The organism is Roseibium sp. (assembly GCF_051016195.1).
Lineage (GTDB): Bacteria > Pseudomonadota > Alphaproteobacteria > Rhizobiales > Stappiaceae > Roseibium.
Genome location: NZ_CP134616.1, coordinates 3,878,676 through 3,936,346, shown reverse-complemented (window position 1 = coordinate 3,936,346; position 57,671 = coordinate 3,878,676). Strand labels below are relative to the sequence as shown.

General features: G+C 59.9%; 46 protein-coding genes (2 of these 46 cut by a window edge). 21 read left to right on the top strand and 25 right to left on the bottom strand.

Going from position 1 to position 57,671, the window contains the following annotated elements; genetic code table 11:
- The 3 genes from RDA78_RS17925 to RDA78_RS17915 all read right to left on the bottom strand — a co-directional run.
- Window positions 1-1,334 carry the 5' portion of a flagellar protein gene (locus RDA78_RS17925; protein ID WP_434051179.1) on the bottom strand. Its footprint begins 202 nt before the window's first position, so the window shows 1,334 of its 1,536 coding nt (coding positions 1-1,334); it begins with the start codon at window positions 1,332-1,334; the stop codon falls past the left edge of the window.
- An 8-nt stretch (window positions 1,335-1,342) separates the two neighbouring features.
- Window positions 1,343-3,196, bottom strand: coding sequence for a flagellar hook-associated protein FlgK (gene flgK / locus RDA78_RS17920; protein WP_434051178.1), 1,854 nt, complete (start codon window positions 3,194-3,196; stop codon window positions 1,343-1,345).
- Window positions 3,197-3,260: 64 nt separating this feature from the next.
- Window positions 3,261-4,661: a flagellar hook protein FlgE gene (locus RDA78_RS17915; protein ID WP_434051177.1), complete on the bottom strand. Its 1,401-nt coding sequence runs from the start codon at window positions 4,659-4,661 to the stop codon at window positions 3,261-3,263.
- Window positions 4,662-4,971: 310 nt separating this feature from the next.
- Between RDA78_RS17915 and RDA78_RS17910 the strand changes: the two genes are divergently transcribed.
- The 3 genes from RDA78_RS17910 to RDA78_RS17900 all read left to right on the top strand — a co-directional run bounded on the left by RDA78_RS17910 (window position 4,972) and on the right by RDA78_RS17900 (window position 6,957).
- A complete protein-coding gene (locus tag RDA78_RS17910) occupies window positions 4,972-5,817 on the top strand; it encodes an AAA family ATPase (RefSeq protein WP_434051176.1) in 846 nt (281 codons plus the stop codon).
- A 16-nt stretch (window positions 5,818-5,833) separates the two neighbouring features.
- The gene (locus RDA78_RS17905) at window positions 5,834-6,382 is read left to right on the top strand and encodes a hypothetical protein (RefSeq protein WP_434051175.1); all 549 of its coding nucleotides are present in this window, start codon (window positions 5,834-5,836) and stop codon (window positions 6,380-6,382) included.
- A 65-nt stretch (window positions 6,383-6,447) separates the two neighbouring features.
- On the top strand, window positions 6,448-6,957 hold the full coding sequence (locus RDA78_RS17900; protein ID WP_434051174.1) for a SixA phosphatase family protein: 510 nt from the start codon (window positions 6,448-6,450) through the stop codon (window positions 6,955-6,957).
- A gap of 184 nt (window positions 6,958-7,141) precedes the next feature.
- Here the strand turns inward: RDA78_RS17900 and RDA78_RS17895 are convergent, their stop codons facing one another.
- Both RDA78_RS17895 and RDA78_RS17890 read right to left on the bottom strand, forming a co-directional pair.
- The gene (locus RDA78_RS17895; protein ID WP_434051173.1) at window positions 7,142-10,336 is read right to left on the bottom strand and encodes a calcium-binding protein; all 3,195 of its coding nucleotides are present in this window, start codon (window positions 10,334-10,336) and stop codon (window positions 7,142-7,144) included.
- 37 nt (window positions 10,337-10,373) lie between these two features.
- Window positions 10,374-10,844, bottom strand: coding sequence for a toxin-activating lysine-acyltransferase (locus RDA78_RS17890; RefSeq protein ID WP_434051172.1), 471 nt, complete (start codon window positions 10,842-10,844; stop codon window positions 10,374-10,376).
- A gap of 271 nt (window positions 10,845-11,115) precedes the next feature.
- Here RDA78_RS17890 and RDA78_RS17885 point away from each other — a divergent pair, with 271 nt between their 5' ends.
- Window positions 11,116-12,501 (top strand): DUF3179 domain-containing (seleno)protein, encoded by a 1,386-nt coding sequence (locus RDA78_RS17885; RefSeq protein ID WP_434051171.1) that lies wholly within the window; start codon window positions 11,116-11,118, stop codon window positions 12,499-12,501.
- A 33-nt stretch (window positions 12,502-12,534) separates the two neighbouring features.
- On the opposite strand, the gene RDA78_RS17880 is transcribed toward RDA78_RS17885, so the two are convergent.
- A complete protein-coding gene (locus RDA78_RS17880) occupies window positions 12,535-13,479 on the bottom strand; it encodes a helix-turn-helix domain-containing protein (protein WP_434051170.1) in 945 nt (314 codons plus the stop codon).
- 429 nt (window positions 13,480-13,908) lie between these two features.
- On the opposite strand from RDA78_RS17880, the gene RDA78_RS17875 reads away from it, so the two are divergent.
- Window positions 13,909-14,928 carry a carbon-nitrogen hydrolase family protein gene (locus RDA78_RS17875; protein ID WP_434051169.1) on the top strand — a complete coding sequence of 340 codons (1,020 nt, stop codon included), beginning with the start codon at window positions 13,909-13,911 and terminating at the stop codon, window positions 14,926-14,928.
- A 56-nt stretch (window positions 14,929-14,984) separates the two neighbouring features.
- Window positions 14,985-15,650: a pyridoxamine 5'-phosphate oxidase family protein gene (locus tag RDA78_RS17870; protein WP_434051168.1), complete on the top strand. Its 666-nt coding sequence runs from the start codon at window positions 14,985-14,987 to the stop codon at window positions 15,648-15,650.
- Between the two features lie 68 nt (window positions 15,651-15,718).
- On the opposite strand, the gene RDA78_RS17865 is transcribed toward RDA78_RS17870, so the two are convergent.
- The 6 genes from RDA78_RS17865 to RDA78_RS17840 form a co-directional block, all read right to left on the bottom strand.
- On the bottom strand, window positions 15,719-16,249 hold the full coding sequence (locus RDA78_RS17865; protein WP_434051167.1) for a DUF995 domain-containing protein: 531 nt from the start codon (window positions 16,247-16,249) through the stop codon (window positions 15,719-15,721).
- A 40-nt stretch (window positions 16,250-16,289) separates the two neighbouring features.
- On the bottom strand, window positions 16,290-17,243 hold the full coding sequence (locus RDA78_RS17860) for a glycoside hydrolase family 26 protein (RefSeq protein WP_434051166.1): 954 nt from the start codon (window positions 17,241-17,243) through the stop codon (window positions 16,290-16,292).
- A gap of 38 nt (window positions 17,244-17,281) precedes the next feature.
- Window positions 17,282-19,162 (bottom strand): glycosyltransferase family 2 protein, encoded by a 1,881-nt coding sequence (locus tag RDA78_RS17855; protein ID WP_434051165.1) that lies wholly within the window; start codon window positions 19,160-19,162, stop codon window positions 17,282-17,284.
- Between the two features lies 1 nt (window position 19,163).
- Window positions 19,164-20,147 (bottom strand): UDP-glucose 4-epimerase GalE, encoded by a 984-nt coding sequence (galE, locus tag RDA78_RS17850; protein ID WP_434051164.1) that lies wholly within the window; start codon window positions 20,145-20,147, stop codon window positions 19,164-19,166.
- Window positions 20,144-21,193 (bottom strand): UDP-glucuronic acid decarboxylase family protein, encoded by a 1,050-nt coding sequence (locus RDA78_RS17845; protein ID WP_434051163.1) that lies wholly within the window; start codon window positions 21,191-21,193, stop codon window positions 20,144-20,146. Before RDA78_RS17845 ends, galE begins: the two co-directional genes overlap by 4 nt.
- Window positions 21,194-21,587: 394 nt before the next feature.
- Window positions 21,588-21,929 carry a hypothetical protein gene (locus RDA78_RS17840; RefSeq protein ID WP_434051162.1) on the bottom strand — a complete coding sequence of 114 codons (342 nt, stop codon included), beginning with the start codon at window positions 21,927-21,929 and terminating at the stop codon, window positions 21,588-21,590.
- Window positions 21,930-22,223: 294 nt separating this feature from the next.
- On the opposite strand from RDA78_RS17840, the gene RDA78_RS17835 reads away from it, so the two are divergent.
- From RDA78_RS17835 to RDA78_RS17805, 7 genes are all read left to right on the top strand, one after another.
- Complete coding sequence (locus RDA78_RS17835) at window positions 22,224-23,306, top strand: TIGR03032 family protein (RefSeq protein ID WP_434051161.1); 1,083 nt, start codon at window positions 22,224-22,226, stop codon at window positions 23,304-23,306.
- Window positions 23,303-24,523, top strand: a complete 1,221-nt coding sequence (locus RDA78_RS17830; protein WP_434051160.1) for a glycosyltransferase — start codon at window positions 23,303-23,305, stop codon at window positions 24,521-24,523. The genes RDA78_RS17835 and RDA78_RS17830 overlap by 4 nt, the downstream gene beginning before the upstream one ends.
- 117 nt (window positions 24,524-24,640) lie before the next feature.
- Window positions 24,641-26,410 carry a hypothetical protein gene (locus tag RDA78_RS17825; protein WP_434051159.1) on the top strand — a complete coding sequence of 590 codons (1,770 nt, stop codon included), beginning with the start codon at window positions 24,641-24,643 and terminating at the stop codon, window positions 26,408-26,410.
- A 218-nt stretch (window positions 26,411-26,628) separates the two neighbouring features.
- Window positions 26,629-28,122 (top strand): YcjX family protein, encoded by a 1,494-nt coding sequence (locus RDA78_RS17820; protein ID WP_434051158.1) that lies wholly within the window; start codon window positions 26,629-26,631, stop codon window positions 28,120-28,122.
- Window positions 28,119-29,171 carry a YcjF family protein gene (locus RDA78_RS17815; RefSeq protein WP_434051157.1) on the top strand — a complete coding sequence of 351 codons (1,053 nt, stop codon included), beginning with the start codon at window positions 28,119-28,121 and terminating at the stop codon, window positions 29,169-29,171. Before RDA78_RS17820 ends, RDA78_RS17815 begins: the two co-directional genes overlap by 4 nt.
- 331 nt (window positions 29,172-29,502) lie before the next feature.
- On the top strand, window positions 29,503-30,678 hold the full coding sequence (locus tag RDA78_RS17810) for a vWA domain-containing protein (protein ID WP_434051156.1): 1,176 nt from the start codon (window positions 29,503-29,505) through the stop codon (window positions 30,676-30,678).
- A gap of 22 nt (window positions 30,679-30,700) precedes the next feature.
- Entirely contained in the window at window positions 30,701-31,840 is a 1,140-nt protein-coding gene (locus tag RDA78_RS17805) for a hypothetical protein (protein ID WP_434051155.1), read from the top strand.
- 13 nt (window positions 31,841-31,853) lie between these two features.
- On the opposite strand, the gene RDA78_RS17800 is transcribed toward RDA78_RS17805, so the two are convergent.
- Entirely contained in the window at window positions 31,854-32,279 is a 426-nt protein-coding gene (locus RDA78_RS17800) for a universal stress protein (RefSeq protein ID WP_434051154.1), read from the bottom strand.
- Between the two features lie 66 nt (window positions 32,280-32,345).
- Window positions 32,346-33,134: an AraC family transcriptional regulator gene (locus RDA78_RS17795; RefSeq protein WP_434051153.1), complete on the bottom strand. Its 789-nt coding sequence runs from the start codon at window positions 33,132-33,134 to the stop codon at window positions 32,346-32,348.
- A gap of 163 nt (window positions 33,135-33,297) precedes the next feature.
- Here RDA78_RS17795 and RDA78_RS17790 point away from each other — a divergent pair, with 163 nt between their 5' ends.
- Window positions 33,298-34,524: an MFS transporter gene (locus tag RDA78_RS17790; RefSeq protein ID WP_434051152.1), complete on the top strand. Its 1,227-nt coding sequence runs from the start codon at window positions 33,298-33,300 to the stop codon at window positions 34,522-34,524.
- Between the two features lie 66 nt (window positions 34,525-34,590).
- Here the strand turns inward: RDA78_RS17790 and RDA78_RS17785 are convergent, their stop codons facing one another.
- The 3 genes from RDA78_RS17785 to RDA78_RS17775 form a co-directional block, all read right to left on the bottom strand.
- On the bottom strand, window positions 34,591-34,911 hold the full coding sequence (locus RDA78_RS17785; RefSeq protein WP_434051151.1) for a 2Fe-2S iron-sulfur cluster-binding protein: 321 nt from the start codon (window positions 34,909-34,911) through the stop codon (window positions 34,591-34,593).
- Between the two features lie 117 nt (window positions 34,912-35,028).
- Window positions 35,029-35,391 (bottom strand): Hpt domain-containing protein, encoded by a 363-nt coding sequence (locus tag RDA78_RS17780; RefSeq protein WP_434051150.1) that lies wholly within the window; start codon window positions 35,389-35,391, stop codon window positions 35,029-35,031.
- 251 nt (window positions 35,392-35,642) lie between these two features.
- Complete coding sequence (locus RDA78_RS17775) at window positions 35,643-35,957, bottom strand: hypothetical protein (protein WP_434051149.1); 315 nt, start codon at window positions 35,955-35,957, stop codon at window positions 35,643-35,645.
- A 279-nt stretch (window positions 35,958-36,236) separates the two neighbouring features.
- On the opposite strand from RDA78_RS17775, the gene RDA78_RS17770 reads away from it, so the two are divergent.
- Window positions 36,237-42,485 (top strand): antitoxin, encoded by a 6,249-nt coding sequence (locus RDA78_RS17770; protein WP_434051148.1) that lies wholly within the window; start codon window positions 36,237-36,239, stop codon window positions 42,483-42,485.
- A gap of 348 nt (window positions 42,486-42,833) precedes the next feature.
- On the opposite strand, the gene RDA78_RS17765 is transcribed toward RDA78_RS17770, so the two are convergent.
- Entirely contained in the window at window positions 42,834-43,352 is a 519-nt protein-coding gene (locus tag RDA78_RS17765) for a MarR family winged helix-turn-helix transcriptional regulator (protein WP_434051147.1), read from the bottom strand.
- Between the two features lie 139 nt (window positions 43,353-43,491).
- On the opposite strand from RDA78_RS17765, the gene RDA78_RS17760 reads away from it, so the two are divergent.
- Genes RDA78_RS17760 through RDA78_RS17750 form a run of 3 tightly spaced genes read left to right on the top strand, consistent with a single transcriptional unit; the run spans window position 43,492 to window position 46,343 of the window.
- Window positions 43,492-44,520, top strand: a complete 1,029-nt coding sequence (locus tag RDA78_RS17760) for a TRAP transporter substrate-binding protein (protein ID WP_434051146.1) — start codon at window positions 43,492-43,494, stop codon at window positions 44,518-44,520.
- Window positions 44,520-45,032 carry a TRAP transporter small permease gene (locus RDA78_RS17755; protein ID WP_434051145.1) on the top strand — a complete coding sequence of 171 codons (513 nt, stop codon included), beginning with the start codon at window positions 44,520-44,522 and terminating at the stop codon, window positions 45,030-45,032. The genes RDA78_RS17760 and RDA78_RS17755 overlap by 1 nt, the downstream gene beginning before the upstream one ends.
- A 3-nt stretch (window positions 45,033-45,035) precedes the next feature.
- Window positions 45,036-46,343, top strand: a complete 1,308-nt coding sequence (locus RDA78_RS17750) for a TRAP transporter large permease (RefSeq protein WP_434051144.1) — start codon at window positions 45,036-45,038, stop codon at window positions 46,341-46,343.
- Between the two features lie 11 nt (window positions 46,344-46,354).
- Here the strand turns inward: RDA78_RS17750 and RDA78_RS17745 are convergent, their stop codons facing one another.
- The 4 genes from RDA78_RS17745 to RDA78_RS17730 are packed head-to-tail and all read right to left on the bottom strand — an operon-like array spanning window position 46,355 to window position 50,957.
- Complete coding sequence (locus RDA78_RS17745) at window positions 46,355-46,957, bottom strand: ABC-type transport auxiliary lipoprotein family protein (protein WP_434051143.1); 603 nt, start codon at window positions 46,955-46,957, stop codon at window positions 46,355-46,357.
- A 28-nt stretch (window positions 46,958-46,985) separates the two neighbouring features.
- Window positions 46,986-48,980: an MlaD family protein gene (locus RDA78_RS17740; protein ID WP_434051142.1), complete on the bottom strand. Its 1,995-nt coding sequence runs from the start codon at window positions 48,978-48,980 to the stop codon at window positions 46,986-46,988.
- A gap of 10 nt (window positions 48,981-48,990) precedes the next feature.
- Window positions 48,991-49,800, bottom strand: a complete 810-nt coding sequence (locus RDA78_RS17735) for an ABC transporter ATP-binding protein (protein WP_434051141.1) — start codon at window positions 49,798-49,800, stop codon at window positions 48,991-48,993.
- An 8-nt stretch (window positions 49,801-49,808) separates the two neighbouring features.
- On the bottom strand, window positions 49,809-50,957 hold the full coding sequence (locus tag RDA78_RS17730; protein WP_434051140.1) for an ABC transporter permease: 1,149 nt from the start codon (window positions 50,955-50,957) through the stop codon (window positions 49,809-49,811).
- Between the two features lie 92 nt (window positions 50,958-51,049).
- On the opposite strand from RDA78_RS17730, the gene dgcN reads away from it, so the two are divergent.
- Both dgcN and dgcA read left to right on the top strand, forming a co-directional pair.
- Complete coding sequence (gene dgcN / locus RDA78_RS17725; protein ID WP_434051139.1) at window positions 51,050-52,063, top strand: N-acetyltransferase DgcN; 1,014 nt, start codon at window positions 51,050-51,052, stop codon at window positions 52,061-52,063.
- Window positions 52,060-53,043, top strand: coding sequence for an N-acetyl-D-Glu racemase DgcA (gene dgcA, locus RDA78_RS17720; protein ID WP_434051138.1), 984 nt, complete (start codon window positions 52,060-52,062; stop codon window positions 53,041-53,043). Before dgcN ends, dgcA begins: the two co-directional genes overlap by 4 nt.
- Window positions 53,044-53,053: 10 nt before the next feature.
- Here dgcA and RDA78_RS17715 read toward each other — a convergent pair whose 3' ends face one another.
- Window positions 53,054-54,226, bottom strand: coding sequence for an MFS transporter (locus RDA78_RS17715; RefSeq protein WP_434051137.1), 1,173 nt, complete (start codon window positions 54,224-54,226; stop codon window positions 53,054-53,056).
- A gap of 130 nt (window positions 54,227-54,356) precedes the next feature.
- Between RDA78_RS17715 and RDA78_RS17710 the strand changes: the two genes are divergently transcribed.
- Entirely contained in the window at window positions 54,357-55,616 is a 1,260-nt protein-coding gene (locus RDA78_RS17710) for a protein phosphatase CheZ (RefSeq protein ID WP_434051136.1), read from the top strand.
- Window positions 55,617-55,746: 130 nt separating this feature from the next.
- Here the strand turns inward: RDA78_RS17710 and RDA78_RS17705 are convergent, their stop codons facing one another.
- Together RDA78_RS17705 and RDA78_RS17700 are read right to left on the bottom strand one after the other, a co-directional pair.
- A complete protein-coding gene (locus tag RDA78_RS17705; RefSeq protein WP_434051135.1) occupies window positions 55,747-56,772 on the bottom strand; it encodes a threonine ammonia-lyase in 1,026 nt (341 codons plus the stop codon).
- A gap of 129 nt (window positions 56,773-56,901) precedes the next feature.
- Window positions 56,902-57,671: the 3' portion of a glycosyltransferase family 4 protein gene (locus RDA78_RS17700; RefSeq protein WP_434051134.1), read on the bottom strand. It continues 280 nt past the right edge of the window; 770 of the gene's 1,050 nt are visible here — the last part of the coding sequence; the start codon falls outside the window, past its right edge — the gene reads right to left on this strand; its stop codon occupies window positions 56,902-56,904.

The following is a 57,671-nucleotide window of genomic DNA, read 5'->3' as shown; positions in this document are numbered from 1 at the left end:
ATATCAGTGGCTATGTCGACAATGCCCGACTGGTCGACGCCGACCGGCTGCAGGATGCTGCGCAGATTGGCCGACAGTTCGTTGTAGTACTCCTCGTCGGTCTGCGTGCCGCCGGAGAAGTCGGCAGCCACAAAGGTCGCAAGCGATTGCACGAGTTCCTTTAGCGGCGTCTCATTGGCCCTGACGCCGTAGCTCACCGTCAGGTTGGAGTCGATGACGGCATTCTTGTCGGTGCGGGCATCTGTCGTTGCGGTATTGCGCCCGGTGTACCATTCAACGGTTGTCGCCGCGCCTGATATCTGTGCCGTTGCGGTATCGTAAGGTGGGCCATCAACCCTTAGCGGCTCCTCGCCGGAAAAAGTGGCAAAGAACTCGTCCGATGCCCATTCGTCGGAAACCGCGCGCAACGTTGTCTGTGCATGGTTCTCGATTTCGTCCGTCAGCGCACTCAGAAGGTTCTGCGCCGTTTCCTCCAGATCAGCCCCGATCGCGAAGGTTCCCTCGACTTCGCTTGTGGGCGCCGCACTCAACTCGATGGTGACGGTTTCGGTATGCGTGGGCGGAAGACTGAGCTCCACGGTGATACTGTCACCCAGGTTCGGCTGGCCCGTAAACTGGACATCGAAACTGTCCGGGTCCGCGCCAAGCGGTCCCGTGAGGGTGGCATTGGTCAGAGTTGACGTGACGCTTGAAATATCAAATCCGAAATCATGCGCGCCGTCTTCGGCGATCGTGAACGTCGAGTCGGTTGGTACAAGCCCCGCATAGTTTGTGGTCAGGGCCGAAATCGATAACCGGCCATTGTCGGACGCACCGAGATTGGCCTGCTGGTATTCGCTGAGATAGGTCTCAAGCCCGTCGAGCCCTCCCTCCCCTTTCATGATCGCATCCAGGGCGGCTACGGGATCGCTGATCGCATCGGTGCCACCGAAGATGTAATAGCCGGCGATTTCGGTATTCAGGATGTTGAGCGCCTCGGTCAGAAGCAGTTCTGCGCGCGTCTGGGTCTGGGTCTGACCATCGTCCTGCAGGATGAAATCGTTGCTGTCCAGCGCGGATTTGGAATCCTGGCGCAGAGATTCAAGCCGCTCCAGAGACATGGACAAGGTCTCCAGGTGCAGATTGGATATGGTAATCGTCTCCTGGTAACTCTCGATCAGGCTGACCTTTTGCGTCAGCTGAATGTCCAGAAGCCTGCTGTCACCGATCTCGCCGTAGGTGGTCCCGACTTTTCCGGTGGCCAGTTGATTGGTCTTTTCCGACAGCAGGTTGTTCAGGTCACCAAGCTGCTGCGTGATATAGGACCGTGACGTCGTGATTGTCGAGAAAGTCATTTCGCACCTTAAACGATGTTCAGAAGCTCATCGAAGAGATCTTTGATGGTCTGCATGACCCGGGCATTGGCCGCGTAAGCGTTTTCGAGCTGCACCATGAAGGCAAGCTCGGTATCCAGATCAACGGCGTAGCTTTCCTCGTACCTGACCGCGAGGTTGACCGTCAGCGTCTCCTTGGCCGTCGCAAAGGTCTTGGCGTCCTCGGCCTGATTGCCCTGGAATGCGATCGTGTTGTTGACGTAGCTGATCACGGTTCCTTGAAACGGGGAATCCGTGCTGCCAATCCCCGCCTCCGGGTCGAAATATACAACACCTGAGCTCAGTGCATCGAGCAGGAACTCGGGCCGCGCCGGATCATTGGATGTGTTGGCGGCAGGTGTTGTCTGATAGTCGATCAGAAGCGAGCTGTCGGCGATGAGAGCCGGGTTGACGCTGATGCCAGCTGCATATCCGACCCGCTGTCCTCCCGATTCCAGAGCGTCGGTGAACAGTTCGGTGCCCGCACGCTGGTCAACAAAGATCGCCAGTCCAAGACCCTGGTCGCTGTCCGCTGCGACCGTGACACTGGCCTCAAGGCTTTGCACACTGGTTGGCGCCCCAACGTCACCAAGAACGCGAAGGTTGTCTGAACCGTCATTGCTCACCTGGAGGCCTGTGGCTGCGAGCGCCGCCGTGATGTTCGTGATGTAGGTGGCCGGCGTGCCGCTTGAAATGTCGATCCCGAATACGGTGTCGTTCGGGTTCGCCGTCGCCGTGTCGTCAAGCGGCAGCAGGCTGGGATCGGAAACAGCCAGAAGCGTGACCGTCTGTGCAACACCGCCGGTATCGGTGTATTCCAGCGTAATCGTGTTTCCCGGCTGCAATCCCGAAACATCAAGGTCGAACCCGTCGTCGAGCCCGACCGTGACAGCGGTGCTTTCCACCGGCACGTTGGAGAAGGCCAGAGAGATTTCAGCCGCGATCGTGTCGAGTTGCCTCTGGGCTTCGACCAGTATTTCGTCCCGCAGCTCCGCAGTCGCGATCATTGCGCCGGAGTTAGATGCGGCGATCACGTCATAGGTCGACCCGCCCGGCGTGGTTGCCAGCACGGTTTGACCTGCGGCGCCGGGTTGCATTGAGTGTGTCGTGACAAAGCTGAGGGTGGATGCCTGTCCGTCGGAGTAGAGTTGCTGACCGTCCGAAGTCTGAATGAAAAGCGTGTTGTTGGCGCCGTCCGAAACTTCAATGTCAAGATATCCGGACAGCTGCTCGACAAGCCGATCCCGTTCGTCTTCCATATCCGCAGTCGACACATTGGACTGGGTGGCATCCCGAATGGCGGAGTCGATATCTTCAATGCTCGTCAGCAGGTTATTGACGGTTTGAGTCTGGAGCGACAACGAGTCATCGGCTTCCTGGCGCAGATCGCTTATCCGCTCATAGGCGCTGTTCAGTTCGCGCGCAAAGGCCTCCGACGCGGCAATCACTTCCTGCTGCGCGGTGTAGTTGCTCGGGTCGTTCATCAGCGTCGAAAGCGCAGACGATAGATTTCCGACCAGGGTTGAAAGACCGGCATTGTCACCGATCGTTCCGAAAATTTCGTCGAGGCGTCCGGTGAAGCTGGAGATCTGCTTCGCGTAGTTCGTATCGGCCAGCGAACCGAAATAGTCCGCCTGGATCTTTTCATCGATAATTCTGGTGATTTCGGTGGCCGTGAGCCCGGCAACATTGCCCTGCCCGTCAAAATACGCCTTCGCCGAGATCGTCTTCTTCGAATACCCGACCGTGTCCGCATTGGCGATGTTGTTTGCGGTCACATCCAGCTGACGCTGATTGTAGGTGATGCCGAAGACCGCAGTGTTCAGGGCGCTTGAAAGACCCATGGCGGGTTCTCCTTTGACGGACGCGACGACGCCGGCAGGTTATGACCTGCCGGCGGCGAACTCATTACCGGACCATGTTCAGGGCATCGTCCAGCATCTCGTCCGCGGAGGTCACGATCCGCGAATTCGCCGAATAGGCCTGCTGGGTAATGATCAGCTTCGAAAACTCGTCCGCGATATCCGCGTTGGAAAGTTCGAGATTGTTGGCGAGGATCTGCCCTCCGCCCGTCAGATCCGCTTCGCCGGAAGAGGTTGTTGCGGCAAAAGCAGCCCCATCAACGCGCTGCAGGTTCTGCTCGGCCTCGAATGTCGCCAGGGGGATCTCGAAGACAGCGCGCTGCTGGCTGTTCGAGTAACTTGCAATCACCCGGCCCGATTCATCAACGGCGACACCCGTCAGCTCGCCCGCCGGATAGCCGTCCTGATCCAGCGATACCGAGCTCGCGGACCCGTCCGGGTCGGAATACTGCGTCAGCGAGTATTGGGTCAGCCCGGCATTGGCAAAGGATATCCCGACACCCGTTGCGTCCGTCCCGGCAATCGTCAGGGTCGCGATATCGAACCCGTCGCTTGTCCCGTTGACCGTACCGATCGAACCCGCGGTCATGCCGGTGAGCGTACCGGTGCTGTCGAATTCGACGTCGCCGACATCATAGTAGGCGGTGGTCGCGTCTCCGCCGGAGCCGATATACATCGTCCAGGTATCGTTCACCACAGGCGGGCCGACATCGGCATTCGCCGTTTTGGCATACCGGACCTCGACATTCATCGCCGTACCGTTCTGGTTGTAGATCGTGATCGAGCCGCCCGAAATCGAGCTGTTCAGAAAGTCGGTCTCATTGGCCACCGCCACGTCACCGGCACCGACGGACGTAGCCAGCAGCGCCGTCGACGCCGTCGATCCGTCATAGTCATTCGTGTTCGGAATGCGCGGCAGGTTCGCCTGGTAATCGAGCTGGGTCGTTGCGGACGCCGCAAGTGGCTGGTTGTCGATCTGGATCACGGCCGGATCGTCACCCACCGGATTGCCCGTCACGGCGTCAAGGGGGAAACCCTGGAGGTAGTAGCCGGCGCTGTTGACAAGGTAGCCGTCCTGGTCGCGCTCGAAGTCACCGGCACGGGTGTAATATGTCTCGTCGGCGAATGTGGTCGAACCGTCAACGACATCGGCCGCCTGCGTCACGACGAAATAGCCCTCGCCGTTGATCGCCATGTAGGTGTCCACATCCACCTGGGTGATATCACCCTGGATCGTGTTTGTGGCCCGCGATGTTGCGTATGTCGTGCCGGCGACTTGCGACCCCTGTGTTGCCCCACCCCCAGAGACAAGATCGGAAAAAGTTGTATCGAGCCGCTTGTATCCAGTGGTCTGCGAGTTGGCGACGTTACCGGAGATATTCTCCAGCGCGATCGCCTGCGCCGTCAGACCGGAGACAGCCGAGTTGATAGCCCCATAAATACCCATGATGCATCCTCTTTATAGATCGGGCATTGCGCGAATGGGCTCCCGCCCACAGTCACACCATGCCCGCAAAGGGCGTGCCAGTTTGACCAGGCAATCAATTTACGCATTAATTTCAGGTAATTACGATGATTTCCGGAATCAGTTTCTTACAGCCAACGGTCAGTGAACACACTCTTGCCGGGCAAAATCTTCCCTCCAGCCCGGCAAGACTCTCCCGCCCGGCTGTTTTCAGCGGACAACCTTTTGCGGACTTGCTTCCTGCGGCCGGGCCTGCCAGTTTCCGGCCAGGAGATGAACAACGGACGGCACAATGCGCTTTGAAGGAACTGACGATTACATTGCAACGGAGGATCTGCGCGTCGCGGTCAACGCGGCCGTGGCTCTCGAGCGGCCCCTCCTCGTCAAGGGAGAGCCGGGCACGGGCAAGACCGTGCTTGCGGAACAGGTCGCTGCAGCTCTTGGCGCGCGCCTGATCGAATGGCACGTGAAATCGACAACAAAAGCACAGCAGGGGCTATACGAATATGATGCGGTGTCGCGTCTGCGCGATAGCCAGCTAGGCGACGAACGCGTCAAGGACATCAACAACTACATTCGCAAGGGAAAACTGTGGGACGCCTTCGAAGCCACGGAAAGACCTGTTCTGCTCATCGACGAGATCGATAAGGCGGACATCGAGTTTCCGAACGACCTTCTGCTCGAACTCGACCGCATGGAGTTCCATGTTTACGAGACGGGCGAGTCCGTCCAGGCGAGGCAACGCCCGGTCGTGATTATTACGTCGAACAATGAAAAGGATCTGCCGGACGCCTTCCTGAGGCGCTGCTTCTTCCACTTCATCAAGTTCCCGGACGCGGAAACCATGGCAGAGATCGTCGAGGTGCACTTCCCCGGCATCAAGAAGCGTCTCCTATCGGAAGCCCTGAGGCTGTTTTTCGATGTAAGGGACGTTCCGGGGCTCAAGAAAAAGCCGTCGACCTCGGAACTCATCGACTGGATCAAGCTTCTTCTGAACGAAGACATCGATCCGGAAACCCTTCGTCAACAAGATGGCAGCAAACTGATCCCTCCGTTGCACGGTGCCCTTTTGAAGAATGAGCAGGATGTTCATCTTTTTGAGCGTCTTGCCTTCATGTCCCGCCGGGAGCGCACCTGACGGCTTGGAGAGCCATTTGAAACACCGGATTGCCAGACTGTTCTTGCGGACCTGCATCGCATTGCCGGCGGTGGCTATTGCCACGGTCATCCCCGCCAACGCCCAGGTGCCGCCTGAAAAAGAGGCCGGCTGGCAGAGTGATGTCGGCGGTTTGCGCCACTTCATGGGGCTGCGCTGCCCCGACCAGATCGGTCCGTTTTTCCGGATCAAGGTGCTTGAAGGCGGGGCGAACAGTCTTGCCGGCTGCATTTATACCGGCAGAGATGGCATGACCGCGGTTTTGCGCCAGCACGTGCAGGACACGGGGCGCCGGGAAGCGATCAGTTTTTCCAGGAACTACAAGGCGGCCGGTTTTGAGGAAATACAGCTCAGCGGAGCCGCCTCTACCGGAATATCTTTCAGGACGCGGAGCTGGACGCCCACCAGCCTGTGCGAAACCTTGTGGCACTTTGCCGGAAAAGACTCCGATTTCACGCTCTGGCTTTCCTACACACTGCCCACCCAGCAGGATGAGGTCGGACCGGCGGTGACTGCCTTTACGCAGGTGCTTGCACAGCAAAACTGAAGACGGCATTTGCACAAGTGCCCTCCTCTCATTTATTGAGACAGAGGACCAACTGGAACTCCGATATGCGCTTGCTTTTGCTACGACACGCCAAGTCCGACTGGGGAGACGCGGACCTCGAGGATATTGACCGGCCTCTGAACGCCCGGGGCAAGGCGGCGGCCGTTACGATGGCGCGCTATCTGCGCGACCAGAAACTGCAGCCGAGCGTGATCTTGTGTTCCACATCCCAGCGAACACGAGAGACGCTCGCGCGCATTCTGCCCTACCTGCCGCAGGAAGCTCATATCGAGCTCGTCTCGGATCTCTACTGGAAAAGCGAAGACGGATATGGCGCGGTCATTCGCAAGCACGGCCACAGGGCGCAGACGCTGATGGTGATCGGTCACAATCCGGCAACGGAAGACACTGCGCTGGACCTCGTGGGCACGAGCGCATCCGACGCGCTTTCAGATCTCCAGGAAAAATATCCGACCGCCGCTCTCGCCGTTATCGATTTCGATATCACGGACTGGTCCGAGCTGGGATCGGGCACCGGGCACCTGGAACGCTTCGTCAAACCGCGCGATCTTTAGTGCGGTTTACGAATTTGAAGTTCGCATCATTGCTTCTGCAGACTCCGAAGCGAACTTCAGGTTCAGGTGACTAGGTGATGGACTCATAAATGAGGCCGCAATGGTTTGAGGCGGCCAGTCGGCCGCCCCATCAATTGGTAAGTTGCTGTTCACCTGGAGCGGCCTGGTGCCGCAGTCATCCAGCTCAAATGAAATCCGTTTCCGGAATTGCCATGCCGATGGCGCTGGTGCCGTGTCCCTGGGCGGCGGCGAGGTCGGCCGCAGCCGCGTCGCTTTCCGCTGAACCGAAGGCTGACAACGTTTCCGCTGCACCGGCCAGAAGGCCGAGGATATCGCCGGAAGCCAGGGTGTCCGTTCCAACCGACACTTCTTCAACGGCAAAGCTGAAGTCATCCATGGGATCCGTCTCGTTGTAGATCGCTTTCAGATCGAACTGGAAGCTGTCCGCCCCCTGAACAACCTTGAGCCATTCAACCGCGGTCGCTTCTTCATCCATGCCGTGAACCGTCGCCACGGTCTTCTCGTCAAGCTGGATTTCAAGCGCATCATCCGCCTTGACGAAGTTGAAGGCATTTTCGTCCATCGCCTGCAGCGAGAAGCTGCGCAACTCGATGACATCGTTGCCGTCCGGCGTTTGCGAGATGTCGTCCAGAACCGGCAGTTCCACGCCGAAGCTTTCAAGGAACGACTTCACACCGTCAGTCGCGCGTTCGGCAATTGTCGCCTCGCCGTTCGCCCAGATCGTGTACGTGTCGTCACCAGCCTCGCCGGAAAGGAAGCCCTCGCCTGCCAGCACATCGGCACCGACACCGCCCATGACAACGTTCGCCTTGACTTCATAAGCACCCAGACCGGTTGCAAGATCGAAGTCCGGGCTGAAGTCGGTGACCGTATCGATCAGCTTGCCGATTGGTTCGGTGATGCCCTCGATCGCGTTAACAGTCGTTGTCAGCGCAGAGCGGAAGTCCTGGACCCAGGGCACGCCGGTCAGGGCGTCATGAATGACGATCTTGGTGAAATCCATGACATCCATGATGATGTCCGATCCCGAGCCGCCCGCAAAGAAATTTCCGAAGCTGAAGGAGATTTCGGCGAGGTCCTCGATGCCGGCGTCCTCTCTGTCCATGGCGAGAATGTCTGCCATTTCGCCGAGACCGTTTGCCGTCAGCACGAGATCGTCGCCGTCTCCGCCCATGACGAGTGAGTTGGCATCTGCGAGGCTCAGCAGAACATCGTTGTCCGCGCCGCCGTGAGCAATGGCACCGGGTCCTTCGGCGACCATCAGGTCCGCGCCTTCACCTCCGAGTTGCGCCGTCACGACAATCTCTGACGGCAAGGCGCCGGTCACGAGACCGCCCTTGCGGTTGCCGTCGCTGTCCGTGTCGGTGTTGAGCGAAACGGACGCGGCCGCGTCTTCTCCGAGGGAAAGTCCGAGCATCACGTCCGTACCCGCACCGCCATACTGGAACGAGGCTGCGGCCTTGTACTGGGGCGCGACGACCTTTGCCGCGGCGACCATCACGTCGGAACCCTCGCCGCCGAACTGGGCAACGCCCTGGCCACCGCCGATCAGGATGTCATTTCCTGCATCGGCATATTGCGCGACGCCGATACCACCGCCAACCATGACATCGTTGCCCTGGCCCATAACCTGGGTGGTCATGCCACCGGCACCGAAAGCATAGTCCTTTCCGGATCCGCCGAACTGGAGGTTGTTGGTGCCACCGCCGACCATGACGTTGGTGCCGCCGCCCTCGGTTTCGAAGTGTTCATCGAAGTTCTCGATGACCTCGGCGAACTTGCCGTCATCGAAGCCGAGATCCGACGGGATTGCACTCCACAGGTGATCGCCGAACTGGATGTTGTTGGCACCGCCCGCCATCAGGAAGTCATCGTCGGAACCGCCGATCTGGATATTGGCACCGCCGACTGCAAAGAGCTTGTCCTTGCCGCTGCCGCCGTGCTGAAGGTTGATGCCAGCAACACCGACCAGCACATCCTCGCCGTCACCGCCGAACTGGCCGACATTGACACCGAGACCGTAAAGCTGGTCATTGCCGGCGTCACCGAACTGGAGATTGCCGTTGCCGGCAGCCGCAAGCAGGTCTTCACCATCGCCGCCGAACTGAATGTTGGCAACGCCCAGCGCCTTCATCTTGTCGTCGCCAGTACCGCCAAACATGGTGTTGACACCGCCAAGCGCGAGCATTTCGTCATTACCGGCATCGCCGTGCACGACATTGACGCCACCGATCGCTTCGATTGTGTCGTCACCAGCACCGCCGTTCAGGACGTTGACGCCACCGGCGGCCTTGATGGTGTCGTTGCCGTTGCCGCCGAATGCGGTCGTGGCACCGGCCTTCGCCTCGATGAAATCATCGCCGTTGTCGCCGTGAATGACGTTGTTGACGCCATAGCCGAACATCTGATCGTTGCCGTCGCCGCCGCGCATGACGTTGGACGCACCGTGACCTTCCATGCGGTCCGCACCATCGTTGCCATTCATGACATTCGAGGCACCGTAGCCGGTCATGTCATCATTGCCGGTGCCGCCATGCATGACATTGGACGCACCATGGCCCTCCATCGTGTCATCGCCGCTGTCACCGTACATCACGTTGGACAGGCCGCGGCCTTCCATGTGGTCGTTACCGGAGCCGCCGCGCATGACATTGGACGCGCCATAGCCGAACAATTTGTCGTTGCCGCTGTCCCCGTTCATGACGTTCGAGGCACCGTAGCCCTTCAGCGTGTCATGATCGTCGCCGCCATACATGACGTTGGAGGCACCGCGGCCTTCCAGCGTATCGTTGCCATCCTCGCCGCGCATGACGTTCGAGGCGCCGTAACCCTTCAGCGTATCACTGCCGGTGCCGCCATACATGGTGTTGGACGCACCATAGCCATACAGGCTGTCGTTGCCGGAGCCGCCCTTCATCTTGTTGGTGACGCCGTAACCGTAAAGCTTATCGCTGTAGCTGCCGCCGTCCATGTCGTTGTAGGCACCATACCCCTTAAGCGTGTCGTAACCGCTGTCACCACGCATGACATTCTTTGCGCCATAACCGTAGATCGTGTCGTTGCCGGTACCGCCGCGCATCTCGTTGTAAGCGCCATAGCCGTAGAGTTTATCGGAGCCGCTGTCGCCCCATAGGTAGTTCTTGGCACCGTAGGCCTTGACGACATCATTGCCGGAACCACCGCGAAGGTAATTGAGTGGAGCCCAGCCTCCGACGAAATCATTGCCGGATCCGCCGCGCAGATCGTTCTTGATCGCGGAATAGCCATAGAGCTTGTCGTTGCCTGATCCGCCGTCCTTGTTGCCGTAAAGGCCGTAGAGTTTGTAGGTCTGGTGAATGCTTTTGGATGAAGAGCCCATAATGAAAGGTCCTTTGTTAAATCGGGAAAAAGGGGAACTACGCCGCGAAAGCGCGGGCTTTTACGGGACGGCCGTTCTGGTCGCGGCCCGGGTGCTGGACAATGCGCAGGACATGTCCATTTCCATCGCGGCGAACCGACCGCAGGGCGCGGTCCGGGAAGACGGTCCGCTTGAGATCACGTGCGGTCTGAAAACCGTCGCCGAAGGGTGCGATGAAATCGATGACGACCGGATTGGACCCGTTGTTCCACTGGTCCGGATCCGGAAGATGGTCCTGGTGAAGAACGGCCTTTTCCGTCGCCTCGTCGAGCCAGGCCCAGGTCGCGAGAGCAACCGGCAGTCCGCCGCGCCGCCAGATGCGCAGCTGGCCGAGCATCAGGGGCGGCAGGATTAGGGCGCCGACCTCCAAGATGCTCCGGTCCTTGTGCAAAGGGCTTTCGGCCATGAGCACATGCGCCTCGCCGAGCATGGCGAAGGTTGTCTGTTTGTCGATTTCAATGCCGGTCATCTTGCAGCTCCTGACAGCGTTTGTGTTGTCAGAAAGCTAGGTTCGGCCCGGTTTGATCGTTATGGGGTCAATCCCCCAATCGGCATCTGACCGGCATCCCGTGCGCAGCAGCACACGGGTTCTCGCAACGCTTCACCTATTGCTGATGCATCGTGATTGGCCTTCAAACCCGCCGGACGCTCTTTATTGAGTGGCCAGTGTGCCCGCCTGTCCGCCGTGATGAACGCGCCGGGTCGGCGCACCGAATGTTCGTCAGGTGAAAGGTGCTTTCATGGTTCCGGCAATTGCAACTCAAACCCGCGTCGCCCTGGCGGCGTCATTCATGGCTGTGTGCCTGTCATGGTCCGGCGTTTCGCATGCCGAAGAAACGTCGGCTTTGCCCGCCTACGTGATCGACCAATATGGTGAGCCACCCGAAATTCCGGACGGACCATTATCCGACAGTCTGAAAGCTGCGGTCGACGCAGCTTTTGTCGACAGCATCACGCAGTCGGCCTGGGGCAGAGACCAGACACTTGCCCTCACCGAAGTCGCGGACTCCAAGGATCCCCGCCTCGTCTGGATCATCAGCGACCTGATGCGCTTCACCGCAGGCTCCCAACTGAGCACCGCGCTCACCGAGGCGGCTTCGAAGCTGCTGCAGAAGGAGATCCCGGTCGACAACAACTGGGGTGTGATTACAGATCACCTCATCGCCTGGGACATACCTGCACCGCCTGATTATCTTGCAGTCAAGCGCGGCATCTTCACGACCATCGTGCCCGGCTGGGACAGGATATTCGTGGAAGGCGACATCGACTGGCGTCATGTGTCCTGGGGCGGCGTCCTGATTGACAACCGTGCCTATAACACGACCGACGAGATTTGCAACTGCATACCGGCCGCCGACAACCCCGAGGTCAGCAGCGCTGAAGAGGCCACCTGGTTGAAAGACGATGACATCGTCTTTGGTGTTGGCGTTAACGGCGAGTACCGCGCCTATCCGCGGCGCATCATGGAAGTCCGCGAAATGGTCAATGACACCCTTGGCGGACGGGATCTCGGCATTCCCTACTGCACACTTTGCGGTGCCGCACAGGCCTATTTCACCGACCAGTTGCCGGGCGGCATCGAGCGCCCCATCCTGCGAACATCTGGTCTGCTGATCCGCTCCAACAAGGTCATGTATGACGTGAACACCTATTCGGTTTTCGACACCTTCCTTGGGAAAGCCGTCACCGGTCCGCTTCACGAGAAAGACGTCCAGCTCGAACAGGCGGGCGTCGTGACAACGGACTGGGGAACCTGGAAGAAGGCGCATCCGGAAACAACCGTGCTGGTGGAGAAACTGGCACTCGGACGGGATTTCGACTTCCGCAACGGCCGTGATGCAAATGGTCCGATTTTCCCCGTTGGTGACGTCGATCCGCGCCTCCCCGTTCACGAGGACATCATCGGCATTGTCACCGCATCGGGTAAACCGGTGGCCTTCCAGCGGAGCAAGGCTATGGCCGCCTTGCAGAAAGGCGACGAGATCGCGTTCGAAAATGTCCGCCTTGAACTCGACGCCGGTGGAATCCGTGCCGTCGATGCGGACGGTTCGGATCTCGGCAGCCATCAGGCCTTCTGGTTCGCCTGGTCCCAGTTCCACCCGGGAACCGAACTCTGGCCGGGCTGAGATACGCACGCGCCGAAGCCGCCGCGCCCGGCATCAGCCGTTGGCGCGGTAGTCTCTCGGGGATCTGCCGAAGCGTTCCTTGAACATCCGCGTGAGGCTCTGCTGGTTTGTTATGCCCCAGCGATAGGCGATCTCTCCGATCGAGTGACGTGCGTAGCGGAGGTCCTTCAGATCCGCCGCGATGCGATCGAGACGCAGCGTCCTGATTTCCGAGGAGATCGCTCGGCCATCGCTGCGATAGAGCTCCGAAAGGCGGCGCAATGACAGTCCCAGCGCGGCCGCGAGGGCATGACGATCGAAATCGGGGTCTCCCAGGCTGGCGCGTATCTCCGCATCAGCGCGCAGCAGGATCTGTTGTTCCGGCCTGCTGAGTTCGAACCGCGTTTCCCTGAGCGACGCGAGGCCGGTCACGAAGAGATCGACGACCGTATCCTGCAGGGAATGCTGAACCTGTGCTGGCGACTGGTCGATCGCGCTGACGAGACGCACGGCACTGTCGTGAATGATGCGCCCCATCACGCTGCTGCCGGAAACGGATATGCCGGTCATGAGATCGGCATCGGGCATACGGCTCAGAAGCATGTCACGCGGTATCTGCACGACAAGCTGGCGGAACCCGTCCGGCAGTTCGAGATTGTAACGGTCGACGCTGCTGTAGAGCGCGAAATCGCCTGGCGTCAGGCGTGCCTGACGTCCATCCTGCAGCACACCGCCTTCCTTCTCTATTTGCAGGCTGATCAGGAAACTCTCTTCCCCGGCCAGAGCGATATCCCGGCGCCTGCGCCGAACCGACTGCTGACTGCCCGAAACGAAAGAGGCCGAAAGCCGGGACAACCGGTTGAGCAGGATCTCGCCGTGAAAGCCGTCCGGACGGTCGCACTGGCAGTCGAGGTGGACATAGGCGTCACAGACCGCTTCACGCCAATAGGCAAAGCTTTCGGTCTGCCGGACGCTTTCCGTGCTCAGCAATATCGCCATTCACCGCCACCTCCTTCATGAACAGACCTGGGGTCAGAACCCATAAATCTGGTTGAATTGGCGCAGCAAACGGCGATGAACTGCAAGGAAAAGCGCGACAAGCGGGCTACCTGCCCGGTTGAGCGGTTTGACGGTGCGGTTCGAAGCCGTTTTTGCGTCCTGTAGGGATAGGGTGAATTTGCCCGGCAACGTCATTGCAAATCTTTGGAAACCGGACGGTTTCCCGCAGATTTGCGCCTCGTATCCGAACAAATTATCCCTACCAATTCATCCAAATTAATGAGTTCTGACCCTAGCACAACGCGCCCGTATTGCGAAGTTTCCGCGCCTTTCCGCCCAGATTGCGCGCTTTTTCCGCCTGGAATGCGAAGTCGGAAATCGTCCGATGTGACACGCTGATCGCAAGCGTCACATCGTGGAGGACAAATCATGACTGCTCCCTTCAAGGCGGCCGCCGTGCAGGCCGCACCCGTATTCCTGGATCTGGATGCCAGCGTCGATAAGGCCATCGGCCTGATCGAGGAGGCTGCGTCCAAGGGCGTCAAGCTGATCGCCTTTCCGGAAACCTATCTGCCGGGCTACCCCTGGTACATCTGGCTTGATGCAACGGCCATGTACATGCCGCTCGTTCCCCGCTACGCCGCGAACTCCATCAGGGAAGGCAGTGAACAGGACAAGCGACTGGCGCAGGCAGCCAGGGACAACGGCATGCATGTCGTCATGGGGCTTTCCTGGAACGTCAACGGAACCCTTTACATGGGCCAGTGGCACTACGGGCCGGATGGCGAGGTCATCTCCCGGCGCCGCAAGCTGAAACCGACGCACGTGGAACGCACCGTCTTCGGCGAAGGCGACGGGAGCGACATGTCCGTTCATGAGACGGAGCTCGGCCGGATCGGCGCTCTGTGCTGCTGGGAACACATTCAGCCGCTGAACAAATACGCCATGTTCTCGCAGAACGAACAGATCCACGTTGCCGCCTGGCCGAGCTTTTCGCTCTATGAAGGCGGCGCCTATGCGCTCGGGCCGGAAGTGAACGAGGCCGCCAGCCGGATCTACGCCGTCGAAGGTCAATGCTTCGTTCTGGCAGCCTGTGCCACCGTTTCGCAGGAGATGTCCGAGTTCCTTTGCGACACGCCGGTGAAACAGCAATTGCTGAAGCCTGGTGGCGGCCACGCCCGCATCTTCGGCCCGGACGGCGCACCCCTTGGAACCAATCTCGCACCCGACGAGGAAGGACTGGTGATTGCCGACATTGATCTCAACATGATTGCCATCGGCAAGGCCGCCGCCGACCCGTGCGGCCACTACTCCCGGCCCGATGTCTTCCGGCTGATGTTCAACAAGAAACCCAGCCCGCCGGTGATGAGCTTCGATAACGAAGCCGCCCGCTATGTCGAGCAGGACGAGGCGGACGCCCCGGCCGTTGTGGCGAATGCCGCTGAATGAGACACCTTCCGGGGCGCCAGGCAAGCGCTGCGCCCCGGCCAAACCGGGAGGCATAAATGCCGACAGCCGATGAATTCTACACAAGCGCGCAGCGTGACCTTCAGGCCAGGTTTGGGACCGCCAAACTGGCGGATACCGTCGTTGCCGCCATTGTCCGCGACGAAATCGAAGACCCTCACGTACCGTTTATCGAAAGCCGCGACTTCTTCTTCCTGTCGACGGTCAGCGCGGATGGGGAACCGACTGTCAGTTACAAGGGCGGTCCCGTCGGGATCGTGAAGGTCCTGGGCCCGCGCACCCTCGTGTTTCCAAGCTATGACGGCAATGGCATGTTCAAGTCCATGGGCAACATCAAGGCCGCTGCCAAGGTGGGCCTTCTGTTCATCGACATGGAAACGCCCAATCGTATCCGCGTTCAGGGCAATGCGCGTCTCAGCGAAGACGACCCGGAACTTGCCCGCTATCCCGGCGCGAACATGCTGGTCCGCGTCGACGTGACTTCGTGCTTTCTGAATTGCGCCCGCTACATTCACAAGCACAGGCGCGTTTCGGCAAGCCCCTACGTGCCAGACGACAAGGGCGAGCAGCCGCACCCGTCCTGGAAACGTATCGACATGGTGCAGGATTCCCTGCCCCAGGACGCCAGGGCCAGAACCGTTTCCGAGGGCGGGACCATCACGATGGACGACTATGCCGAGAAACTGATGGCCGGCGAATCCTGAACCTTGGAAACAGCCGAGACAAGCGAACCGTGCCGCCCGGATTGACGGCACGGTTCGTGCGGTCCCCCTCAGGCAGCCTTGTCGAGTTGCGACTTGATCCGGTCCATTCTCCGGCTGACATAGTCGCCTTTCTTCAACTTGCGGATCTCGTTGCTGCGCAGCGCCGGTGTCGACTGGAACGCGTACCAGTCTCCTTCTCCAACCTTCTTCTGGTATATGGTGTTGCCGTCCTTGCGGTGAGCAAAGCAGGTTACGGCGGGTGCGGACCCGTCCGCCGCAACCCAGGTGGCATTGAAGCACAGGGTCCCATTCGCCTTGATGAACCAGTTTCCCTCGCCGTAGGACGCGTTCCGGCCACGTCCCGAGTAGGCCGAGAAGGCACGCTTGCTGTTGGCAAAATAGCCGGCACCGTCGTTCCAGATCCATGACCTGTTGGCATAGAGCCCGAAGACCTCGTCGACCGACATCGGGCTTGCGGCTTGCGCGGCGGCGTTCACCTGTTGCTGCGTCGCTGCCTCTGCCCGGTCGGACGTTCCGATCGCAAGACCGCCTCCAGCGATCGAGGCTGCGATCGCCAATGCTGTGAATTTCTGTTTCATTTCATGGCTCCTCTTTGTCAGGTTTCAGGTCCCGTCGCTCTCAGGAGTTGGCGGGCAGGATCTGTTCCGTGATCCGCCAGTCCGGCAGACCGTAACCGTCCGGCCAGGGCCAGACTTCCTTGTCGTTGAAATAGATAACGGTCGTGAGCTCCGGGAATTCATTGCCGACGGCAGTCACTTCCTCGGCCCAGTCGGTCACGTAGGCGCGGTCGCCGACATAGCCGAGTTCGGCCACGTAAACCGGTTTGCCAAACCCGACAACGCGGTCATAGGCCGGGCGCAGGGTTTCGGAAAAAGACCGGTTGCCGCCGAACTTGTCCTTGTCCCACTGCTGCAGGCCGAAGATCGAGAGACCAACGACATCGGCATAGTCATCGCCCGGATAATAGGCCTGAAGACCTTGCTCACCCTTGGGAGACCACATGAAACGCGCGTCCGGAGCGCTGTCGCGGCAGACATCGACGACGTGCCGGTAGGCATCGATATAGGCCTCCGGTTCCCATCCCGACCATGTGAAGCGTCCGGAAGTGCTTTCCATTTCCTGCGCCCACCGGATCATCACGGGGCTTTCCATGGAGCCTGCGACCGTGCAGATCGCGGAGATATTCGGATCATAGTCACCCGCAGCGATCCCTGCGCGCAGTTCGTCGGGAGAGACATCCCAGTTCTCGCCCCAGGTCCAGGGTTCCACGGTCAGGAGCACGGACCGGCCACGCTCCTTCGCGTATTGATCGGCGAGCAAAAGGCTCTCCAGCTCAACGTCTTCCCAGGGCAGGAAGAGATGCTCGACCGAGACACCGCTTCTGTCGGTGAAGAAGCCCGGCGGATCATAGGCGCCAAAGGCGATGTCCGCACTCGGTTGCGGAACGACGACGCCCGCATCGGTGTTGCCGTTGGCAACCTGTGCCACGGCCATCATCGAGGCCGCACCCACGACTGTCGCGAGAATGCCGGTCCGGATCGATAGATTGGGTAAGCTTGCTCTGTGTTTCATTTCTAGCTCCAGATCGTTGTGTGGCTTCGTGCGGCGCGTTAGGTCGGGCGTGCGGTCTCGGCTGCCGCCTCGGCCTGCTGGTTGAAAGACGGATGCGACGGGGTCACGAGATGCGGCCGAATTCGGACGGTCCGAAGACCTGCGCTTCCCATGCCGGCACCGGCAACCGAATAGGTGGAACGGGTCAGCTTGACCGGTTCGGCGCCGATCTCGAGGGCTTCCAGGCCGACCGGCCCCCTGAGACCAAGCGCGGTCGCTGGCAGGATTGCCAGGACTGCAACGCAAGCACCTTGCGCGTAGGGGCGCCAGTTGAACGCAGCGGCGGGACTGCGGTTCTCCCGCGCGTGCTGGAATACGATAACCGCCAGCAGGGAAACGTAGATCACCGCATTCAGGGTCGCAAAGAGGTAGAACCCCCGTGCTTCGCCGACATCGGCGAATGCCAGCACGGGCACCACGGACACCAGCGCAAGCACGGCGTAGGGCAAGAGCACGCGCACCGGCAGTTGCTCGGCTGCATCCGTGCCCTTGGGTGTGACCCGGAAGTCGACGAACGAACCGGTCAGCCAGTCCCGGAAGGCCGCAAGGCATCCCAGCATCGCCCATGGCCAGCGCGCGGCCTGGAACAACAGCGCTTCCCAGCTGAGCACTTTGGCGTTGTAGGGCCGGCACCAGCCGTCGCGTTTCCACCACAAGGCCATCACGACCAGAACAGCGGAAATTGGCAGGAAGTGCAGCAGGAACTGGGGATAGGTGACGTTTGCGAACGGCACACCCGCAACAAGGGCGACAACCGGCAGCGCGAACATCGTGGTCATGAATACCGCGAACAGCGGATACCAGATCTGCGCGAACAGAAACTGGAACTTCAACCGCGGCGGCAGTTTGCCGGCATAGTGCGGCATGTATTGCAGAAGGATCGTGACCAGGCTTCTGGACCACTGGAATTCCTGCGTCACCAGATCGGTGAAGGTGTTGGGACCATCGCCATGTGCAATTGCATCGATGGCGTGAACCCCGCGCCAGCCACCGGCGTTCATCAGAAGTGTTGTCGAATGATCTTCAGCCAGGTCGGGGCCGAGCCCGCCAACGTCCTTCAGCGCCGCCGTGCGCACCGCGTAATGCGAACCGATGCAAAGTGGAGCCCAACCGTTGGAATAGCCCGCCTGCAGAGCGCCATGCAACGTCCCTTCGGCGTAGAGACGGCCGCGCGCCGACCAGCTCCTGGCCGCATTGCTGTCGCAGATACTCGGCGCTGACACGTAGCCGACCTCCGGGTCCGCGAAGGGAGCCATCACCTTTTCAAGGTAGTCCGGCTCCGGCACGTGATCGGCATCCAGCTGGCTGACGAAGTCATAGTTTTCATAGCCGTATTGATCGTAGAAGAACGCAAGGTTGCCTTCCTTGCACCGTGTGCGCCGGGGCCAGCTTTGCCGGTGATAGTCGGGCCTGTCCTTGCGCGTGGAGATCCGCACACCGTTTTGTGCGCACCAGGAAATGGTTTCGGCACTGGGGCGTTCATCCGCGAGCCAGGTGTCATGCGTCAGCGTCTGGGCCAGCATGGCCTTCAGCGTTGTCCTGACAACGCAGAACGGCTCCGACGGCGCCTTGGTGACAACCATTGCAACGCGCGCACCTTTCGGCAGGCCGTGTTTGGGGTTCGGCACCTTTGCCGGAATGAACATGGCCAGGAAGTAAAGTGGCAGAAGCGTGATCCAGCCCAGGATAACGGACACGGCCACATAGCGGACGGTGCCTGCGTTGTGGACGGGGTCCAGCCACCAGCTCCAGAAGAACACGATCGCGGCAATCCAGAGGCCGACACCGGCAAGATAGCGCAGTTTCTGCGCGCGCGAGAGCATCGGCACCAGGAAGGGTGCCGCTGTTTCGTCCGCAGATGTCTTCGGGCTGGTCTGCATGTCACCGTGTCTCCAGACCGAAGAAGGGAGCCGCCGTGCGCACGATCGTGTCGATGTCCGAAAAGCGTGCCTTGAAGCCGATTTCCGACTGTGCCCTTTGAGGATTTGCATAAAGAACGGGAGGATCACCCGGACGTTTGTCCTGCAGGTTGACCGGAACGGATTTCGCCGTGATGCGCTCCACGCTGTTGATGATGTCGCGCACGGACAGGCAGTTTCCGGACCCGATATTGTAGGCCGCGCTCTCCCCGCCCGTATCAAGACGGCGGTACGCAAGAACATGCGCCTCGGCGAGATCCTGGACATGGACATAGTCGCGAAGACACGTTCCGTCTTCGGTCTCGTAGCTGTCGCCGTAGACGTCGAGATGCGACAACCGGCCGGCCGCTGCCATCATCGCGCGCGGGATCAGGTGCGTTTCCGGGTCGTGCCACTCGCCCAGTTCGCCTTCCGGATCTGCGCCGCACGCGTTGAAGTAGCGCAGGATGACATAGTTCAGACCATAGGCCTGCGCATAATCCCGGATCATGTGCTCGGCCATGAGCTTTGTCTTACCGTAAGGATTGATCGGTTGCTGTTCGCTGTCTTCGCGGATCGGCAGCTGGCGCGGAATGCCATAGGTTGCGCAACTGCTGGAAAAGATCAGCCGGTCCACTCCTGCCGACGTGCAGGCATCCAGAACGGACTGTGTTCCGCGAACGTTGTTGTCGTAGTAGGCCGCCGGATCAACGACAGACTCGCCGACATAGGCCGAGGCTGCAAAATGTATGACCGCCTCGATTTCAAATACTTTGAGCGTGTTTTCAAGAAGCGTCGTATCGCGGATATCACCCTCAACGAATGGTCCCCAGCGGACGGACGAGAGGTTTCCCGTGCTCAGATTGTCGAATGTGACGGGTTCCCAGCCGCTTGACGCCAGCAGCTTGCACGTATGGCTGCCGATGTAACCGGCGCCGCCCGTGACCAGAATGCGCCTGCGCATCATTCTGCCGCCTCTGCAACGCGGAGCCCATCACGGCTGCGCAGCAGATCATCAAAGTGGGAAATCGTCAGATCCAGTCCCTGGTCGAGACTGACTTCCGGCGTCCATCCGAGAGACTGCCTCGCCTCGCTGATGTCCGGCTTTCTTTGCTGCGGATCGTCGACGGGCTTTTCGAGGAAGACAAGCTTCGACCGGGAACCGGTCTTGGCAATGACCTTTTCGGCCAGTTCAAGAACCGTGAACTCGCCGGGATTTCCGAGATTGATCGGGCCAAGTGCGTTTTCAGGCGTCTGCATGTGACGGCGGAACCCTTCGATCAGGTCATCGACGTAACAGAAGGAACGGGTCTGCCGGCCGCTGCCGTAGATCGTGATGTCCTCGCCGCGCAGCGCCTGGATGATGAAGTTCGAAACGACGCGGCCGTCGTCCGGACGCATGTTCGGGCCATAAGTGTTGAAAATGCGGACAACCTTGATCGGCACCGACCGGGTCCTGGCATAGTCGAAGAACAGCGTTTCCGCCGCGCGTTTGCCCTCATCGTAGCAGGCGCGCGGTCCTGTCGGGTTGACATTGCCGCTGTAGCTCTCCGGTTGCGGATGCACCAGCGGATCACCGTAAACCTCGGATGTCGATGCCTGGAAGGCCGTCGCTCCCGTCCGTTCGGCAAGATCAAGAACGTTGAGTGCGCCCATCACGTTGGTTTTCATCGTCCGCACGGGATCGCGCTGGTAGTGCGGCGGCGATGCCGGGCAGGCAAGATTGTAGATCTCGTCAAGACCTTCGTTGATCCTTGCAAGAGGGGTTTCGATGTCCTGAACGATCAGGCTGAAATTCTGATAGTCGGTCAGATCCGCGACATTCTCGAATTGACCCGTGGAGAAGTTGTCGAGGCAGATGACCCTGTAGCCCTCACCGAGCAGACGTCTGCACAGATGCGACCCCAGAAAACCGGCACCGCCGGTCACAAGGGCGGTCTTCACCGGCCTGAAGCGGGCCGCTTGGATCTTTTGCCGCTGGTCGTTTCCAGTCGTCGCGCCGTCCGTATTCATTGCATTCCTCCGAAATCGGCAGCGGCCGGCCATTCGGCAAGCCGCGAGGGATTCCCGGCCGGTCCTTTCGGGAACGGTTCGGGAGCCATTTGCCAAAGCGTCACTCCGGTCGGGAGTTTCCTTCGAGCTTCGAATTTTCGCAGGTGTGATCCGCCCTCTGCCATTCGGGCTCAGGTGTCACCAGGCAGATACAAAACGTCCGCGTTCACAGCGAATGATTGTATCCGGCCAGCTTCACATCCTAGCACTGCAAGAGGTGGAGGCCATCGGTATGCAGTTCAACAAAAAGATCGCGAGATTAAATATTCTTAATCCGGCAGAAAGATTGAAGTAATCGTAAGAAAAAGCTCAAAAAATCAAATAATTCTGGAAAAGATGAATTGTTTCTGCGGCATCAGCTCTGGTCGGCACGCGCACGGCATCTGGATTTCTGACCGAACCCACTGGCGGTGCAGATCCACGCCGCATCACCGTGATCGGCCGACACGGCAGATCTGACCTTGTCCGCGGCAGAACGCGCGGTCGCGACAGCGACCGGAAGAAAGGCGGACTTGGACGGGACCGCCGATACCCGCGCTGCCGGCGCCGACCGTGTCGAGCTGTCCGCGGCCACCGATATGCTTTCCGGAATGCTTGTGAAATTGCACGAGGAGACGATCACGGCGGCAACCAGAAGAGGAACAGCATGCACGGGAAGCGATCGCCTGTAATTTGAGCTTCTTACCGGAACTGCCATGTGTCTCTCCTGCCTTCTTCACGTGCGTGCCAATCGGACTGCATTGCGCTCGATGTTCACCTCTCCCAAGGTCAAACACAAGTTAACAGTCAACCGGGACACGCTTAACAACAGGTAAACACCTGTGTCGCACAGACCTTCCAATGCGGCAGGAAGGCCTTGTCATCCAACCAGGTTTCCGACACCTTGGAGCTGCTTGAAGATACGGATCGTCATTTTCAGAACCACCAAGGATTGCCCCGAAATCAGGCGAAGAGCCTGGAGTAGCCCGAGTATTTCGAGAGGGTGCGCGTCATGCAGAGCGAAACGGGACAGCTGAAGCTGGAAGCCTCGCCCGGCTTGTCTTCCTGGCTGGAAAGCCAGAATGTGTCTCTTGCAGTATCCACCTACCAGGCGGCCAAGATCTTCCTGATCGGCAACAATACCGAGACCGGCCGGATATCCGTTTTCGAGCGGACATTCGCCAGAGCCATGGGGCTTGCCGCCTCACCGGCTGCAAACCAGTTGTGGCTGGCATCCCAGTTTCAGTTGTGGCGCTTCGAGGATTTTCTGTCCAGGGAACCGGTCATGAAACCCTACGACGCGATATATGTGCCGATTGAGGGACGCACGGTCGGCGAGGTCGACATTCACGACATTCACCCACGGCCCGGCCAGCCACCCCTTTTTGTCGTGTCCCGGTTCAACTGTATCGCCACGCTGGACGCTGAAAACAGCTTTGCGCCGGTGTGGATGCCAAAGTTCATCGACGCCGTGGTCGCCGAAGACCGCTGTCACCTGAACGGCATGGCCGTGGAAGATGACAAGCCCAGGCTGGTGACCTGTGTGGCCGCGACCAATTCCGGCGGAGAATGGAGAGAACACAGGCGCGGCGGCGGTATCGTCATCGACGTGGAGAGTGGAGAAACGGTCGCCGGTGGATTTTCCATGCCGCACTCCCCCCGCCTGCGTGAGGGCCGCTGTTATCTCATCCAGTCCGGGACCGGTGAGTTCGGGACTGTCGACCTCAAGGACGGGAGCTTCACACCGATCTGCGCATTGCAGGGGTTCGCCAGAGGGCTCGGTTTCGTGGGCGATTACGCGATCATCGGAGTATCGAAACCGAGAGATGAACGCCACTTCGGTGGACTGGCGCTGTCTGACAGGCTCGCGGACGCAAACCTGGATCCGTTGTGCCATGTCGCCATCGTCAACCTGACATCGGGAAACATCGAGCACCGGCTCGTCTTTGACGGCGTTGTCAGCGAACTCTACGACGTTGCGATCCTGCACGGCGTGAGCCGTCCCATGATCCACGGGTTCGTGCAGCCGGATCTGCGTTTTGTCATCCGGCCCGCTCCGTTCGACATTGACACCCACAACGGGCGAAACCGATGACGGCTCGAAAGCGGATCCTGATGTGCTGGGAAGTCGGCGCGAACTACGGACATGCCGCGAAAATCTCACAGCTGCTGCCCTGGTTGCCGCAAGACTGGGAGATCATCGCAGCCGTGCGCGACCCGGTTTCCTTTCGCACCCTGATCACCGATCCGCGCGTCAAGGTGACGGCCGCTCCGTTCGCACCGGATATCAAGGTCTCCAAAAAAGAAGCCGTCGGGCTGAGTTATCCCGATGTCCTGCGCTTTATCGGCTGGCACGACGCCGGCGTCCTCACGGCCTATCTTGAATGCTGGGAGGTTCTGATCCGGGAACTGCGCACAGACATTCTAGTCACCCAGGCGGCGCCAACCGCCCTCCTTGCGGCGCGCGCTCTCGGCATTCCGCGCGTCGTGATCGGCGGCGGTTACGATCTGCCGCCAAGGGCGACGCCCATGCCGCACTTCCTGCATTGGGAGCCGTGCGACCGGGACGAACTGCTGCGCCGCGAGGCCCTGATCGTGTCGAATGCCAGCGCGGCGCTTTCCAGAAGAGGCCACGCGGAGCTGAACAACTTTCGCGACATTTTGGACGCAGATCGCTATCTGCTGGTGACGGTGCCTGAACTCGAACACTATGGCGACCGTGCCGCCATCGAGCCGGACCATACCCCTTACCTTGGACCGATCGCCGGAATCCCGTTCGGCAATGATGCTTCCTGGCGGGCGGACGCTGACTATCGCATTTTCGCCTACCTGCGCCCCGACAATCCCAGATTCGAGACTGCCATCAGGGCGCTGGCTTCGTTGCCTGCGACCACGGACACGATCCTGGCCGCGCCCGCTGCGCCCGCAGCGCTGCCGGAGCGATTGAAGAACACCACGCTGCGTCTCTTCACGGGTCCGGTCAATGTCGAGCCCCTGCTCTCCCGTTGCGATCTCGGCATCAGTCACGCCTCCTCCAACATCGCGACGAATTTCGCCCTGCACGGCGTGCCCCAGATCGGCCTTCCGAACCACACGGAACAAACCATGATGGCGCACGCCTTTTCCAGCAGCAATCTCGGGCTGGGGCTGATCGGCAATTCCAAGCCCGAACAGCTCCTTCATGCCATCGATCTGGTTCGCTCCTCCGAGCAGGTTGCCCAGGCGACAGCCGCCTTCGCACGAAAGTGGCCCCCACAGGAAGCCTGGCGAACCGGTCAACGCGCTGCCGAACAGATTGTTTCCCTCGCTTGAAACGCTGAAGAAACGATCATGTATGTGCTCTGATTGGTGAAATTGACAAAGCATGTTAACGTTACGTCATTCATTAGTGATGTTTTCTTCCCGAATTGATTTCAAGGGGGATTTTTCATGGGACGAGGATTTAGAAAAGCCCATAATTATCAAGATTTTGATGGGTGCGGTTTCTTTTGGAAGTGGTTTTACCGGCGCCTGGAAAAGGAGCTGACCGATGCCGATGTCGAGCTGATTGCGCTCGGTGACATCAACGGCGACGGGATCACCGACTACTCCCTCGCACTATCCAGAAACATCGAATACAGCTTCAAGGGTTTCTTCGGGCGGAGCTATGGCTGGAACCGGGAAATCGAGAAGAACCTGGTTATCCTGAGCGGCGACGACGGGCCGAAGGTGCGTGATCTCGGGCGCACGACCGGCATCAAGGGACCGATCATTGAAACGGTAGCCCTCGGCGACATCAACGGCGACGGCATCGACGATTTCGCCACGCTTGCCGGCGGCGGCGGCTTCTATGGCCTCGGCGGTCCGGACGGCGGCGTTGTCGGTTATTATGGCGACCTCGTCGATGACGTTTACATCACTTTCGGCGGTGGCCGGCAGAAGGCAACCAGCCTGAGCAGCCTCGACGGGATCGACGGCAACGTTATCGGCCTGAAATCCATCGGCGACGTCAACGGAGACGGCATCGACGATCTGGCCGCGAGCGTCGGCTTCTATTACGGCCGTGGCGCGAACGCCAGCTACTACGGCAAGGCAATCGACGACACCTACATCATCTTCGGCGGCAAGTCGCTCGACCCGGTCAGCGTCGGAGCGCTCGGGTTTTCCGGCAACGTTCTGGACGTCAGCGCGCTTGGTGATGTCAACGGAGACGGCTTCGCGGATGTCGCGGCAACCGTTGGAAATTACTACGGTTATTACGGGTATTACGGCCAGGACCCGGACGAGGTTTCCTACTACGGCCAGGTGACGGAAGACGTCGTCATCCTGTTCGGCAACGGCCAGGGCGGGTTCGACGAAAGGCAGAGCCTGAACCGGCTGGCTGATACCGATGGCCAGTTCGTGAGTGCGGAGGCCGTGGGCGACATCAACGGCGACGGAGTTTCCGATTTTGTCGGAGTGGTGGCCAACTACTACGGCTATTACGGTTACTACGGCTCCGATTTCAGGGATGTCTTTTTGTTCCTCGGTGATGACAGTCCGCCGATCAGCCTCGGCGAGCTGACCGGACCGGAGAAAACGGCAATCGATGTCTACGAACTCGGGGACATCAACGGTGACGGCTTCGCCGATGTCGGCGTCGGCATCGCCGGCTACTATGGGAATTACTACGGCAACTACTACGGCAATTATTACGGGCAGCAGGTCGAGGACGTGCTCGTGATCTTCGGCAACCCCCAAGGCGAAACCGAGGTCTCGAACCTCAACGCCTTTGTCGGCACGGACGAAGCCCTCCACGGTGCGACCGCGCTGGGTGATGTCAATGGGGACGGCATTGGAGACTTTACCGTCACATGCGGCTACTACGGCTCGAACATGCCCGGAGAGACATTCCTGGTCTTCGGCGGACCCGACGCCGCGCTGCAGAGCCTGAATCTGAAGGAATTCGGCCTCTCGGATGACGCCTTCGGTGACATCAAGTCCCTTGGAGATACCAACGGAGACGGCTTTGCCGATTTCTCGGTTGCCGGTTACTACGGCTATTATGGCTCCGAAGCGCTCAAGGGCTCCAGCTACGTGGTTTATGGCGGTGAAACGACGCTCGGGATCGCCGATTTCGCCAAGAACGCCCGTCTCGGCAGCCTCGAAGTCACCCAGCGGGTCTCCCTCGACCTCTCCCCGCTCAGCGACACGTTCGGCTTCACCGACGAGATCTTGTAGGGCAAGGTCCGCGTTTCGAATAACCCCATAGGGCCGCCCGACGGAACACAGATGCCCCGTTGGGCCGCCCGATCTTTGTGAGCGGTGCCAATCGCTTGAATTGCGCTTGTTGAAACTCGGGATTGCCGGCGTTTCAAACGTGTCCAGGTTATCCAGCTCCTCCATCCGTATTTGCACTCCTCATGCCGCTCGCCTACATGAACGCCCTGGAGGTGCTTGTGAACACATTGACTTCGCTGACGGAAGAAACGCGGCTGACGCTTGCGAACCTGGCAGATGCCGCCACGGGACTGACGGTGCCGAGCCTCAGGCTGGGCGTGACCGGTCTTGCCCGCTCGGGGAAGACCGTCTTCCTGACGGCGCTGGTGCACAATCTCGTTCACGGCGGCCGCCTGCCGCTGTTCAGTGCCTCGGCCGGGCGCAGGATGACGTCGGCGCGCCTTCAGCCGCAGCCCGACGATGCAGTCCCCCGTTTCGACTACGAGGCCCACGTGAATGCGCTCGTCAACGAGCGGATCTGGCCGGACTCGACCCGGCAGGTTTCCGAACTGCGCCTGACGATCGATTATGAAAGCGCCTCATTTGTCTACCGGAAACTCGGCCCGGGACGGCTCCATGTGGACCTGATCGACTATCCCGGCGAATGGCTGCTCGACCTGCCCTTGCTCGGAAAGGATTTCGCCGCGTTCTCCGCCGAAGCCCTCCGGCGCGCGCGCGCGCAGAACCGGGCGACAATTGCGGACCCGTTCCTCAAGGTGCTGGGCGGGACCGATCCCGACGACAGCGAAAACGAACAGGCCGCGCAGGAACTCGCCGCGCATTTCAAAACGTATCTTGCCGAATGCCGTGCGGACGCCCACGCCCTGTCTATGCTGCCACCCGGACGGTTCCTGATGCCAGGTGACCTCGACGGCTCCCCTGCCCTGACCTTCGCCCCCCTGGATATCACGGCCGATGCGGGCCCCGCGCGGTCCGGCACGCTGCGTGCGATGATGGAGCGCAGGTACGAATCCTACAAGAACCACGTCGTCCGCCCGTTCTTCCGCGAGCATTTCGCCCGGCTTGACCGGCAGATCGTGCTGGTTGACGTGCTGCATGCGCTCAATGCCGGACCACACGCGATTGCTGACCTGGAAATCGCCTTGAGTGAGGTCCTTGGAGCCTTCAGGCCCGGAAGACGCAGCTGGCTTTCCTCCATTCTCGCACGACGCATCGACAGGATCCTGTTCGCGGCGACCAAGGCGGATCATCTTCACAGCGCCGACCACGACCGTCTGGAGGCGATCCTGAAACGGCTTGTCACCCGCGCCGAGGAACGCGCCCGTTTCAGGGGCGCCGAGGTGGACGTTCTTGCCATGGCAGCGGTCCGTGCGACCCGGGAGGCCACCGTGAAACACCGCGGCGAAGAGCTTCCCGCAATCCTGGGAACACCCCTGCCGGGCGAACGCATGAACGGCGAAAGCTATGATGGCAACACCGAAATCGCCATGTTTCCCGGTGACTTGCCGAAGAACCCTGAATCACTTTTTCGCAAAGATGAATCGGTTTCTGAAGCAACCGGACCCAAGATCCGGAAAGGAAAGTCGAACCTGCAGTTCTTGAGGTTCCGGCCACCGAAGCTCGACACCACCGCGGAAGGTCTGACCCTGTCCCTGCCCCATATCCGTCTGGACCGGGCCCTTGAATTCCTGATTGGAGATCGCCTCGCATGAGTGGATCTGAGCCGACAACAACGCGCAAACCCACGGCCTTCCGCCTTGACGACAGCAAGGTGCACCTGTCGGATGACGACCTGAGGGTGCCTGCTGCAGATGAAGCCGTTATCGCCCGGTCGGCGCTCGAGGACGAAGACATCAGGCTGCCGCGCGACGCCAGCACCCCGAAGCCGGGTTTCGGCTTCGGAAAGTGGCTCATGGCCGGTCTCGCCGGCCTGGTGTCACTGGCGATAGGCCTCGCGGTCGACAGCCTGATCCGGGATCTCTTTGCACGGACCGACTGGCTCGGCTGGTTGGGCGTCGGCCTCGCCGCGGTCGCGGCCCTCGGATTGCTGGGTCTCGTGCTGCGCGAACTGGCGGGCCTCATGCGGCTCGGCAAGATCGATGACTTGCGCGAAAACCTGCAGATCGCCGCGGAAGAAGATGACGCGAGGCGCGCATCCGCCGGACTGAAGGACCTGCTCGACCTCTACCGGGACCGTCCGGCAACGGCACAGGGCCGCAAGGCACTCGCAGGACACATGCGCGAAGTGATCGACGGGCGCGATCTCGTAAAGCTTGCCGAGCGGGATCTCCTGTCACCGCTCGACCAGGAAGCCCGCAAGATCGTCATGAACAGCGCCAAACGGGTGTCCGTAATCACGGCGGTCAGCCCACGTGCTCTGGTCGACCTTCTCGTTGTCCTCTTCGAGAACTTGAGGATCATCCGCCGCCTGTCGACCCTTTACGGCGGCAGGCCCGGGACGCTCGGCTTTCTGCGCCTTGCAAAACATGTTCTGGCGCACCTGGCGGTGACAGGCGGCATGGCCGCCGGAGACAGTCTCGCGTCTGAACTCCTCGGGCATGGCCTGGCTGCGCGTCTGTCAGCCCGGCTCGGTGAAGGTGTGATCAACGGTCTCTTGACGGCCCGGATCGGCATCGCTGCCATTTCTGTCTGCCGTCCTGCCCCGTTCATCGACAGCAACGGCCCGAACGTGAAGGACTTCATGGGCGAATTGATTGCCTCGTCTGAAAAGGCCGAGAAGGAAGCCAGCGAGGCAAAATGACGGAACTGTAAGCGAACTGGCGTTCGCGTCTCGACACGATCGCGATCGCTCACTAGGGTACGGCCCCATAAATGAAGCCGATTTGGCGGCAGAAATGGCAAAATCTCGGGAGGAAGCGTGTGCGGAGCGGGCTTTTTGCCCGGTCAAGCGCGGTGACGCTGCGAGGTGCCGCCGTTTTGCCGTCTTTCTGATTTGGCCGTTTTGGCCATCTGCCACGTCGCGAAAGGCTAGAAAATGAACCACATTTCCTGCGCTTTCGCTTCTCGCAGCTGGTCAAAACGATCCAAACCAAATTGACTGCATTTATAGGTCCGTACCCTAGGCTCAGTTCATGTTCATCAGCTTCTTTTCCGAACTGAAATCCGCCGGCATACCGGTCTCGCTGCGCGAATACCTGACGCTCATGGACGCGCTGGACAAGGATCTGGCCGAGCGCAGCGTCGAGGATTTCTATTACCTCGCCCGGCTGACGCTGGTGAAGGACGAAAGCAACCTGGACAAGTTCGACCGGGTGTTCGGCCACGTCTTCAAGGGACTGGACTTGATGAGCGACGTTCCGGTCACCGACATTCCCGAGGAATGGCTGCGCAAGCTGGCCGAGAAGCATCTGAGCGAAGAGGAAAAGTCTCAGATTGAGGCGCTCGGCGGCTTTGAAAAGCTCATGGAAACGCTGCGAGAACGCCTCAAGGAACAGGAAAAACGCCACCAGGGCGGCAACAAGTGGATCGGAACCGCCGGCACGTCCCCGTTCGGCGCTTACGGCTACAATCCGGAAGGCGTGCGCATCGGGCAGAAGGAAAGCCGCCACCGGCGCGCGGTCAAGGTCTGGGACAAAAGGAATTTCAAGGATCTCGACGACACCCAGCTTCTGGGAACGCGGAACATTCAGGTTGCGCTCAAACGGCTCAGAAACTTTGCCCGCACGGGCGCCGCGGAGGAACTGGATCTCGATGACACGATCCGCTCGACTGCGCACAAGGGCCTGCTTGACATCAAGATGCGGCCCGAGCGGCACAACGCGGTGAAGGTGCTGCTCTTTTTCGACATCGGCGGATCGATGGATGACCACATTCGGGTGTGCGAGGAACTGTTTTCGGCAGCGAGATCCGAATTCAAGGTGATGGAGCATTTCTACTTCCACAACTGCCTTTACGAATATGTGTGGAAGGAAAACCGCCGCCGTCATACCGAACGCATCGACACGATGGATGTGCTCCACAAATACCCTGCCGACTACAAGATCATCTTCGTGGGTGATGCGTCGATGAGCCCTTACGAAATAGCCTATGCAGGCGGATCGGTGGAGCACTGGAACGAAGAAGCAGGGACCGTCTGGATGCAGCGTGTCACGGGGCTTTACAGGAGCGCAGTCTGGCTCAATCCCGTGCGCGAGGAACACTGGCATTACACGCATTCCATCAAGATGCTGAACGAACTGATGGAAGGCCGCATGTTCCCAATGACGGTCGAGGGTCTGACTGAGGCGATGAAGGAACTGGCGCGATGACGGCTTTTGGAAGGTGCGCGAAATGAGCAGCGAAAGCGCCGGCGGCAAATCGCCGGAAACCGCGAAGATCGATCCGGACAGCCATGCCACGACGACGGGCATGACCGGGCACGGTTATTACGATGCCAACTCGCGGACCCAGTGGAACGCCATTGAAGCGGTTTTGCCAATTCTCGACAGCGCGGCGGCGCAATTTCCGCTTCAGGACGAAGGCGTTATAACGTTTGCCGACTACGGCTGTTCGGAAGGCCGCAATTCGGTGGCCGTCATGGAAAGAGCACTCCGGACGGCCCTCCCCCGAACGGAACTGCCGGTGCAAACGGTCCATTCCGACCTGCCGACAAATGACTTTGGCACCCTGTTTTTGAACCTGCGCCCGCATGGTCAGTCGGTTTTCGGCAGCGATCGGGTGTTTTCGTCGGCCGTCGGCGGGTCCATGTATGACCAGTTGCGGCCGGACCGAAGTGTCCATTTGGCGACAACCTTCAACGCCATAGGGTTCTTGTCCAGGCGTCCGGTGGCGACACTGCCGGGGTATATCCTCCCGAACGGGCCGAGCGCAGTACGGGGCAACGGCTTTGTCACGGAGGACGAAAAAGCCGCCTTCAGCGCACAGGCCAGGCGTGACGTCGAGGATTTCCTGGAGGTACGGGCACGTGAACTCGTGCCGGGTGGCCAGCTTTTGGTTCAGGTTTTCGGCGCGACCGCAGACGCGCGGACCAGCGACGGGCTCTATGACCTCTTGAACGATGCCGTTCTTGAATTTGTCCAGACCGGGGAAATTGATCGGGAAACCTATGCCCGCTACTACCAGCCGGTCTATATGCGGCGGCTGGAGGAACTGACCGGACCCGTTCTTGAGACGGGATGCAAATCAGCCGGGCTTTTCGACCTCAACCAGGCCCGGGATTACGAAATCACCGTTCCCTTCGTCGAGCAATACAGGAAAGACGGCGATCTCGACGCCTACGTGGCCGCCTATGTGCACTTTTTCCGGGCGTTCACCGAGGCGGTACTGACGAACGCCCTGCCCGACACTCCCGAAAGAAACGGACTGGTTGAGCGGATTTATGCCCGGGCGGAGGCGATCCTGAAAGAAGCGCCCGATCTTTACCCGTTCCGCTACCTTGCGGTCGCAATGCTTCTGACACGCCGGCCTTGAGACCGGGAAACGGTCAACTGCGCAGGACCATGACGGAACAGGGTGCGTGCCGGACGATGTGAGCGGCATTGGACCCGATGAAATAGGTGCTGAGGCCCGGTTTGTGCGAACTCATGAGAACGAGATCGCAGCCGGCTTGCTCCGCTTCATCAATCACCTCGTGATAGACGCTGCCCATGCGCACGACACTGTCGACGGTTCCGTCCGGCAAATTGAGGTCCGCACCGATCTTGTCCAGGATGACGGCAGTCTCACTTGTCGCCCGCTTCTGCCAGCCTTCAGGCAACTGACTGGCAACAAAACTCTGAACCTCCGGGCAGACGGCCATGAGGAGGATTTTGGACCCGTAGTCGCGTGCCAGTTGGCCCGCCTTCGAAAGTGCGTCTTTTGCAAAGCCCGGCTCTGCAGGATCGACGGGAACGAGGATTTTCTCAAACATGGCGTTTCTCCAAGACTGTTTTGAAGAGAGTCTCGGGTCATCCGGGCCGCAACGCCATGAGGCAGATCAATCGGTCTCAACGCTTGCAAAATATCGGCCCGGCGTCACGCCGAACGCCTTCTTGAACGTTGCCACGAAGGCGCTTGGCCCTTCATAGCCAAGCTTGTGCGAAACGTCGGAGACCGTGCGACCGGAGGCCAGAAGCTCCAGCGCCCGGAACAGCTTCACCTGCCGGCACCATGTCCTAAAACTCAGGCCGGTTTCGGCCTTCATGCGCCTTTCGAAAGAGCGCACTGAAACCGTACAGCGGCGCGCTGCCTCTTCAAGCGAAGGAATGTGCGCGGGACATCTGACAATGGCCTCACAAAGCGTTCTCAGCCTGCTGTCCTGCGGCATCGGCAGCTGCAGTGGGGCAGCCGGCAGCATCTTGAGCTGGTCCAGAACGACCGCCGCAATGCGTGCCGCCGGACCTTCTTCCGTTTCCGCTCGCGGATATGACATGAACTCCAGGATCAGCGCCCGCAACAGGTTGGTGACCTGGATGACCTGCGGGGTTTGCGGAAGATCGTGCGTGTGCTCCATCTGGACATAGACGTACCTGAGATCGGTGTCGGTCAGATAGCGCGTCTGGTGCGCGACCCTCGGCGGCAGCCAGACAGCTCTTTCGGGAGGGGCGAAAAACGTCCCGTGCTCGGTGTCGATCGCAAGCGATCCCTTCACCACGTGGAAAAGCTGGGCGGCATCGTGGGCGTGCCACTCGTTCAGGGCGCCGCGCGGCTGCGCCTTTGCATATCCGATGAGAGGCGCAGCGACTTCGTGTGTCGGAAACTCGGACAACTCGGGATGAATGGACATGTGTCAGCCTCTGGGAAAGGCGGTCGATATCGGACCGGACAGGCAAATTCTGGCAACTCGGAGATATATCATGACAAAACAGCGCTAACACGCAAGTCCAAATCGGGAATAGAAGCTATCTGCACGGCGCTGTCGAGAAACGTCCTGATTTTATGGAATCCGAATGAGCTACTTTACCCAAAGCGCACATACGAACGAAGTAACCGGCTGGCGGTCACCGGCGGTCCTCTTGATGATCATGGCCGGTGCCATGCAGCTGTCTTTTGCTGCATGGTGGAATCTCATGAACAACTTCGCTGTTCAGGAACTTGATTTCTCTGGCCGCGAGATCGGCATCCAGCAGTCGATCCGTGAGATTCCCGGTTTTCTAAGCTTTCTGGCGGTTTACCTGCTGCTCGTCATGCGCGAGCAGACCCTTGCCTATGTTTCGCTTCTGCTCCTTGGCGTCGGCGTGGCGGTGACCGGGTACTTTCCGACGGCGTTGGGCTTTTACGTGACCACCCTGATCATGTCGATCGGGTTTCACTACTACGAGACCATGGCCCAGTCGCTGTCGCTTCAGTGGCTGCCGAAGGCAACGGCGGCAGCCAGCATGGGCAAGATCATTGCAGTCGGCGCATTCGCCCAGTTGATCGCCTACGGTCTTATCTTCGTCGCCTGGAAGACGTTCGACCTCTCCTTCACGTTTGTCTTCGCGATCGCCGGTGGCCTGACACTGGTCGTCCTGGCCTTCCTGATGATGGCCTACCCCCATTTCAAGGAAAGCGTGCCGCAGCACAAGAAGCTGATCCTGCGCAAGCGCTACTGGCTCTACTACGCTCTCACATTCATGGGTGGAGCACGGCGCCAGATTTTCATGGTCTTCGCCGGGTTTCTCATGGTCGAACGCTTCGGATATGACGTTCATGAAATCGCGGGGCTGTTCCTGATCAACGGCGTTTTCAGCATGATCCTGGCGCCGAAGATCGGCCACTTGATCGTGCGGTTCGGTGAACGCAAGGCCCTGATCCTGGAGTATATCGGCCTGATCGGCGTATTCGTGGCCTATGCGTTCGTCTCCAGTCCCTGGATTGCAGCCAGCCTCTACGTGATCGATCATGCCTTCTTCGCGGTGGCAATCGCCATGAAAACCTACTTTCAGAAAATCGCCGATCCGAAGGACATCGCACCGACCGCGGGTGTCGCCTTCACGATCAATCATATTGCAGCCGTTTTCATTCCGGTGCTGTTCGGCTTCGTCTGGCTTATCTCGCCGGCAGCCGTCTTCCTGGCGGGAGCAGCCATGGCTGCCGTCAGCCTCGTGCTCGCCTCTCTCATACCGAGCAACCCCGAGGATGGCCGGGAGGTCGATTTCTGGTTTCGCAAACCGGCACCGCAGGCAGCCGAGTAACCATCGTGAAAACAAAAAAGCCCGCCGGTTTCCGGCGGGCTTTTCGATTCTGTCAGTGTTGCCGCGTTATGCCTGGCGCTCCGGCACATGTACGATGAGGCCATCCAGATCCGAAGTCACCTTGATCTGGCAGGACAGGCGCGACGTCGGCTTCACGTCATAGGCAAAGTCGAGCATGTCCTCTTCCATCGGTTCGGCGGATCCGGTCTTGCCGGTCCAGGCGTCATCGACATAGACATGACATGTGGCGCAGGCACAGGCACCGCCGCATTCGGCTTCGATGCCCTGGACCATGTTCTTGATGGCGTTCTCCATCACCGTCGTGCCTTCGGCGGCATCGATCTCGGTCTGGTTTCCATCGGCGGTGATAAAAGTGATTTTCGGCATCAGTCGCGTCCAAGCCTCGAATTGCGGGTTTCAGCTGAACCGAAATAAAGCTTCCACCGCAAAGGTCAAGGACGATGACGTATTCCGCTCGCAAACGAGCTGAAAACCGGCATCGGATCAGCCTGCCAGAAGATCCCTGATATATGTATTGGCTTCGTCAACCGCTGCGATAAGGCCTTCGGTCGCCGGGTCCGGGGTCTGTTTCATGCGGCCTTCGAGATTCTCGCACACATCCGCGACACGGCCCGCACCGATCGCACGCGCAGATCCCTTCAGCGTGTGCACCAGATCCAGCCGCACACTGGTGTCGGTCTCTTTCGCGAGACGTTCAAGGGTTGATGACGACTGGGATCTGAAGAGATGAAGGACCTGAACTTCAAGATCCCGGTTTCCCAGGGTGTTGGTCGCCAGTTGCACCAGATCGATCGGCGCTTCCGGACCACAACGGCCGCTGACGCGGGCCATCGAAGAAGGGGCCATGTCGGGCTCCAAATTACTATACTCGTGCCACACGACACCTCGCCGGCGGCTTGGACTGCACAAAAGTGTGCGCTCAACACCCAAACACCCGGTTAAATACCGCCCGCAAACACCCGACTCGGCCGAATGTCCCCAAAAAACTGAAAGTTTGGTTAACGGCGCAAAATCCGCGATTAAAGCCGTGTGGAAAAAAATCGTTGCCTTTCCGCCGTTTGTTAAATCCGCATTGCCCTGGTGAGCTGGATCAGCCGTTAACTTTTTTTGCGAATTCGACTTGAATTGAGAAGTTCAAATGCGGCAGGGGTCAGCCGGCAAACAAGCCAGTCGGGCTTGATTGGGTTGGAAAACCAAGGCTCTGCCCATCCTGCATCGATACACGCTCTGATCGTTCGCGCCGGGATTCCGCGTCCGTTTTCATCGAACAGGGGCAACTTGCCACCTGGTTGCTCGAGCCCTTTTTGCAGCCAGCGCTTTTGAACGGCGGTCAGATTTCCGAGCCTGAGTGCAGTTGGAGAAGTCCCTGACCCCCCCTCTTCCGGCACACTGTCTTTCTTCGATTTCGGCATCGAAACCGCCCCCTAAGTGATTCACGCAATTACAGTTTCTTGTTCGATCGGAGAGATTGTGCCATTACAGTTGGTGATGCGGCAAGATGGGGAGCAGACCGTCTGGCGAAATAAAGGCGGTTGGTCAGCGGCGGCCCTCCTTAGAACAAGCAGCTTCGCTTTGTCGTGTGTCCAATGGCAGACGCGGAGCGACGCATCAGATAGACTTGGGAACAGTTGCAATAAGCAACTGGCGAGTATTCCCGGCATGTAATGAGTACGGACGTGAGGCGACCATAAATGGCAAATCCGACAAAGGCCAAGGATCCTGCGGAAGCGGCCCTGTCAGCAGTTGAAGAAGCCCTGAAGCTCGATTTTGGCGGCCCGGACGCGACATTCAATTTTGATGACGCGGCCCCGGAAGCAAGTGCGGCAGCGGAAACGGATCCCGAAAAACAGCCCAAACCGCCCGCTTCGACCGAGCCCGCGCGCGAAGAGCAGCGCGCGCCGCGGCGGCGCGGCCGAGGCGGACGTCCGCCGGCTGCCAATGATGATCGCCGCAGTATCGGCAACCTGATCTACGCCCTGCAGCGCCGGCCCTCTTCCGCACCATTCTGGGGTGCATTGGCATTGAGCGCGGTCTGGGCGGCGCTTGGCGGCAGCCTCTTCTTCTCCACGTTTTCCGATCAGGTCGCGACACTCGACACGCAGGCCCTGTTGTCCTCGCCTGACATTATCCTCGCCGCTGTTGGAATTCTCGTCCCGATCATCTTCTTCTTCGTCATGGCCATGATGATCTGGCGCGCGCAGGAAATGCGCATCGTCGCGCGTGGCATGACCGAAGTCGCCCTGCGCCTCGCCGAACCGGAAGACATGGCTAAGGAGTCCATTCTGAGCGTCGGTCAGGCGATCCGGCGTGAAGTCGCTGCGATGGGTGACGGCATCGAGCGTGCCATTGCACGCGCGAGTGAGCTCGAAGTGCTTGTGCACAATGAAGTTTCATCGCTTGAACGTTCCTATAACGATAACGAACTCAAGATCCGCGCACTGATTGAGGAACTTGTCAGTCAGCGCGAGTCGATCGTCATTAACGCCGAGCGCGTGCGCGAAACGATTGCCGGTGCCCATGAGAAATTCTCCTCTCAACTCTCCGGCACGTCCAATAACCTCGGCGAAACCGTCGATCAGGCATCGCAGCGCATGATCGACGCGGTCAACAGCCGCGTCGAAGAACTGACCTCAACCGTAGACAGCCGGATCGAGTCCCTGGGAGCAACCCTCAACGCATCTGGCAACGAACTGGTCGACAACCTCACGGTGCGAGCCGAGGATTACGTTTCGCGCCTCTCCCTGACCGGCCACGAGCTTGTCGACAACCTGTCGGAAACCGGCGCCACCATGTGGGAAACCCTGTCCGCGCGCGGCAATCAGGTGAACGAACGTTTTGCGGAAACGGCGAATACGTTCGTAGAAACGCTGACAGAACGGGGAACGGAAATCAACGAAACCCTGGCATCCTCCAGTACGTCGGTTGTCGCAACCCTCAGCAACAAGGCGGACGAATTCCGCGCAACGCTGGAAAACACCGGGATCACGGTTGGCGATGTCATCACGCAGCGCGGTGAGGAAATCAATGCCAACCTGTCGCTCACGTCTGGCCGCCTGATCGACACGATCACGTCCAGAACCGAAGAGCTTGTGACGACAGTCGATACACGTGTGACCAACCTGGACGAGTCTCTCGCGGAAACGGGATCGCGCGTTGTCGAGAGCATCTCGGAACGCGGTCAGGCAGTCACTGATACGATATCGATCCGCGGCGCGGAAATCGTTGAGACTCTCTCGGGCCGCTCGACAGAAGTTGCTGAAATCCTTCGCGGAACCGGCGAGAGCATTGTGGTTGACCTGTCCCTTCGTGGTGGCGAAATCGCCGCGAAGCTGGACGAGACCGCAGGCTCCCTCACCCAGACCATATCTGTCCGCGGCGGCGAGCTCGCCGACAAGCTGGACAGCATCTCGAAGCGTATCTACACGGCAATTTCCATCAACGGAACCGAGCTGGACGAACGGCTCACGGCCCGCAGCAACGAAATGGCGACGATGCTGGAACAGCAGACCGTCGGTTTCAGGGACACGCTGCAAAGTGTTTCCAGCCAGTTCGCTGCCGGCCTGGGAGAACAGACCGGTACTCTCACCCAGACGCTTGCCGAAACCGGGACGCAACTTGCCGAACTTATCGGAACCCGCGGCGACCGCGTGGCAAACGATATCAACCAGGTCACTGGCCAGATTGCCGAAACGCTGGAATTGCGCGGCGGTGCCCTGAACGAAGGCCTGTCTGCACGTCTGTCCGAACTCGAAGAGATCGTTGGCGAACGCGGTGGCCAGCTGATCGAAGCCTTCGGTACGAAAACCCTGCTTCTCTCCGAAGCGATGGATTCCCGTCTGTCCACGCTTGACGCAACCTTCGCATCGCGCATCGACACAATGGATGCCTCGCTCGGCAACCGGATCTCGGCGATTGACTCCGCGATCGGCAGCCACGCTGCAACACTCGATGCCGCCGTAGGCGGTCACGCTGCGACGCTGGAAGCATCGCTGAGCAATCATGCGGCCGCGATCGATACATCGCTGACCGATCGTCTCGCAGCCGTCGAAGCCGTGCTCAGCGAACGCACCACGAGGCTCGACACCTCCCTTGGCAACCATACGGCGTCGATTGAAGCCACGCTGGGGAACCGGCTTGCCGCGTTCGACACCACCCTCACCGAGCGCGCCGCCGCAATCGATGCTTCGATCGGCGAACGCGGCACGGCACTTGATGCGTCTCTCGGCGAGCGGATCGCCTCCCTGGACTCCGCGCTTGGCAATCGCATCGCCACAATGGATAGCTCGCTCGAGCAGCGCTACAACGCAATTGATGCGACCCTCACCAACCGCATCGGCTCCATGGACTCGTCGCTCGAAGAGAAGTTCTCGTCGATGGACAACGCGCTCGAGCAGAAGTTCACCAACATGGATGCGACGCTTACCCATCGCATCAGCACCATGGATGCGTCGCTTGAGCAGCGCTACAACGCGATTGACGCGACACTTGCCAACCGCATCGGCACCATGGACACATCGCTTGAACACAGGTTCACGTCGATGGATGCAACGCTCACCGACCGCATCAGCACCCTCGATGCGTCTCTCGAGCAGCGGTTTTCTTCCATCGATATGTCCCTGGGAGAAAAGATCTCCTTCATGGACACCACTTTGGAGAGCCGCTTCAACACGATGGACGCCTCGCTCGGCGCACGCGTCACCACCATGGACGCGGCCCTTGAAAACCGCCTCTCCTCCATGGACCGGTCGATCAGCGAACGTATCACGACGATGGACTCGTCTCTCGGCAACCACATCAGCACGCTTGATCTGACCCTGGACCAGCGGACAGCCTCCTTCGAGGCAACACTCGAAGCGCGCACCCAGATCCTTTCGGACGCGATCGAGAACCGCACCAACGGTATCAGCGACGCGCTGGAAGAAAAAACCCGGAACATCACGGATGTCCTTGCGGACCGCTCTGATGCCATCACGCTGCAACTCGGCCAGCGTATTGAAACAGCGGGCAACACCCTCGCGGAACGCGCAACGGAAATTGGCGACACGCTGTCTGAGCGCGTCGACGGCGCGGCAGCCTCCATGGCAGAGAAGGCCGAGCTTCTGTCCGCCTCCATGACCAGCGGCACCGACCGCATCGATGAAACCCTCGATGCGCGCGCACGCCAGATCTCCGAAACGCTCATTTCGAGAACGAAGGAAATCGCCAAGGCCTTTGTCGAAGGTCAGGACGAAATGACCAATGCACTCGACAACCGTCTGTCGGAAGCCGGTGATGTGCTCGGAAAACAGAGCGAACAACTCACCGAGTCCCTGTCGGAGCGCATTGCCGAAATCAACGTCTCGCTCGGCGCGAAAGTGTTCGAGGTTGCCGAAACGCTCGACAGCCGCGCAACACAGCTGGAAACACTTCTCAATGAGCGCCTGGAGAGCATCTCCGGAACGCTCACCGGAGAAAGCGAGCGCGCACGCGATATTCTGACGACGGTCATTTCCGAAGCAGGTGCAACGCTGTCGACGGAAAGCACCCGTCTTCGCGACACCGTGCAGGAGGCGGTCACCGCAGCCGCGGCGTCGCTCTCCGACGAGCGCACCAAGACAGTAGAAGTCGTCGACACTGCCCTTACCCAGGCAACCGAGAAGCTGGCCGGCGAAAGCGATCGCATGCGTCAGATCGTTCTCGGCTCCGTGGGCGAAGCCCGTGGAGTGCTGGTTGGCGAAAGCCAGAAGGCCGCAGATGTGGTCAGCAACGCCATGCATCAGGCGACCGGGGCCATGTCCGGTGAAAGCACCAAGATCCGCGAGCTGGTCCTGTCCGCGGTGGCCGATGCGGCACGCGCCATGGCCGCCGAAAGCGAAAAGGCAAGAACGCTCTATGCAGGAACACTTGCCGAGTTCACCGGATCGCTCTCAGGTGAAAGCGAGAAAATCCGCGGAGATCTTGCCAAGGTCATTGCGGAAATCTCAGGGAACCTGTCAGCTGAAAGCGAGCAGGCGCGGGCGACACTCACCAAGACGCTGGAAGATATCCGCGGCCAGATGTCGAGCGAAGCCGGCATGGTCCGGGCCCGCGTCAACAGCGCGGTTTCGGAAGCAGCCGAGCTGCTCGTCGGACGCGGCAACGATGTTGCCAACGAGCTGATGGAAAAAGCAACGTCGCTCAACGAGGCCTTCGGTGAGCGCAGCGGGGAACTCGCCCGTATCGTGGGCACCGACGGCAACGACCTCATCAATGCGATCGAGGCCCGCGCCAACGACCTGACCGGGCGTCTTTCGGAAGTCCACGGTGCAATTCTCGACGCCATCACGGTCAAGGGCCGCGACGTTGCTGAAACGTTCGCCCATACCGGCCTTGATGCGACTCGTAATCTGGTCGAAGCGGGAGACCGGATCATTGCAAGCATCAACGACCGCAGTGAACGGGCCTCCGCACTTCTGAGCGACACGAAGCAGCGACTGGAAGCGGACGTTACGGAAATCCTCAACAAGGTCGAGGAATCCAACACCAACCTTCAGGGCATCGTCACGACGGCGGGTGAAAACCTCACAGAGGTCGAGGGCAATCTCGCCCGCAGGGCCGGAGAATTCCGGTCTGCGGTCGACCGGGCGGTCCAGGAGACCAACCAGACCACGTCGCTCATCAACGAGCAGGTGTCCAACCTTCGCGATGTTACGCAGACAACGCTTGCGGACGTCCAGAACCTGACACATCGCTTCGGCGACCAGTCGGAAGAACTGACACGTGCTGCGCGTCACCTGGAAGACACCAACAAGTCCGTCGAGGGCAAGGTCTCCGAACGCCGCACGGCGATCGAGGAAGTTGCCGATACGCTCCTTGCGAAGACGGAAGCGGTCGATACGCTGATGCGGTCCTTCTCGCAGAATCTGTCCGACACGCTCGAGTCGGCCGACGACAAGGCGCGCGAAGCAGCGAGCATGCTCGGAGCCGCCGCGGAGGCCGCGTCCAAGCAGGTTGCGGAACAGTTCGAATCGATGCGTCTGACTGCAGGCATGGAAGGCCAGAAGGCCCGCGATGCCATTCGTTCGGCACAGGATGACATCATTTCGGAAATGACCAAGACGGTCAGCGATGCCTCGGACCGCTTCAACGATGCAGCGGGCCGTATGCGCGATGTCGCCCGGGATGTACACCGCGAGCTGGAAGCGACACGCAACGAGCTGAAACAGGGCGTTCTCAACCTGCCGGATGAAGCAGAGGAATCCTCTGCGGCTCTGCGAAAGGTCGTGAACGAGCAGATCCGGGCACTGACGGAGCTGTCGGAGATTGTGGCCAAGCAGTCCAACACTCTCGACATTTCACGTCCGCAGGCCCAGGCCGCTGCGGCAAGTGCCCCGGCACCGCAGCCCGCAGCCCCCTCTCCTCAAAACTACGCGCCGGAACCCCTGGCGCCCCAGCGCCAAGCACCGGCTGCAGATCCGCGTCCTGCACAGCAGCGTCCCGCTGAAATGCGGCCTCAGCAACCGGCACCGCAGCAAGGCGGAAACCCTGCCGGCAAGGGCTGGGTTGCCGATCTGTTGCGCAGAGCGTCGCGTGACGAGGATGCAAGTGCCGACACGAGCATGGCGCGGACACCCCTGCAGACCGTGGAAAGTCTCAATTCGCTTTCAGTCGACATCGCCCGTGCGATCGACCACGAGACTTTCATCGATCTGTGGAACCGCTACCGGGGCGGCGAACGGAACGTCTTCACCCGGCGGCTCTACACGCTTCAGGGTCAGCAGACTTTTGACGAAATCCGTCAAAAATATGCACGCGATCCGGAGTTCCGCACCGCCGTTGAAAGATACGTGTCCGACTTTGAACAGCTGCTTGCCCAGGTCTCACGCAATGACCGCGACAACATGCTGGGTCAGACCTATCTCACCTCGGATACCGGCAAGGTCTATACGATGCTGGCGCATGCAAGTGGCCGTCTCGAATAGGACTTGACGCGCTAGGTGATGGACCCACAAATGAGGCCGGAATGGTTTGAGGCGGCTTGCTTCTCGTCAAGGCGCGGAAGCGCAGGAAATGTCCCTCATTTTCAAGCCTTTCGCAACGCCGAGGAGGAGCAAGCCGGTCAAATCCGAAGGACATGGAAATGACTTCACCCCGTGGCGTCAGCGTGCTTGACCGGGCAAAAAGCCCGCTCCGCACACCCTTCCTAACGGGATTTCGCCATTTCGCATGCCATTTCAGTATCATTTATGGGTCCATCACCTAGACATGAGAAAGGCGGCCACGGGCCGCCTTTTTTGCTTCAACCGGCGGTACGGGATCCGCAACAGCTGTTACTCATCCGCGACCTCCCCGTTGTCCGACAGATTGTCCCGGATACGCTGCGCGATCGCCAGAAACCCGTATATGTCATCCTCGCTCAGTCCGCTCAGCATTCTGCTTTCGACCGCAAGCAGTTTGGGTCCGAGATCTTCGTAAACGGCCCGGCCTTCCGCGCTGAGCTGCAACAGAAAACTTCTTCCGTCTTCCGAATGAGTTGAACGCTTCAGATATCCGCGTTCCTCCATGCGCTTGACGGCGCGGCTGACGACGACCTTGTCCATGCTGGAGCGCGACACGATCTCGGTCGCCTGCAGGCCCGTCCCCGCCGCGCCCAGGATCGCCATCGTGCGCCACTCGGCCGGCATCATTCCGTAATCGCGCTGGTAGACGGCGGACAGGGCATTCGTGACGTCGCTGTAGAACACTCTCACCTGGTAGGGAAAGAAGGTCTGCAGTTCGAATGTGGGGCCACTCTCGCTCTCCTTCTTTTCCCTGCGTTTGTTGGCGTTGGCGTTTTCGGGTCTGGTCATGATGTCTCGGCCGCAAATTTCAGATGGACCCATTTTAGGATTGACTTAGTTTCATATGCAACTATTTTCGAGCATCAAATGCTGAGCGTGCCCGGTCGGGGAGTGACCGGGTCTCAGCAGGCGAGTGGGAGGAAAAACCATGAAATTCATCAAGTGTCTTTCGATTCTGGCCGGTTTCACGGCAACCGCATTGTCGGGCGCTGTTTCAAGCGCCGCTGCCGACGAACTGGTTCTCTCGTCCTGGCTGCCACCGAAACACCCGATCGTAACGGGTGTCATGGAGCCCTGGGCTGCGCAAGTCGCGGAGGCGACGGACGGCCGTGTAACGGTGCGCATCCTGCCGAAACCGCTCGGGCCGCCGCCCGCGCACTACGACCTGGCGGCAGACGGTGTTGCCGATATCACCTACGGCCTGCATTCCTTCACCCGGGACGACCGTTTCCTGCGCTCGCGGATCGGTCAGTTTTCCTTCATCGCCGATACGGCGACCGACGGATCCAAGGCCTATTGGGATGTCTATGGCGGACAGCTCGATGCTCAGGCAGAGCATCAGGGCACCAAGCTGCTCGGGCTATGGATCCATGGTCCCGGAATGTTTCACAACAACCAACGCAAGATCGAAACTCCGGAGGATTTCTCGGGCCTGAAGATCCGCACACCGGGCGGCTATATTGCTGATTTGTCTCAGGATCTCGGAATCACCACCCAGTTCATGGGGCCGGGCGAAGTCTACGAAAAGCTCTCCCGGGGCGTGATCGACGGCGTGACCTTCCCGATCGAGGCCCTGCAGGCCTTCAAGCTGACGGATTACATCACATCATCAATGAGCGTCCCCGGCGGCATCTACAACACCTCCTGGTTCATGGTGATGAACGAGGACATCTGGGACGGGCTTTCCGACGAGGACAAGGCAGCCATTGAGCAGGTTTCGGGAGCCGCACTTGCAGAACTTGCGGGCACTGTCTGGGACAGCGCTGATGCGCGCGGCAACGCGTTCATCGCCGACAAGTCCGTCGAAGTCTATGAAGCACCCGCGCCTGTCCTGGGCAAGATCCGGGAGCTCGCTGCCTCGCACGAAGCCGCTTGGGCAGATGCGGTCAAGGAAACCGGCTTTGATGGCGCAGCTGCCCTGGCTGAGTTCCGCACACAGACCGGTATCAGCAACTGATGACACCGTCTGAACCCGACAAACATGCACCACGCCGGGCCCTTGGTCTCCGGCGTGGCGCGACCTTCCTGCTGGGTCTTGCCTGCCTCCTTGTTCTGGCAGCCATGATCGGGCTCACCTGCGTGGACGTTGTCTCTCGCTACCTCTTCAACAGCCCGGTCAACGGCGCGTATGAGCTGACACAGTTGCTACTGGCTTCACTGATCTTTCTTGCGCTACCCCTCACGACTGCAGCCGGCGAACATATCGAGGTGGAGCTCCTCGATGGGCTCAAAAGCCGTGTTTTCAGGTATCTGGGCGCGATCTGTGCGGGCGTGGCGACAATCGCCGTCTTCCTGATCATCGCCGTGGAATTGTTCGAACACGCAGAAAAACTGCAGCGACGCGGCCAGGTGACCGATTCCCTGGAAATCCCGCTCTACCTGATCGGTTGGCTGGGCACCGCCTCCTTCGCGGTTTCCGCCGTTGTCGCCGTTTTCTGGACAGTCAGCCGTTTGCGCGAGAAGGCCTGATACGTGATTGAAGCACTGATTGGATTCGTTGCCCTTTTCGGCCTCGTTCTGCTGCGCGTGCCGATTGCCGTTGCGATGGTGATCATCGGCACGGTGGGATTTGCCGCCCTGCGAAACTGGAATGCAGCGCTGAACCTGCTTGGCAATGCCGCATTCGACACGGGTCTCTCCTACACGCTCTCCGTGATCCCGCTGTTCATTCTGATGGGCAACCTTTTGACGATCTCGGGCGTCAGCCAGTCACTGTTCAGCACCGCGCACAGCCTGCTGCACCGCATGCGCGGAGGCCTCGCCATGGCCTCGATCGTTGCCTGCGGCGGCTTTTCCGCCGTCTGCGGATCTTCGCTCGCAACAGCGGCCACCATGTCCAAGGTTGCCATGCCGTCAATGCGCAAGGCGGGCTATGCCGACAGCCTGGCGACCGGCTCCATCGCCGCCGGCGGCACACTGGGCATTCTGATCCCGCCAAGCGTCATCCTGATCATCTATGGCCTGCTGACCGAGGCCGACATCGGCAAGCTCTTCATTGCCGGCATCATCCCGGGCTTGCTCGGCGTCGTCTTTTATCTGGCAGCGGTCTACGTCACGGTGCTGGTCAAGCCCGCCCTGGCGCCGTCCGAACATGACGATATCGCTCTGGCGCGCAGGGACGTCTGGGGCGTGCTCGCGGTGCTTGGCCTCTTCGCGGTGATCATGGTGGGTATCTACGGCGGGTTCTTCACGCCGACGGAGGCCGCGGCGATCGGGGCCGCGACCGCCCTGATCATCGCGTTCCTGTCAGGTGGCCTCACATTCGAGAAACTCTTCACGGCAGGGCTCAACTGCGCCCGGACAACGGCGATGATCTTCGCAATCATCATCGGCGCTGAAGTCTTTTCCAACTTTATCAGCTACGCAGGCGTACCGGACGCGCTTCTTGAGTTTGTCCAGTCACTGGACGTCAACGCCTATGTGGTCATGCTTGTTCTGGTGCTGATCTACATCGTGCTCGGTGCGGTGCTGGAAAGCCTGTCGATGATCCTTCTGACCGTGCCCGTGTTCTTTCCGCTGGTCACGTCGCTGGATTTCGGCACCGGGCTTCTGAGCGACCCGGATCTTGTGCTGATATGGTTCGGTATCGTTGTTGTCGTCGTTACCGAAATCAGCCTGATCTCGCCGCCGATCGGCCTCAACGTCTTCGTCCTGCGCTCCGTCTTGACCGACGTCCCGCTTCGCACGATCTTCGCCGGTGTCCTGCCCTTCTGGGCAGCCGACATTCTTCGCCTTGCACTGCTCATCGCGGTGCCTGCGCTGTCTCTGATGCTGCTCTGATGAAAAGCCGGTCAGACGTTGCGAAGCGTCCAGGCGGCCATTTCGGCAAAGACGCGGTCGGCTGACCGGTTCATGGCCTCCACCGCCTTGTCCACGGAGGAACTGCCTGCGGGCGTTTCGGCGCGGAAAACCTTGGTGGCGACCGTGCGCCCGTTCCGGTCGTTGACCACGCGGGCAGAAATCTCGACAACAGCGCGATTGCCGGAGACCTGGAGTTCGAACGCACGGATCTCTGTCTGGAGCTGGTAGTCAATCAACAGGCCGTCGCCTGGAAGACCGACCCCGCGCAGGCGGCCCGTATTCTGAAGTGTTTCCTGGAGCTTGCTCTGGACGACATTGGGCAGCGTGTCTGCCCAGGCCGACTTCGGGTAGTAGCTGTAGATCGGCCCGTCATCGACAACGGCGATATAGCTGGTATCCAGCGCTTTCAGCGCGCGCGGCGGGGCGACCAGAACCTGTACACGGCTGGACCGGCCGCGCAGGCTGTCCACATCCGCCGATGTCAGGCTGTAAAACGCCGAAGGGGCTGCGCTCGCGCAACCGCCAGCGAGCGCGCCAAGGCCCAACACTCCCAGAACCCTCCGTCGGGTCAGTTTGGCCGTTGCCTTTGTCATGCGCCCTTGCCCTTGTTTCTTTTCCCGCTCATCGGCGCCGTCCACCGGTGTATGTTGGAACATCCTCACCGCCGAAGATCACCCGGTTCGGGCTGCGCTCGAAACTCTCCGCCGCACGCTGGATCGACACCAGCGTCCGATTCAGCTGCGCCAGCGCGGCCGTGAAGTCGGACGAGCCCTGCGTTGCGAATTTGGAGAGCCCCCCGGCAATCGAGTCTGCCCTGCTTTCAAACGCCACCGCCACCTTGCGGATTGCCTCTGCCGCTTGTGTCGCTTCCTTGATCAGCCCCTCGCCGTCACCGTCGACCATCGTCGCGACTTTCTCAACCAGGCTCTCGACCCGTACGGAAGTTGCATTCAGCGTCGCCGTCATCTGCTGCGCGTCGGTGATGATCTGGTCCACATCAGGCGTTCGTTTGGACAGGTTCTCGGTCATCTGCTGGACATTGTCCGCCGCCTTCTGCGCAGATTGCAGAATGGACGGGATGCCATTTTCCTGACTGGCAAGCTCGGACGCGGTCGTTTCCACGGAGCCGACGATGTTGGCGACTTTCTCAGGGTCCACCGCCTTCAGCAGGCCATCGGCTGTCTGCAGGGTTTCGGCAAATCTTTCGGCCGCTGCCTGAACGTCGGTGATCAGGGCCGCGATCCGGTCGTCCTGGTCGCGGACGGTGGCCGAAACGGCCTCGAAATTCTGGATCGTCGACTTGGTCGAGGCGATGATCTCGTTGATCTGGCTCTGCTGGTTGTTGAAATTGTCGATCACGCTGGCAACACCATCCACCGCGCTTTCAACCGTTTCGGGATCGACACTTGCAAGCACCTCGTCAACACGCAGGAGCGAAGCGTTTATCCCTGTTGTGAACGAGTTGACCGACTGGACCACCTGTTCGATCTGGAGCGGGTCGATGGCCGCCGCGATCTCGACCCCGCGCGACATGATGGCATCCACTTTCACGACGACATCCCTGCCCCCTTCCAGGATCTCGGTAATGGCGCCTTCGCGCTCCTGAACGACAGCGACGATCTTGTCGATGTTCTGCATGGTCGTCGTCGTCGATGAGATCAGATTGCCGATGTCTTCGCTTTTGGTTTCAAGCACCCCACCCAGCGCCGCCGCGCCGGTCATGACCTTCTCCACATCCTCGGGCTTGACCGCTTGAACGATCTTCTGAACGTTGTCGAGGCCCTCGTTGAGTTTCTTGGTGAAGGTGTCAAGTTCCTTGGCGGCGCTTTGCGCATCGGACATCAGGAGATCGATGTCCTTGCTCGCCTCGCCAAGACTGTTTGAAAACGTCGTCAGATCGTCGACGATGGCCGTCACCTTGTCGGACGGGACGGCGGCGAGCAGGCGCTCACCCTGATCGACGAGTTTTTCCAGCCGGCCGGACAGGCTGGAAAACGCTTCGGACGCCTGTCCGATGCTTGCCATGAAGTCCTTCACGCCGTCCGAATTGGCGGCAAGGGCTGCAGAAAACGTCTCGACATTCTTGATGGTGTCGTTGATCAGCGGTTTGTTTTCAACGAGGACATCCTCGATCGTTTTCATGGTCGTGTCGGCACGTTTCAGCACATCGCGCGCGCCATCGACAATGTCATCGAAAAACGATCTCTCGGCATAAAGGACGGGAACCTTGCCGTCATCCTTGCCGAGAAGCAGGGGTGATGACGACGTACCGCCGGAAAGGTCGACATAGGCAATGCCTGTCAGACCGGTGAAATTCAGGGTCGCCTTGGTGTCTTCGCGGATTGGCGTGGAAGGTTTGATGCCGACCGTGGCAACAACCTTGGTGGGGTCGTCAGGTGCAAAGTCCAGAGACTTCACGTCGCCGACCTTGATGCCGTTGAAAAGAACCTGTCCACCGACCGGAAGGCCCGTCACCGGACCCGGATAGATAATCCTGAGGTCGACGTTCTGGCGGGATTCGGCTGTTGCGGCTTTCCAATAGATAAACCCGAACGCGGCCGCCAAAACGGCAACCATGAAGGAACCGATCAGTATGTAGCTCGCGCGGGTTTCCATTCAGTCCAACCTATACTCGGCGCAACGCCCGTTCACCCCTGAAATATTCCTTAATCCAGGGATCGTCATTTTTCATCATATCTTCAAGCGTTCCGATAGCCAGAACACGTTTATTCCCAAGAACTGCGATGCGATCGCAAATCGAATGCAGGCTATCGAGGTCATGGGTGACCATGTAGACGGTCAAGCCGAGAGTCGAACTCAGGTTTTGAATCAGCGTGTCGAAGGCCGCCGCACCGATCGGGTCCAATCCGGACGTTGGCTCGTCCAGAAACACCAAATCCGGGTCGAGTGCAAGCGCGCGCGCCAGACTTGCCCGTTTGACCATGCCGCCGGAGAGCTCTGACGGCAGTTTGTCGGCCGCATCCTGAGGCAATCCGACGAGCTCCAGCTTCAAGGTGGCAAGCTCATCCATGAGCTGTGGAGACAGCTTCAAGTGCTCACGCATCGGCACCTGTATGTTCTGTTTCACGCTCAGCGAGGAAAACAGGGCACCTTGCTGGAACAACACGCCCCAGCGCCGCTCGATCGTTTTCCGTTCCTTGTCGCTTGCGGTGGAAAGATCGTGGCCGAACACCGAGATCGTCCCGGATCGCTTGGGAGTGAGACCGAGTATTGTCCGCATCAGAACGGACTTGCCCATCCCGGACCCGCCAACGAATCCCAGGACTTCGCCGCGCCGGACATCGAGATCGAGGCTCTGAAGCACGATCTTTGACCCGAAGCCGACCGTCACATCGCGCACGGACAGGACATAGTCCCCGTCATCGGCGGTCGACACCGTCTCGCTTCCGTTCTGTGCAGTCTCTGTGATGGTCATGCTGTCGATCAAATCCCGATTGCGGCAAAAAACACGGCGAAGAAACCATCAACGACAATCACGAGGAAAATCGCCTTGACGACCGACAGCGTGGTGTGACGGCCAAGGGATTCCGAAGAGCCCCCCACTTTCAATCCCTCCACGCAGGCAATCAGGCCGACGATCAGCGCCATGAAGGGTGCCTTCACCAGACCCACGGCAAGCGTTTCGTTCGTGATCGCCACCTGCAGCTGGGTGAGAAACGCGGCGGGCGGAATATCGAGATAGACCCAGGTGACCAGGCCCGAACCGAACAGGGCCGATATGTCCGCGATAAACGTGAGGACGGGCAAGGCGATCATGAGCGCCAGAATGCGTGGCAGAACAAGAACTTCCGTCACGCTCAGGCCGATCACGTGGAGAGCATCCACCTCCTCCTGCATGCGCATCGCCCCGAGTTCGGCGGTAAAGGCGGAGCCGGATCGGCCAGCGACCATGATGGCGGTCAGGATGACGCCGATCTCGCGCAGAATGAGGATGCCTGCCAGGTCGACGACGTAGATGTCGACGCCGAACTGCTTGAGATAAAAGCCGCCCTGCTGGGAAATGATGGCTCCGATCAGAAAGCTCATCAGCGCAACGATGGGCACTGCGCCGATACAGCTTCGGTCGAACTGGACAGCAATCGAAATGCTGCGCAGCCGCCGCGGATTGACCACGACGGTTGTCAGGACAAGTCCGAGCGATCCGAGGATGTGCATCATCGCCAGGCCGTCTTTGTAGGCGTCGACCATCGTGCGGCCCGTCGCCTCGAGGAAACCGACGATGGTGAAACCGCTTCTGTCCGGCTTGTAGCTTGGCGGGTGATGCCGTTCGATCTCGTCGAAGAGCTGCTGGCGGACAGGGGTCACCCCCGTGAGACCGACCTTGCGCCCTTCGAACTCCAGACGGCCGCGCGTACGGTGGATAAGCCACGCTCCGCTCGTGTCGAGATGCTCGATCTTGGAAACGTCGATACAGGTCAGCCGGTCCTTGGCGACGTCAAGTTGCTTCAGTCCGGTTTCCGCGTCGCCGATCGTGCTCACGGTCCAGTCGCCGGAGAGAGCCAGGAACTGGTGCTCGGGACCGTCGGCCTCCAGTTTCATCTCCGGATCAATCTTTTTTTCCAAGAATGCCATTCTGAATGGCTGCCCTCTTGCCGCTCGTTCGATATCCCCCGTATACCTGATGGAGAACTTTAACGTCCAGCAGCCACTTGAAAGCTTTGTCCATGGAAATCGCTCATCCTTATCTTTTGTTCCTCGGGGATGTCCCTGATGCTCTGGCCGCAAAAACCGCCATTGGTATCGTTGATTGGCGGAAAGACTGGTGTCTCGGCCAGGTCAGGCTGCAAGGTTGCGCCGCTGACACCGGCCTTGCGGACATGAATATTGCCGAAGGTGCAAGTGCTGGCGCAAAGACGATGATCATCGGTGCGGTGAATGCGGGTGGCCGTCTGCCCGATCACTGGGTCGCCTCAGTGATAGAAGCGCTTGATTCGGGAATGGATGTCGCTTCCGGTCTCCATGTCCGCCTTGGCGATATTCCGGCGATCCGCGAAGCAGCGGAACGGAACGGCCGTCAACTTCATGATGTCCGCCACAATTCCATGTCATTCGCAACCGGCAAGGGCACGAAAAGGCGCGGAAAACGTATTCTGGCGGTCGGCACCGACTGCTCGGTCGGCAAGAAATACACGGCGCTTGCCATGGACCGTGCCATGAACGAGCGCGGCTACAACAGCACCTTTTGCGCAACCGGCCAGACCGGTGTCTTCATCTCCGGCCGCGGCGTTGCCCTGGACGCGGTTGTCGCCGACTTCATCTCCGGAGCTGCGGAGTGGCTGTCTCCTGAAACGGAAGCAGACCACTGGCAGATCGTCGAGGGCCAGGGCTCACTCTTCCATCCTTCTTTTGCCGGGGTAACCCTTGGTCTTCTGCATGGGTCGCAGCCGGACGGCTTCATCGTCTGCCACGAGCCGACCAGAACCAGGATGCGAGGTGTAGAAACACCGCTTCCCAGCATCCAGCAGGTCATCGACATGACGATCCAGTGCGGCCGGCTTACAAATCCGGACATCCGCTGCATCGGGATCGCGGTCAACACGGCCGCGCTCGACAAGGACGAGGCACTCGCGTTTTTGGCAAAGGTCGGTGAAAAACACGGTCTTCCGGCAACGGATCCCGTGCGTTTCGGCATGGACGCCATCGTCGACAAGGTGTCGGCAGAATTCGGCGCACCATGAATCAACGTGTCAGCATCGAGGCCGAGAGTTTTGAAATCGCTGGCGGTTTCAAGATCTCCCGTGAGACCCGAACGCATGCGAAGGTTGTCGTCGTGACGATCTCCGACGGGCCGGTTTCCGGCCGCGGCGAGTGTGTCCCCTATCCGCGCTACGGCGAGTCTCTGGAAACGGTTCAAACGCAGATCGAGGAGGTGAGCCCGCTGCTGCAGAACGGCCTTTCCCGTGAGGCGCTGTTGGAGGCGATGCCTGCAGGCGCCGCCCGAAATGCCGTCGATTGCGCCCTGTGGGACCTGGAAGCGAAACGCGCCGGCAAAACCGCGTCCGAGCTTGCCGGCCTGGGCAAGCTGCACCCGGTCACGACCGCTTTCACCATCAGCGTCGACACACCGGAGGAGATGGCACGGAAAACGGCTGCTGCGGCCCATCGCCCGCTTCTGAAGGTAAAGCTTGCCGGTCCCGGTGACGATGAACGCATTCGCGCCGTGCGCGGCGCAGCCCCCGGTGCGAAACTGATCGTCGATGCCAACGAAGCCTGGGATGAGAGCTGTTTCGACACAAACATGGCGGCCTGTGCCGAGGTCGGCGTCGAGCTCATCGAGCAGCCCCTGCCCGCCAAGGCCGATGATATGCTGGCCTCTTTTCAATCTCCCATCACGATTTGCGCCGACGAAAGCCTGTCACCAGGCAAGGGACTGGACGGCCTCAGGGGAAAATATGGCGCCGTGAATATCAAGCTCGACAAGGCGGGCGGCCTGACCGAAGCGCTGCGCCTGCTTGACGCAGCGCGCTCTTTGGATTTCACGGTCATGATGGGCTGTATGCTGGGAACGTCGCTTGCAATGGCGCCCGCGATTCTGGTGGGGCAGAACGCGGATTATGTCGATCTCGACGGCCCCTTGCTGCTGACACGGGACCGCTCGCCAGGCCTGCGGTTCGATGAGAGCACGCTGTATCCGCCGGAGCCTGCGCTCTGGGGTTAAGCGCAAGCGTTCAGGCTTCCGCAAGACGAATGTTGCGGCGGATCACCGGCGCAGCAAAGACGAGCGCGAAGCATCCGGCAAGGGCCGCTGCAGCCATCAGGTAGAATGGCATATGCGGATTGATCTGGAAAAGCGCGCCTGAAACCGCAAGTCCGATCGCTGTCTGAATACCGATTGATGCGGTCAAAAGGCCCTGTCCCGTGCCGGACCAGCGCGCAGGCACGACCTTTGACAGAATGGCGACGGCACCGAGATGTGCCGCCCCGAAAGTCAACCCGTGCAGCACTTGCAGGGCGCCCATGAAGAGAACCGATTCCGCAAACGGGAACAGGCCCCAGCGAACGATCGCGGCAACGCCTGCGGCAAGCAGGAAAACGGGCGGATCGAACCGGAGCGAGAGTTTTCCCGCAATGGTGAACAACACGATCTCGGCGACGACACCAACCGCCCAAAGGACGCCAATGGCAAGGTCAGGCACGTCGATTGACCGCCAGTAAAGCGTGCCAAAGCCATAAAAGGCGGCATGCGTCGCCTGGAACAGGCCCAGAAGCGCCAGCACCGGCCAAAACCAGACTTTCTTAAACGGGGTCGTGACCGCTTGGGCGTTTTCGTCGTCGTGGCCAGGATCCTTTTTCTGCCGCGGCAGAGACAGGACAACGAAGCCGGTCGCTAGCGACGCTGCGACGGTCAGCGTAACGATAAGCCACGCCGAACTCTGCGTTGCCAGGGCGCCTCCGGCAAGATTGGCAAGAACGAACCCGACCGAGCCCCAAAGACGCATCCGGGCATAGTCGGCGCCGGTGTTGCGGGCCGTATCAAGCGCATAGGCGTCGCTCAGCGGCAGGATCGGCGCCTTGATCACCATGTAGCCAATCATGGCCGTACCAGCGAGAATCAGACCGCCCGGCAGATAGAAAAGAGAGATGAAACACGCCCCGATGATCGAATAGATCAGAATGGAGAAGCGCCGCTGGTGTGTTCTGTCGGCAATATTGGAAAGCAACGGGCTGGCCGCAATGCGGGCCAGCGTGCCGGTACCCAGAATGAATCCGATCTCCGCAGCGCTTACGCCGCGAAACTCCAGTACCAACGGGAAAAACGGAAGAAAAAGTCCAAAGCCGAAAAAGTGGCAGGCAAACAGGGCCGCAACCCTTGCGCTAACGTTGTTGGACAAATCTGTCATATGACCTTTGAAACGGTCCGGAACCGCGACGGCATAAAGGGATGTTAACGATTTTCACCATACGATCCGGGTGAAGTTGCCTCTGATACGGCAACACACGATCCTTAGGCAAGTTGAGAATCGCGTCCATATGAAAGCGGAAGCAACACAGCAAGAACCGGAGTTTATCGGCGAAGCCGAATATCACACTCTAGAGCAGACCCTGCTGGAATCCGATCGCGGGCGTCGGTTTCTGAAAGAATATCTCAATCGCCACAAGACGCCCGAGACGACGGAAATCCTTGGCGCGATCCAGCGGCTGGAAAAAGTCGTCACACGCGAGCGGACCGTTCCGGATCTCGACAAGATCCGCCTCGACATCGCCGAGATGCACGAGGCGATTGAACGGACCAAGGCCGAAATCGCAAATATCAAGGCCGAGGGAGACGACGACAGCAACCGCTTTGTCGACGCCTCCCACGAACTGGACGCGATTGTCACCCAGACCGAGGGCGCGACCCAGTCTATTCTGGAAGCTGCGGAACAAATCCAGGAACAGGCCTGGGTGCTGCGCGAGAACGGCGCCGACGATGCCGCCTGCGACGAAATCGACGCCAAGGCCACGGAAATCTTCATGGCCTGCTCGTTCCAGGATCTCACAGGTCAGCGGACGAACAAGGTCGTTCAGGTTCTCAGGTACCTGGAAAGCCGCATCAATCTCATGATCGGCATCTGGGGCATCGAAGGGGTCGAAGCGGAAGACACCGCCGGTCCTGTCGATACGCGCCCGGATGCACATCTTTTGAACGGGCCGCAGAGGTCCGGCCGCGGCGTGTGCCAGAACAGCGTCGATGAACTGATGTCGGTCAGCGACGATGTCTTCAACGCTGCCCTTGAAGAAACCGGCCCGGAAACGGGCTCAGAGACGTCAGAAGCCCAGGAAATCTCGGGCACCGCAAGCGAGGCCGACGTCGATGCCATCATGGCCGGCGGGGACGAGCCGATGGATGCCTCCGCAATCGACGACATGTTCGCAGCGGCCCCGGCTGAAGCCGGCGAAGCTGATGCCGCGCCTGAAGCCGAAAGCGAAGAAATCGACCCGAACGCCACCCTTGACGAAGCAGCGATCGAATTGCTCTTCGACAATGAAGTGGATGCGGTTCAGGCTGAGGCTGAGGTTGAGGCTGAGGTTGAGGCCGATATCGAGGCTGAGGTCGAGATCGAGGCTGAAGTGGACGCCGAAACCGGGGCGGACGCCTTGGCCGGGACAGAGCTCGAAGACGAGGCTGATCTCGAGGAAGAGGCGGATGTCGCCTGGGAACTCGAAGACGAAGCCGCATCGGACGATGAAATCACCGACGATCCGCTGCAGCAACTCTCCGAAGCAGAACGCCAGGCTCTTTTCAATTGAGCGGCAAGGAATTCGAAACCTGATTGAAAAACGCGGCCCTGTGCCGCGTTTCTTGTTTTCGCAGCCTTACAAAATTGCAAAGAGAAAACGGTTCTCTCGAAACCGGCGAGAGCCTAACAGGGTCCATCACCTAGCGCGACAAGGCCCGCGAAAGCATGTCGGGATCAATGTTTCCGCCGGTCAGCACCAGACCGACAGTTTTGCCCTGGAGCGGGAGTTTTCCCTTCAGAACCGCTGCGAGCGCAGCCGCACCGCCCGGCTCGACCACCAGCTTCAACTCCGTAAAGGCGAAGGCGACGGCGTCGAGGACCTCTTCGTCCGTGACGGTCAGTCCCTCCGACGCAAGCTGACGCAGAATTGAAAAGCCGATTTCGCCCGGAGTTTCGGAGAGTAGTGCGTCGCATATGGAACCGGACTTGCGCGTGTTCGACAGCAAGGCTCCCGCTTCAAGCGAGCGCTTGTAGTCGTCGAACTCCGCCGGCTCCACCGTGTGAAAACGCGTACCCGGTGACGTTTGCGCGAGCGCGAGCGCAATGCCGCTGGAAAGTCCGCCGCCGCCCGTGCAGGCCAGAACGTCGTCGAGCGTGTACCCCATGTCACGCGCCTGCATCGCCATTTCCAGCCCCACTGTCCCCTGCCCCGCAATCACGGCCGGATCATTGAAGGGATGCACGAACGTGGCACCGGTCTCCGCACACAAGGCGGCCGCGATCTGGTCCCGGTCTTCGTTTTCGCGGTCATAGGTGACGACCTTGGCCCCGAATGCACGCGTGCGCTCAAGCTTGATCCGCGGCGCGTCGTCCGGCATCACGATCGTGGCCTCGACGCCCAGAATGCCCGCGCTTGCGGCAACACCCTGGGCATGATTTCCCGAAGAACAGGCGACAACGCCATTCGCGCGATTCGCCTCGGGTATCAGGTTCAGACAGTTGAAGGCTCCGCGGAACTTGAAGGACCCGCTCCGCTGCAGGCTTTCCGGTTTCACAAGCACGGTCGCACCAGTTTGCGCGTCGAGCGCAGGATGGTGCAGCAGCGGCGTTTTCACCGCGAACCCGGAAATACGGTCTGCGGCCGTCTCCACGTCCTCGAAGGTGACGGCCTTGCCGGAATAGTCCCGAAGCGCGTCATCAGTCGTTGGAACAAGAGTTTCTGTCATCGGTGGCACCTTGTCACAAGTGGAGTTTCCCGATGACTTATCAGGTATTGGGTTTAACTCAATATGCAGAAAGCGCCTTCGGAGCCGGAATGTTTCCCGTTGCGGACCAAACTGCCCTGCCTTTGATGTTCACTCTACCGCCTTGGCCCGGTCCGCAAGGTTGTTGTGGATATCATGTGCTGCGATGCAATTGTCGAGAAACTGCTGGGCGCTGGCAGCCCAGGTGTAGTTCAGGGCGATTTTCCGGCAATGGTCCCTGGGGATGTCCAGGGCGGCTTCCGCCGCCTCCTGCAGGTTTTCCGAAAGAACGCCTGCGCCGGTGTCGCCGATGACGTCGAGAGGTCCCATGACAGGATAGGCGGCAACCGGAACCCCGCAGGCCAGGGCCTCAAGCAGCACGTTGCCGAACGTGTCGGTCAGCGACGGGAAAACAAAAACGTCGCCGGCCGAATAGTGGCGCGCGAGATCCTCACCGAGCTTGGCACCGGTGAAATGGGCATCCGTATATTCGCGCCGAAGCGCCTCCAACTGAGGACCGCCGCCCACGACGACTTTCGAACCGGGAAGCTTCAGATCCAGAAACGCCTTGATGTTCTTTTCGACCGCGACCCGGCCGACATACATGAAGATCGGCCGTGGCAGATCGTCCGGCAAAACGGACCCGTCATACGGTTTGAACAGATCCTCGTCGACGCCGCGTGACCAGCGCATCAGGTTCTTGAAACTGCGCGCGCGAAGATCGTTTTCCAGGGACCTTGTCGCCACCATGCATCCACTGCCCGAATTGTGAAATCTGCGCAACCAGCTGTAGGACCAGGACAAGGGCACCGGCAAGCGCGCTGAGAGATACTCGGGGAACCGGGTATGGTAACTCGTCGTGAACGGCTCACGCGCTTTCC

Coding starts and splice junctions, on each gene's coding strand:
- flgK (WP_434051178.1), bottom strand. CDS start 3,196: ATGGGTCTTTCAAGCGCCCTGAACACTGCGGTCTTCGGCATCACCTAC.
- RDA78_RS17915 (WP_434051177.1), bottom strand. CDS start 4,661: ATGGGTATTTATGGGGCTATCAACTCGGCTGTCTCCGGTCTGACGGCG.
- RDA78_RS17910 (WP_434051176.1), top strand. CDS start 4,972: ATGCGCTTTGAAGGAACTGACGATTACATTGCAACGGAGGATCTGCGC.
- RDA78_RS17900 (WP_434051174.1), top strand. CDS start 6,448: ATGCGCTTGCTTTTGCTACGACACGCCAAGTCCGACTGGGGAGACGCG.
- RDA78_RS17895 (WP_434051173.1), bottom strand. CDS start 10,336: ATGGGCTCTTCATCCAAAAGCATTCACCAGACCTACAAACTCTACGGC.
- RDA78_RS17890 (WP_434051172.1), bottom strand. CDS start 10,844: ATGACCGGCATTGAAATCGACAAACAGACAACCTTCGCCATGCTCGGC.
- RDA78_RS17885 (WP_434051171.1), top strand. CDS start 11,116: ATGGTTCCGGCAATTGCAACTCAAACCCGCGTCGCCCTGGCGGCGTCA.
- RDA78_RS17880 (WP_434051170.1), bottom strand. CDS start 13,479: ATGGCGATATTGCTGAGCACGGAAAGCGTCCGGCAGACCGAAAGCTTT.
- RDA78_RS17875 (WP_434051169.1), top strand. CDS start 13,909: ATGACTGCTCCCTTCAAGGCGGCCGCCGTGCAGGCCGCACCCGTATTC.
- RDA78_RS17870 (WP_434051168.1), top strand. CDS start 14,985: ATGCCGACAGCCGATGAATTCTACACAAGCGCGCAGCGTGACCTTCAG.
- RDA78_RS17865 (WP_434051167.1), bottom strand. CDS start 16,249: ATGAAACAGAAATTCACAGCATTGGCGATCGCAGCCTCGATCGCTGGA.
- RDA78_RS17860 (WP_434051166.1), bottom strand. CDS start 17,243: ATGAAACACAGAGCAAGCTTACCCAATCTATCGATCCGGACCGGCATT.
- RDA78_RS17855 (WP_434051165.1), bottom strand. CDS start 19,162: ATGCAGACCAGCCCGAAGACATCTGCGGACGAAACAGCGGCACCCTTC.
- galE (WP_434051164.1), bottom strand. CDS start 20,147: ATGATGCGCAGGCGCATTCTGGTCACGGGCGGCGCCGGTTACATCGGC.
- RDA78_RS17845 (WP_434051163.1), bottom strand. CDS start 21,193: ATGAATACGGACGGCGCGACGACTGGAAACGACCAGCGGCAAAAGATC.
- RDA78_RS17840 (WP_434051162.1), bottom strand. CDS start 21,929: ATGGCAGTTCCGGTAAGAAGCTCAAATTACAGGCGATCGCTTCCCGTG.
- RDA78_RS17835 (WP_434051161.1), top strand. CDS start 22,224: ATGCAGAGCGAAACGGGACAGCTGAAGCTGGAAGCCTCGCCCGGCTTG.
- RDA78_RS17830 (WP_434051160.1), top strand. CDS start 23,303: ATGACGGCTCGAAAGCGGATCCTGATGTGCTGGGAAGTCGGCGCGAAC.
- RDA78_RS17825 (WP_434051159.1), top strand. CDS start 24,641: ATGGGACGAGGATTTAGAAAAGCCCATAATTATCAAGATTTTGATGGG.
- RDA78_RS17815 (WP_434051157.1), top strand. CDS start 28,119: ATGAGTGGATCTGAGCCGACAACAACGCGCAAACCCACGGCCTTCCGC.
- RDA78_RS17810 (WP_434051156.1), top strand. CDS start 29,503: ATGTTCATCAGCTTCTTTTCCGAACTGAAATCCGCCGGCATACCGGTC.
- RDA78_RS17805 (WP_434051155.1), top strand. CDS start 30,701: ATGAGCAGCGAAAGCGCCGGCGGCAAATCGCCGGAAACCGCGAAGATC.
- RDA78_RS17800 (WP_434051154.1), bottom strand. CDS start 32,279: ATGTTTGAGAAAATCCTCGTTCCCGTCGATCCTGCAGAGCCGGGCTTT.
- RDA78_RS17795 (WP_434051153.1), bottom strand. CDS start 33,134: ATGTCCATTCATCCCGAGTTGTCCGAGTTTCCGACACACGAAGTCGCT.
- RDA78_RS17790 (WP_434051152.1), top strand. CDS start 33,298: ATGAGCTACTTTACCCAAAGCGCACATACGAACGAAGTAACCGGCTGG.
- RDA78_RS17785 (WP_434051151.1), bottom strand. CDS start 34,911: ATGCCGAAAATCACTTTTATCACCGCCGATGGAAACCAGACCGAGATC.
- RDA78_RS17780 (WP_434051150.1), bottom strand. CDS start 35,391: ATGGCCCCTTCTTCGATGGCCCGCGTCAGCGGCCGTTGTGGTCCGGAA.
- RDA78_RS17775 (WP_434051149.1), bottom strand. CDS start 35,957: ATGCCGAAATCGAAGAAAGACAGTGTGCCGGAAGAGGGGGGGTCAGGG.
- RDA78_RS17770 (WP_434051148.1), top strand. CDS start 36,237: ATGGCAAATCCGACAAAGGCCAAGGATCCTGCGGAAGCGGCCCTGTCA.
- RDA78_RS17765 (WP_434051147.1), bottom strand. CDS start 43,352: ATGACCAGACCCGAAAACGCCAACGCCAACAAACGCAGGGAAAAGAAG.
- RDA78_RS17760 (WP_434051146.1), top strand. CDS start 43,492: ATGAAATTCATCAAGTGTCTTTCGATTCTGGCCGGTTTCACGGCAACC.
- RDA78_RS17755 (WP_434051145.1), top strand. CDS start 44,520: ATGACACCGTCTGAACCCGACAAACATGCACCACGCCGGGCCCTTGGT.
- RDA78_RS17745 (WP_434051143.1), bottom strand. CDS start 46,957: ATGACAAAGGCAACGGCCAAACTGACCCGACGGAGGGTTCTGGGAGTG.
- RDA78_RS17740 (WP_434051142.1), bottom strand. CDS start 48,980: ATGGAAACCCGCGCGAGCTACATACTGATCGGTTCCTTCATGGTTGCC.
- RDA78_RS17735 (WP_434051141.1), bottom strand. CDS start 49,800: ATGACCATCACAGAGACTGCACAGAACGGAAGCGAGACGGTGTCGACC.
- RDA78_RS17730 (WP_434051140.1), bottom strand. CDS start 50,957: ATGGCATTCTTGGAAAAAAAGATTGATCCGGAGATGAAACTGGAGGCC.
- dgcN (WP_434051139.1), top strand. CDS start 51,050: ATGGAAATCGCTCATCCTTATCTTTTGTTCCTCGGGGATGTCCCTGAT.
- dgcA (WP_434051138.1), top strand. CDS start 52,060: ATGAATCAACGTGTCAGCATCGAGGCCGAGAGTTTTGAAATCGCTGGC.
- RDA78_RS17715 (WP_434051137.1), bottom strand. CDS start 54,226: ATGACAGATTTGTCCAACAACGTTAGCGCAAGGGTTGCGGCCCTGTTT.
- RDA78_RS17710 (WP_434051136.1), top strand. CDS start 54,357: ATGAAAGCGGAAGCAACACAGCAAGAACCGGAGTTTATCGGCGAAGCC.
- RDA78_RS17705 (WP_434051135.1), bottom strand. CDS start 56,772: ATGACAGAAACTCTTGTTCCAACGACTGATGACGCGCTTCGGGACTAT.